The 57,671-nt window shown below is 32.7% G+C and carries 57 protein-coding genes, 1 tRNA gene and 2 pseudogenes (2 of these 60 running past the window's edge); 23 read left to right on the top strand and 37 right to left on the bottom strand.

Annotated elements, in window-relative coordinates; genetic code table 11:
- Positions 1-872, bottom strand: the 5' portion of a protein-coding gene (locus AW729_RS10540; protein WP_112125078.1) for an adenosylhomocysteinase. The gene continues 382 nt to the left of window position 1, outside the view; the window shows 872 of its 1,254 coding nt (coding positions 1-872); its start codon is at positions 870-872; its stop codon lies beyond the left edge, outside the window.
- Between the two features lie 520 nt (positions 873-1,392).
- On the opposite strand from AW729_RS10540, the gene AW729_RS11350 reads away from it, so the two are divergent.
- Both AW729_RS11350 and AW729_RS10545 read left to right on the top strand, forming a co-directional pair.
- The gene (locus AW729_RS11350; RefSeq protein ID WP_162685903.1) at positions 1,393-1,569 is read left to right on the top strand and encodes a hypothetical protein; all 177 of its coding nucleotides are present in this window, start codon (positions 1,393-1,395) and stop codon (positions 1,567-1,569) included.
- 309 nt (positions 1,570-1,878) lie between these two features.
- Entirely contained in the window at positions 1,879-3,663 is a 1,785-nt protein-coding gene (locus AW729_RS10545) for a cyclophilin-like fold protein (RefSeq protein ID WP_112125079.1), read from the top strand.
- Positions 3,664-4,025: 362 nt separating this feature from the next.
- Here the strand turns inward: AW729_RS10545 and AW729_RS10550 are convergent, their stop codons facing one another.
- The 5 genes from AW729_RS10550 to AW729_RS10570 all read right to left on the bottom strand — a co-directional run bounded on the left by AW729_RS10550 (position 4,026) and on the right by AW729_RS10570 (position 9,534).
- Positions 4,026-4,220: a hypothetical protein gene (locus tag AW729_RS10550; RefSeq protein ID WP_112125080.1), complete on the bottom strand. Its 195-nt coding sequence runs from the start codon at positions 4,218-4,220 to the stop codon at positions 4,026-4,028.
- 8 nt (positions 4,221-4,228) lie between these two features.
- Positions 4,229-4,924, bottom strand: coding sequence for a transposase (locus AW729_RS10555; protein ID WP_112125081.1), 696 nt, complete (start codon positions 4,922-4,924; stop codon positions 4,229-4,231).
- A gap of 418 nt (positions 4,925-5,342) precedes the next feature.
- Positions 5,343-7,529: a CDC48 family AAA ATPase gene (locus AW729_RS10560; protein ID WP_112125082.1), complete on the bottom strand. Its 2,187-nt coding sequence runs from the start codon at positions 7,527-7,529 to the stop codon at positions 5,343-5,345.
- Between the two features lie 316 nt (positions 7,530-7,845).
- Positions 7,846-9,171 carry a prephenate dehydrogenase gene (locus AW729_RS10565; protein WP_112125083.1) on the bottom strand — a complete coding sequence of 442 codons (1,326 nt, stop codon included), beginning with the start codon at positions 9,169-9,171 and terminating at the stop codon, positions 7,846-7,848.
- A 54-nt stretch (positions 9,172-9,225) separates the two neighbouring features.
- Positions 9,226-9,534: a hypothetical protein gene (locus tag AW729_RS10570; RefSeq protein ID WP_112125084.1), complete on the bottom strand. Its 309-nt coding sequence runs from the start codon at positions 9,532-9,534 to the stop codon at positions 9,226-9,228.
- A 138-nt stretch (positions 9,535-9,672) separates the two neighbouring features.
- On the opposite strand from AW729_RS10570, the gene AW729_RS10575 reads away from it, so the two are divergent.
- From AW729_RS10575 to AW729_RS10590, 4 genes are all read left to right on the top strand, one after another.
- Entirely contained in the window at positions 9,673-10,728 is a 1,056-nt protein-coding gene (locus tag AW729_RS10575) for an mRNA surveillance protein pelota (RefSeq protein WP_112125085.1), read from the top strand.
- A 216-nt stretch (positions 10,729-10,944) separates the two neighbouring features.
- Entirely contained in the window at positions 10,945-12,057 is a 1,113-nt protein-coding gene (locus AW729_RS10580; RefSeq protein ID WP_112125086.1) for an RNA-guided endonuclease TnpB family protein, read from the top strand.
- A gap of 369 nt (positions 12,058-12,426) precedes the next feature.
- The gene (locus tag AW729_RS10585) at positions 12,427-13,344 is read left to right on the top strand and encodes a cell wall biosynthesis protein (RefSeq protein WP_112125087.1); all 918 of its coding nucleotides are present in this window, start codon (positions 12,427-12,429) and stop codon (positions 13,342-13,344) included.
- A 302-nt stretch (positions 13,345-13,646) separates the two neighbouring features.
- Entirely contained in the window at positions 13,647-15,383 is a 1,737-nt protein-coding gene (locus AW729_RS10590) for an IS1182 family transposase (RefSeq protein ID WP_257791386.1), read from the top strand.
- Positions 15,384-15,519: 136 nt separating this feature from the next.
- Here AW729_RS10590 and AW729_RS10595 read toward each other — a convergent pair.
- From AW729_RS10595 to AW729_RS10605, 3 genes and pseudogenes are all read right to left on the bottom strand, one after another.
- Positions 15,520-15,831 (bottom strand): annotated as a pseudogene (locus AW729_RS10595) (HEPN domain-containing protein); the annotation flags it as partial.
- A 46-nt stretch (positions 15,832-15,877) separates the two neighbouring features.
- Positions 15,878-16,183 (bottom strand): nucleotidyltransferase domain-containing protein, encoded by a 306-nt coding sequence (locus AW729_RS10600; protein ID WP_112125090.1) that lies wholly within the window; start codon positions 16,181-16,183, stop codon positions 15,878-15,880.
- A 618-nt stretch (positions 16,184-16,801) separates the two neighbouring features.
- Positions 16,802-17,068: a hypothetical protein gene (locus tag AW729_RS10605; RefSeq protein WP_162685904.1), complete on the bottom strand. Its 267-nt coding sequence runs from the start codon at positions 17,066-17,068 to the stop codon at positions 16,802-16,804.
- Between the two features lie 449 nt (positions 17,069-17,517).
- Between AW729_RS10605 and AW729_RS10610 the strand changes: the two genes are divergently transcribed.
- The 4 genes from AW729_RS10610 (at position 17,518) to AW729_RS10625 (ending at position 20,033) form a co-directional block, all read left to right on the top strand.
- The gene (locus AW729_RS10610) at positions 17,518-17,703 is read left to right on the top strand and encodes a hypothetical protein (RefSeq protein WP_112125092.1); all 186 of its coding nucleotides are present in this window, start codon (positions 17,518-17,520) and stop codon (positions 17,701-17,703) included.
- A gap of 552 nt (positions 17,704-18,255) precedes the next feature.
- Positions 18,256-18,558 carry a transposase gene (locus tag AW729_RS10615; RefSeq protein WP_162685905.1) on the top strand — a complete coding sequence of 101 codons (303 nt, stop codon included), beginning with the start codon at positions 18,256-18,258 and terminating at the stop codon, positions 18,556-18,558.
- Between the two features lie 34 nt (positions 18,559-18,592).
- Entirely contained in the window at positions 18,593-19,225 is a 633-nt protein-coding gene (locus tag AW729_RS10620) for a hypothetical protein (RefSeq protein WP_112125094.1), read from the top strand.
- 4 nt (positions 19,226-19,229) lie between these two features.
- Positions 19,230-20,033 carry a transposase gene (locus tag AW729_RS10625; protein WP_112125095.1) on the top strand — a complete coding sequence of 268 codons (804 nt, stop codon included), beginning with the start codon at positions 19,230-19,232 and terminating at the stop codon, positions 20,031-20,033.
- A gap of 119 nt (positions 20,034-20,152) precedes the next feature.
- On the opposite strand, the gene AW729_RS10630 is transcribed toward AW729_RS10625, so the two are convergent.
- Complete coding sequence (locus tag AW729_RS10630) at positions 20,153-21,181, bottom strand: uroporphyrinogen decarboxylase family protein (protein WP_112125096.1); 1,029 nt, start codon at positions 21,179-21,181, stop codon at positions 20,153-20,155.
- A 536-nt stretch (positions 21,182-21,717) separates the two neighbouring features.
- On the opposite strand from AW729_RS10630, the gene AW729_RS10635 reads away from it, so the two are divergent.
- Both AW729_RS10635 and AW729_RS10640 read left to right on the top strand, forming a co-directional pair.
- Positions 21,718-21,951, top strand: a complete 234-nt coding sequence (locus tag AW729_RS10635) for a ferredoxin (RefSeq protein ID WP_112125097.1) — start codon at positions 21,718-21,720, stop codon at positions 21,949-21,951.
- 217 nt (positions 21,952-22,168) lie between these two features.
- Complete coding sequence (locus AW729_RS10640) at positions 22,169-23,224, top strand: glycosyltransferase family 1 protein (RefSeq protein WP_112125098.1); 1,056 nt, start codon at positions 22,169-22,171, stop codon at positions 23,222-23,224.
- A 115-nt stretch (positions 23,225-23,339) separates the two neighbouring features.
- Here the strand turns inward: AW729_RS10640 and AW729_RS10645 are convergent, their stop codons facing one another.
- From AW729_RS10645 to trpE, 8 genes are all read right to left on the bottom strand, one after another.
- A complete protein-coding gene (locus tag AW729_RS10645; protein WP_162685906.1) occupies positions 23,340-24,647 on the bottom strand; it encodes an NAD(P)/FAD-dependent oxidoreductase in 1,308 nt (435 codons plus the stop codon).
- 106 nt (positions 24,648-24,753) lie between these two features.
- Positions 24,754-25,803 (bottom strand): anthranilate phosphoribosyltransferase, encoded by a 1,050-nt coding sequence (gene trpD / locus AW729_RS10650; protein ID WP_112125100.1) that lies wholly within the window; start codon positions 25,801-25,803, stop codon positions 24,754-24,756.
- Positions 25,800-26,615, bottom strand: coding sequence for a tryptophan synthase subunit alpha (trpA, locus tag AW729_RS10655; protein WP_112125101.1), 816 nt, complete (start codon positions 26,613-26,615; stop codon positions 25,800-25,802). The genes trpD and trpA overlap by 4 nt, the downstream gene beginning before the upstream one ends.
- Positions 26,612-27,793, bottom strand: coding sequence for a tryptophan synthase subunit beta (gene trpB, locus AW729_RS10660; protein WP_112125102.1), 1,182 nt, complete (start codon positions 27,791-27,793; stop codon positions 26,612-26,614). The genes trpA and trpB overlap by 4 nt, the downstream gene beginning before the upstream one ends.
- Positions 27,794-27,856: 63 nt before the next feature.
- On the bottom strand, positions 27,857-28,534 hold the full coding sequence (locus AW729_RS10665) for a phosphoribosylanthranilate isomerase (RefSeq protein ID WP_162685907.1): 678 nt from the start codon (positions 28,532-28,534) through the stop codon (positions 27,857-27,859).
- 41 nt (positions 28,535-28,575) lie between these two features.
- Positions 28,576-29,367, bottom strand: a complete 792-nt coding sequence (locus AW729_RS10670) for an indole-3-glycerol-phosphate synthase (protein ID WP_112125104.1) — start codon at positions 29,365-29,367, stop codon at positions 28,576-28,578.
- A 9-nt stretch (positions 29,368-29,376) separates the two neighbouring features.
- Positions 29,377-29,943 (bottom strand): aminodeoxychorismate/anthranilate synthase component II, encoded by a 567-nt coding sequence (locus tag AW729_RS10675; RefSeq protein WP_112125105.1) that lies wholly within the window; start codon positions 29,941-29,943, stop codon positions 29,377-29,379.
- Between the two features lie 2 nt (positions 29,944-29,945).
- Complete coding sequence (gene trpE, locus AW729_RS10680; RefSeq protein WP_112125106.1) at positions 29,946-31,316, bottom strand: anthranilate synthase component I; 1,371 nt, start codon at positions 31,314-31,316, stop codon at positions 29,946-29,948.
- Between the two features lie 141 nt (positions 31,317-31,457).
- On the opposite strand from trpE, the gene AW729_RS10685 reads away from it, so the two are divergent.
- Positions 31,458-31,961 (top strand): amino acid-binding protein, encoded by a 504-nt coding sequence (locus AW729_RS10685; RefSeq protein WP_112125107.1) that lies wholly within the window; start codon positions 31,458-31,460, stop codon positions 31,959-31,961.
- A gap of 105 nt (positions 31,962-32,066) precedes the next feature.
- On the opposite strand, the gene AW729_RS10690 is transcribed toward AW729_RS10685, so the two are convergent.
- Positions 32,067-32,597: a hypothetical protein gene (locus tag AW729_RS10690; RefSeq protein ID WP_112125108.1), complete on the bottom strand. Its 531-nt coding sequence runs from the start codon at positions 32,595-32,597 to the stop codon at positions 32,067-32,069.
- Positions 32,598-32,821: 224 nt separating this feature from the next.
- Between AW729_RS10690 and AW729_RS10695 the strand changes: the two genes are divergently transcribed.
- The gene (locus AW729_RS10695) at positions 32,822-33,046 is read left to right on the top strand and encodes a HypC/HybG/HupF family hydrogenase formation chaperone (RefSeq protein WP_112125109.1); all 225 of its coding nucleotides are present in this window, start codon (positions 32,822-32,824) and stop codon (positions 33,044-33,046) included.
- 330 nt (positions 33,047-33,376) lie between these two features.
- On the opposite strand, the gene AW729_RS10700 is transcribed toward AW729_RS10695, so the two are convergent.
- The 9 genes from AW729_RS10700 to sfsA form a co-directional block, all read right to left on the bottom strand.
- Positions 33,377-33,451 (bottom strand) — tRNA-Ile (locus tag AW729_RS10700).
- Positions 33,452-33,559: 108 nt separating this feature from the next.
- On the bottom strand, positions 33,560-33,859 hold the full coding sequence (locus tag AW729_RS10705; protein ID WP_112125110.1) for a metal-sulfur cluster assembly factor: 300 nt from the start codon (positions 33,857-33,859) through the stop codon (positions 33,560-33,562).
- Positions 33,860-33,944: 85 nt separating this feature from the next.
- Positions 33,945-34,865: a DUF5591 domain-containing protein gene (locus AW729_RS10710; RefSeq protein WP_112125111.1), complete on the bottom strand. Its 921-nt coding sequence runs from the start codon at positions 34,863-34,865 to the stop codon at positions 33,945-33,947.
- Positions 34,866-34,918: 53 nt separating this feature from the next.
- Positions 34,919-36,103 carry an NAD(P)/FAD-dependent oxidoreductase gene (locus AW729_RS10715; protein WP_112125112.1) on the bottom strand — a complete coding sequence of 395 codons (1,185 nt, stop codon included), beginning with the start codon at positions 36,101-36,103 and terminating at the stop codon, positions 34,919-34,921.
- A gap of 8 nt (positions 36,104-36,111) precedes the next feature.
- On the bottom strand, positions 36,112-36,276 hold the full coding sequence (locus AW729_RS10720; protein ID WP_112125113.1) for a DUF362 domain-containing protein: 165 nt from the start codon (positions 36,274-36,276) through the stop codon (positions 36,112-36,114).
- A 4-nt stretch (positions 36,277-36,280) separates the two neighbouring features.
- Positions 36,281-36,481 carry a TIGR04165 family Cys-rich peptide gene (locus tag AW729_RS10725; RefSeq protein ID WP_162685908.1) on the bottom strand — a complete coding sequence of 67 codons (201 nt, stop codon included), beginning with the start codon at positions 36,479-36,481 and terminating at the stop codon, positions 36,281-36,283.
- Between the two features lie 4 nt (positions 36,482-36,485).
- On the bottom strand, positions 36,486-36,767 hold the full coding sequence (locus tag AW729_RS10730; protein WP_162685909.1) for an SWIM zinc finger family protein: 282 nt from the start codon (positions 36,765-36,767) through the stop codon (positions 36,486-36,488).
- 872 nt (positions 36,768-37,639) lie between these two features.
- The gene (locus tag AW729_RS10740; protein WP_112125117.1) at positions 37,640-39,904 is read right to left on the bottom strand and encodes a YhgE/Pip domain-containing protein; all 2,265 of its coding nucleotides are present in this window, start codon (positions 39,902-39,904) and stop codon (positions 37,640-37,642) included.
- A 307-nt stretch (positions 39,905-40,211) separates the two neighbouring features.
- Positions 40,212-40,931 carry a DNA/RNA nuclease SfsA gene (sfsA, locus tag AW729_RS10745; RefSeq protein ID WP_162685910.1) on the bottom strand — a complete coding sequence of 240 codons (720 nt, stop codon included), beginning with the start codon at positions 40,929-40,931 and terminating at the stop codon, positions 40,212-40,214.
- 89 nt (positions 40,932-41,020) lie between these two features.
- Between sfsA and AW729_RS10750 the strand changes: the two genes are divergently transcribed.
- The 5 genes from AW729_RS10750 (at position 41,021) to AW729_RS10770 (ending at position 44,891) form a co-directional block, all read left to right on the top strand.
- Entirely contained in the window at positions 41,021-41,545 is a 525-nt protein-coding gene (locus AW729_RS10750) for a zinc ribbon domain-containing protein (protein WP_162685911.1), read from the top strand.
- Between the two features lie 41 nt (positions 41,546-41,586).
- A complete protein-coding gene (locus tag AW729_RS10755; protein WP_112125120.1) occupies positions 41,587-41,994 on the top strand; it encodes a hypothetical protein in 408 nt (135 codons plus the stop codon).
- A 192-nt stretch (positions 41,995-42,186) separates the two neighbouring features.
- Complete coding sequence (locus AW729_RS10760; protein ID WP_112125121.1) at positions 42,187-43,194, top strand: SIS domain-containing protein; 1,008 nt, start codon at positions 42,187-42,189, stop codon at positions 43,192-43,194.
- 153 nt (positions 43,195-43,347) lie between these two features.
- The gene (locus AW729_RS10765; protein WP_112125122.1) at positions 43,348-44,409 is read left to right on the top strand and encodes a DUF1611 domain-containing protein; all 1,062 of its coding nucleotides are present in this window, start codon (positions 43,348-43,350) and stop codon (positions 44,407-44,409) included.
- Entirely contained in the window at positions 44,406-44,891 is a 486-nt protein-coding gene (locus AW729_RS10770) for a hypothetical protein (RefSeq protein ID WP_112125123.1), read from the top strand. The genes AW729_RS10765 and AW729_RS10770 overlap by 4 nt, the downstream gene beginning before the upstream one ends.
- 178 nt (positions 44,892-45,069) lie before the next feature.
- On the opposite strand, the gene AW729_RS10775 is transcribed toward AW729_RS10770, so the two are convergent.
- Genes AW729_RS10775 through AW729_RS10790 form a run of 4 tightly spaced genes read right to left on the bottom strand, consistent with a single transcriptional unit; the run spans position 45,070 to position 48,892 of the window.
- Positions 45,070-45,843, bottom strand: a complete 774-nt coding sequence (locus tag AW729_RS10775; protein ID WP_236951234.1) for a TatD family hydrolase — start codon at positions 45,841-45,843, stop codon at positions 45,070-45,072.
- A complete protein-coding gene (gene glyS, locus AW729_RS10780; RefSeq protein WP_112125124.1) occupies positions 45,844-47,586 on the bottom strand; it encodes a glycine--tRNA ligase in 1,743 nt (580 codons plus the stop codon).
- The gene (dcd, locus tag AW729_RS10785; protein ID WP_112125125.1) at positions 47,586-48,176 is read right to left on the bottom strand and encodes a dCTP deaminase; all 591 of its coding nucleotides are present in this window, start codon (positions 48,174-48,176) and stop codon (positions 47,586-47,588) included. The genes glyS and dcd overlap by 1 nt, the downstream gene beginning before the upstream one ends.
- A gap of 2 nt (positions 48,177-48,178) precedes the next feature.
- On the bottom strand, positions 48,179-48,892 hold the full coding sequence (locus AW729_RS10790; protein WP_112125126.1) for an RNA methyltransferase: 714 nt from the start codon (positions 48,890-48,892) through the stop codon (positions 48,179-48,181).
- A 141-nt stretch (positions 48,893-49,033) separates the two neighbouring features.
- Here AW729_RS10790 and AW729_RS10795 point away from each other — a divergent pair, with 141 nt between their 5' ends.
- Entirely contained in the window at positions 49,034-49,525 is a 492-nt protein-coding gene (locus AW729_RS10795) for a DUF308 domain-containing protein (protein WP_112125127.1), read from the top strand.
- Between the two features lie 39 nt (positions 49,526-49,564).
- On the top strand, positions 49,565-49,885 hold the full coding sequence (locus tag AW729_RS10800) for a YbjQ family protein (RefSeq protein ID WP_112125128.1): 321 nt from the start codon (positions 49,565-49,567) through the stop codon (positions 49,883-49,885).
- A 411-nt stretch (positions 49,886-50,296) separates the two neighbouring features.
- On the opposite strand, the gene tfrB is transcribed toward AW729_RS10800, so the two are convergent.
- Complete coding sequence (gene tfrB / locus AW729_RS10805; RefSeq protein WP_112125129.1) at positions 50,297-51,790, bottom strand: fumarate reductase (CoM/CoB) subunit TfrB; 1,494 nt, start codon at positions 51,788-51,790, stop codon at positions 50,297-50,299.
- A gap of 387 nt (positions 51,791-52,177) precedes the next feature.
- Here tfrB and iorA point away from each other — a divergent pair, with 387 nt between their 5' ends.
- Together iorA and AW729_RS10815 are read left to right on the top strand one after the other, a co-directional pair.
- A complete protein-coding gene (gene iorA / locus AW729_RS10810; protein WP_112125130.1) occupies positions 52,178-54,037 on the top strand; it encodes an indolepyruvate ferredoxin oxidoreductase subunit alpha in 1,860 nt (619 codons plus the stop codon).
- 5 nt (positions 54,038-54,042) lie between these two features.
- Positions 54,043-54,630, top strand: a complete 588-nt coding sequence (locus tag AW729_RS10815; RefSeq protein WP_112125131.1) for an indolepyruvate oxidoreductase subunit beta — start codon at positions 54,043-54,045, stop codon at positions 54,628-54,630.
- 133 nt (positions 54,631-54,763) lie between these two features.
- Here AW729_RS10815 and AW729_RS10820 read toward each other — a convergent pair whose 3' ends face one another.
- From AW729_RS10820 to AW729_RS11800, 4 genes and pseudogenes are all read right to left on the bottom strand, one after another.
- Positions 54,764-55,204 carry an acetolactate synthase gene (locus tag AW729_RS10820; protein WP_112125132.1) on the bottom strand — a complete coding sequence of 147 codons (441 nt, stop codon included), beginning with the start codon at positions 55,202-55,204 and terminating at the stop codon, positions 54,764-54,766.
- Between the two features lie 8 nt (positions 55,205-55,212).
- A complete protein-coding gene (locus AW729_RS10825; protein WP_112125133.1) occupies positions 55,213-56,514 on the bottom strand; it encodes a phenylacetate--CoA ligase family protein in 1,302 nt (433 codons plus the stop codon).
- A 199-nt stretch (positions 56,515-56,713) separates the two neighbouring features.
- A complete protein-coding gene (locus tag AW729_RS11355) occupies positions 56,714-57,100 on the bottom strand; it encodes a transglutaminase family protein (protein ID WP_162685912.1) in 387 nt (128 codons plus the stop codon).
- A 186-nt stretch (positions 57,101-57,286) separates the two neighbouring features.
- Positions 57,287-57,671, bottom strand: a pseudogene (locus AW729_RS11800) (hypothetical protein); its annotated part runs 122 nt beyond the window's last position; the annotation flags it as partial.

Here is a 57,671-nt window from a genome sequence, read left to right on the forward strand (position 1 = left end):
TTTGCAAGCATACATCCATCTTTAATATATTCGAAGTCATCACCGGATATGATGTCTCTATTACCTGTTGCAGTCACGACAATGTCTGCTTCCTGCAGTGCCTGTTTGATGGTCATTACACGGTATCCATCCATTCTGGCTTCAAGTGCTCTTATAGGGTCTACTTCTGTGACGATTACGTTTGCTCCAAGTCCGTCTGCTCTCATGGCAATTCCTCGTCCACACCAACCATATCCACATACCACTACACACTGGCCTGCTATTACGGAGTTTGTCGTTCCCATTATTGAATCGAATGTTGATTGACCCGTACCATATCTGTTGTCAAAGAGGTATTTCATATATGAATCGTTTACTGCCATAACTGGTATCTTAAGTGCATGGTCCTGGTGCATTGCTTTAAGTCTGTGGATACCTGTTGTTGTTTCTTCACATCCGCCCAGTAGGTTTTCAAGAAGTTCCGGTCTTTCCTTATGTATTAAAAATATTAGGTCTGCTCCGTCATCGATTACAATGTCCGGTTCATAGTCCAGTACCTTGTTCAGGTGTTCATAGTATTCTTCATTGGTTTGTCCGGTCCATCCGTACATGTTCAGGCCTAGTTTTGCTCCTGCTGCTGTTGCATCATCCTGTGTTGAGAGGGGGTTACATCCTGTCATCACCACTTCAGCTCCACCTGCCTGAAGTGTTAATCCGAGGTTTATTGTTTTGGGTTCAAGGTGTAGACATGAACCAATGGTAATGCCCTTGAATGGTTTTGTTTTTTCGAATTCCTTTTTGATACTTTCAAGTACGGGCATGTGTCTTTGTACCCATTTAATCTTTTTTTCACCTTCCGGTGCTAAGTTAATATCTTTAATATCATATGCCATGTTTTTATCTTCCTTTTAGTTTTTTATCTATTTAAGTTATATGTCATTTCTATTTATTAAATTTTAATAAGTTAAATCTATTAATGGGATTTTTTTTAATTTGTATTGTCTTTATTAATAAAAATCAATGCTGTCAAGTTAAGATTTTTACTTATTTTTATACCTTAGTTTACTTATTCTAACCATTATTTACTTTAATTTTGCTTAATCCCATAGTTTATTTAATCATATTGAATATTATAAGTGTTTATTTTTATTTGAGCTTATTTTAAGAATAAATTATAGTTTAATTTATATATTACTTATTATATATTATTATTTAGATAATTAACATTGTATTTATTTTTGTTTTTTGTTATTATTTTGTGTGGATTTGAGTAATAGTATTTTAGTGGTAATTATGTTTTTATGTAATTATTTGTTGGAAAAATTGGGAAATTTTAATAATTATGTTTGTGATTTAATATATTTTAGATGAGATAAATATGTTCGTAATCGTAAATTGCTTCAGGAGTGTATTATGAAGTATGTTACCTGGAATCGTGGGCGTACTACTGCATTGGAGGCTTTGTATTTTATTGGAGAATTTTGCGGTGACATTGATATGGATGTGTCTAAAAGGTTATTTCTCAAAAGAAGAATGATTATTGATCTGCAGGTTTATATTGATATGAATGGAGTTTATGGTTATAAATGAGTTAATGTTAAAAATTATGCAATTAAACTCATATTTGTAATAAGACTTAAAAAAGACACATTCATAAATCAAAGGTATAAACAAATAATGATGATGAAATAATTGAAGTACCACTCCATAAATCATTCATAAAAACAATAAATGATGAATAATTAAGAATATTTGCATCAAAACAAGAAAAACCCAAATTAAGAATAATTAATATTCAATTACCAACCGGAGATAATTTTTCATAAATTATATATCTAATGCAGTATATAATATTATTGTTATTAAGCATGAATTCAATTACATATAGAAGATGGTGATATGAAAAAGATTAGAAAGATTTTTATTGTATTATTGTTTTTATCATTATTTCTATTAGCTTCAAGTGTCAGTGCTAATAGTACAAATATTGAGGATAATAGTGATTTGAAAGAGGATTGCTGTAGTCAGGTAAGTGAAGAGGGTGATTTATCAGGAAATCCTGCCAGTGAATGTTATGAAAAATCATTGGATGATAATCAAACTGTTACGTCAGATAAAATAATCAAAGAGGATAATAAGTCTAGTGTTAAATCGACTGATAATGATTTTGGTTTAAATGATTCTGGAAAACAGTTGGTTAAGAATCATTTAGCTGATAATTCGAAAAAACAAGGGATTAACTTGGATTCATTAAATGCATGGCTTCAAAAGATTAATTCAACTATTGAAAGAAAAATATTTGATGATATAATGCCTATGTCAGTTGACTTGGATCCAAGTCATGATATAATTATTTCAGTAGGTTATGCAGAGGGGAGTATGGTTATTGATTATCCACGAAATACCATGATTGGTGAAGATTTAGATTTAAGAGTGAATTTTTATCCGCATAACAATTTCACGGATGGTTATGTTATATTTAAGATAAATGACGTTACATTAAAGGATAATAAAAAATTTTCAGGCTCTTCTAATCCGTTGAAAGTTCCAATAGTTAATAATACTGCCATGACTACCATTAGAATTGATAATTCATTAAAAAATGCACATACATTAACAGCCATATACCAGGGTACATCCAATATCACAACAAAAAGGATGTCAATACCGATACGTATAAGACCCAGAAGTGCATCAATTAATGTTACAACCAGCAAAAAAATGGTTAAACAGGGTGAACGAATAACATTAACAGCAAATATACATGATAATAAAAGTGATAAATTACTTTCATCCACTGATGAATATGTTTTCTTCAAAGTTAACGGCTTGACTTTGAAAGATTCCCACAATGAAACATTAAAAATAAAGGTAATAAATGGAATAGCCACTACCAATTATACAATACCTCTTGGTTTAGCTGGTATCACAGATAGTAAAACATTTACTGTTAAAAATCATACAATAACAGCTTGTTATGTTAATAAAAACTATAATATGGCAAAAAACAATAACATTTTCCAAGTCACAAGATCCACCATATCAATCGATATAACCAATGTCACTATCAATTCAAAATGTAGGTTAAGTCTTAATGCTACCATCAGGGATTATCTTGGAAATAATGTATTAGGCCCCAATAAGTTTATCATAAAAATTAATGGAATAAGCATTAAAAATGGAAGTAATCCAATCTATTATTACTCTGAAAATGGAGTGCTGAATATCAACAATATCCAAATTCCACACTTAAAAAACTACTCTTCAGTTGAACTTGTAACACAGGATCGTCTAGCCTACTTTAGTCAAAGAAACATCACTACAAAGATAAACATAAACAATGAAAGTAATAATGTGAAAGTAATAATAAACAACAAGACATATAACATTCAAGTGGAAAATACCCCAACCGGTAGTGAATTTTTAAAATTACTGCCACAAACATTCAGGATGAAGGAACTTAACGCTAATGAAAAATATGTCTATATCAATACATCATTAACAGCCAACCCCCTTAGTCCTGGAAAAATAAACAGGGGAGATGTCATGTTATATCAATCTGACTGCATTGTATTATTTTATAAGACATTTGACACTTCATATTCATATACGCCTATCGGACACATTGAAAACTTAGATAACCTGGATAGCAGTGATATGAACATAACATTTGACAGATACTAAGACTATAATAAAAATCATTTTCTTATCCCCCTTCAACTATTTTTTCAAAATAAAATATTTCACAGAAAGATGTAATATTATCAATATTTTATTCAAAATGATACTTGTTGGTGTTGAATCATGGGTTGGTTTGATATGAAAAGAGAGTTTGTTTTTAAACTTAATTAGAAAATATTGCATAGTTTAATCTTATTTTGTTATTTTAAAAAGAGAGTGTGCGACAATTATTTTGCTATGCGAATTGTATATAATTTAACTATGTATTCTCAATGCTGTCAAGTTAAGATTTTTATTTATTTTAATTCCTTATTTTACTTATTCTAACCTTTTATTGTGACTGTTGAATGTTGGGTTGGTTTTGTTTAGTTGTATACTGTGTTCATGTTGATTGGTGTGTTTTGTTTTAGTACTATTCTGTGGGTCCATCTTATTTGTTGTTCTCTTGTTCTTCGTTTTAATCCTTTGAGTGTTCTGAATATTCTTTTTTGACTTCGTGGTAGTGTTGTTCTGTAGTAGTTTTCTATTGTGTTGTTTGTTGCTGGTATTTCGGTATCCATTAAGTGATTTAGGATTTACATCTAAGTCTGGTTTGATGTTGTCTAGGAATTTTGCTATTATGGGGTTTAAGTAGTTTTTTTTGATTGTATAATGTGTTGTATCTGCGTTGGGCTTGTTTTATTGTTTTTGAATCCCATATTTTTTGTATTCTTTCTTGATTATAGTTTATTTCTTTTAGTTCTTTTGTTTTTTCTTTGATTTCTTTGTGGTGCTTTTTAATATCTTGTTCTAGTTTTTTTATTTGATTGTGTTGTCTTCTTGTTTTTTTATCACTTTGGGGTATGGGTCCGATGTATTTCTTTTTGTTGTTTTGTATTTCTTTTATTTTTTCTGTTTTGTCTTCGATTTTTTGGTTTAATGTTTTTATTCTTCGTTCTATTTTGTTTTTGTGTTTTTGTAGTGGTGTCATGAGGTTTTGCATTATGTGGAAGAAGCATCTGTGTTGTATTGCTCCAACTGCTTCTATTATTGTTTTATATCCTTTTCTACCATCAGTTATTATAACCTTTAATGGTAATTTTTCTAAATGTTCTTTAAAGAAGTTTTCTAGTGTTTGATCATCGAATGCTTCTTTACTTATTAATTCATCAGCAATTATGAGTTTATTTTTATAATCAATGATGGTTAATCGTAGATATAAGTTTTTATTGATGAAAACGTATTGTTCGTCATAACAGTATATTCCTGATGGTGTTATGTTCATATCTTCGATTTTTTCAACGCCTCTTTATTGTTTTGTATTTAATGTATTCAAATGATGTTAACTAAGTTAATTTGAAGTTAAATTTTTATTAAAAAAAGAAATAAAATAGAAGACGTCTTCTATTTTTATTTTATGGTGTACATTATATGTTTAGGGTATAATGTGATTTAATTTTGGTGTTTAAATAGTTATATGTGTCGTTTTGGATGTGAATAAAATGTTTATTTATTTTTTGGAGGCTTTAAACATTTACACATATGGCTTTTTTATGGTATTTCTATTTTTTAGGAGTTTTTAATAACTTTTGATATATTTTTTGGAGTTTTTCCCATGTATTTTAATTGGAGTTTTGGAGTTTTTTAATATTTTATTTTAAGGGGTGATTTTATGCTTTAAAAGTGGGTGGAATGTATCATATTTAACTATATGATACTAGTTCCTGATCTTTTTTGGGTTTTACTTTTTCCATTGCTTTGTTGAATTCGGACATGTATACTTCTTCTGCGTCCATGTCTTCTCTTAAGGTTAGCATTACAGCTTCACGGCATACCGCTTCGATGTCTGCTCCAACGTATCCTTCTGTTTTTTTAGCTAATTGTTCGATGTCCACATCGCTTGCCAGTGGGATGTCTTTGGTGTGTACTTTGAATATTGCTATTCTGGATTCTAAGTCTGGAAGTCCCACTTCGACGTGTCTGTCAAATCTTCCAGGTCTTAGGAGTGCCGGGTCGATTATGTCTACACGGTTTGTTGCTGCTATTACTGATATGTCATGTAGCTCTTCCATACCGTCCATTTCTGTTAAGAGTTGGTTTACCACTCTTTGTGTTACTCCACTGTCACTGTTGAGTCCTCTGGTGGATGCGATTGAGTCGATTTCATCGAAGAATATTACTGTTGGGGCGGTTTGTCTTGCTTTTCTGAAGACTTCTCTTATTCCTTTTTCGGAGTCTCCTACCCATTTGGATAGTAGTTCCGGTCCTTTTACGGAGATGAAGTTTGCATCACTTTCGTTTGCCACTGCTTTTGCAAGTAATGTTTTACCTGTACCCGGACTACCTGTAAGTATCACTCCTTTTGGTGGGCTGATACCGAATTTTTTGAATTTTTCAGGATTTTTAAGTGGCCATTCTACTGCTTCCTTGAGTTCCTGTTTTGCTGATTCGAGTCCGCCTACATCTTCCCATGTTACATCTGGTATTTGTACCAGTACTTCTCTTAGTGCTGATGGCTGGATTTCTTTTAGTGCATCTTTGAAGTCACTTTTGTGCAGTACCATTTTTTCGAGTACTTCCTGTGGTACTTCTTTGTCTGTCTGTACTTCAGGCAGTATTCTTCTTAGTACTCTCATTGCGGCTTCTTTACATAATGCTTCAAGGTCTGCTCCTACAAATCCGTGGGTTACTTCGGTTAGTTCGTCAAGGTTCACATCTTCATCAAGTGGCATGCGTCTGGTGTGTACTTCGAGGATCTCTTTTCTTTCATCTTTGTCCGGTACTCCGATTTCTATTTCTCTGTCGAATCTTCCAGGTCTTCTTAGTGCTTCATCGATTGCATCTGGTCTGTTGGTTGCACCGATAACTACCACTTCACCTCTGCTTTTTAGTCCATCCATTAATGTTAAAAGTTGTGCTACTGTTCTTCTTTCAACATCGCCTGTTACTTCTGCTCTTTTTGGTGCTATTGCATCTAGTTCATCAATGAATATGATTGATGGGCTGTTTTCTTCTGCTTCTTCGAATAATTCACGTAGTTGTTCTTCTGAACCTCCGACGTATTTGCTCATTATTTCAGGTCCGTTTATTACTATGAAATGTGCATTGGTTTCATTTGCCACTGCTTTTGCAAGTAATGTTTTACCTGTTCCTGGTGGTCCGTGTAGTAGTACTCCTTTTGGTGCGGATATTCCTAGTTGTTTGAATAGTTCTGGTCTTTTCAGTGGAATTTCAACCATTTCTCTGATTTTTTTGACTTCGTTTTCTAATCCACCGATGTCTTCGTATGATACGTCTATTAGGTTTTCTGCTCCTTCGAATTTGCTTGGATCTACTGGTTTGGTTTCCATTTCTATCTGTGTGGAGTCTGTGATTTTTACAGGACCTAATGGTTTTGTGTTAACTACGGCTAATTTTATTTCTCCAATGGATGCCATGTTGGACATCATTTGGTTGATAATTTCATCAAACATCATATTTGGTTTTGGTTGTGGTTTTCTTATGCCGGTTACTATGATGTCTCCTTTGTTTACGATTCTGTTTAGGAATACTCCGTTAAGGTTTCCCTGTATTGCAATTTCCTGGTCTACTGGTGCAAGTTTTACTTTTTTGGCTTCTTTGATTTGTGCTGGTCTTATTGTTACTTCTTCACCTATGCTTGTTCCCGCATTTCGTCTGATGTAGCTGTCTATTCTTAGTATTCCTAGACTTATGTCTGATTTGGATTCCATTACACTTGCTGTTGTGATTTTGTTTCCTTCTATTTCTATAACATCTCCATCTTTAAGGTTTAGTTCTTCCATGCATTTTGGGTCTAGCCTTGCTACAGAACGACCTATGTCTGATTGTGAAAATGCTTCTGCTACTTTTAATTTTAATTCATTTTCCATAGTTTTTCCTCCTTTTTAATTTTATGAATAATTATTATGAATTTGATTATTTAGCTGTTTTTTTGATAATTTATTTCAGCTAATATTTTTGATTTCTTTTATTTACTTTTTGTAATTATAAGTTTATATCTTTTAGTATATAAAGGTTACTAAAATATGAAAATTAATAAAAAAATTTATTTTCTAAAAATACGCTATGAAAAAAAGTATAAATCTATAAATAAAAAGAAAGGACCTTAATAAATTCTAAAAAAATTAATAAAAAATATATGGATAAAAAGAAAATGAATGAATAGTTGCCGGGTAAAATTAGGCTTTATCTAATTTTTCCACCTATACCTCTAAGATATTTTTCAACAATGGTCTTGTCTTTTTTATTGTAGGTGGTGTAATTGAATGTTAAGCTTACCTTGCCCGCTTCAATTTGAGGTCCATGATATTCCTCAATCAACTTGACACTTACAACCTCCTCTATTTTTCCAATCAAATCAATAAGAACCTCCCTATCACAACTGTTATCCAACAGCACAGATACGTCAAAGGAGTACAGCTTTAAATTTTCCTTCTTCCATTTCTCTAATTCTTTACCAAAAAGGATAAATACGTTGGATAAGTTTAATCTGACTTCCTTATTGTTTTCTTCAATTATGACATGCCTTGCATCAACCTCTTTTACAATACCCCTATGAACATTGTGTGAGTACTGATGTTTAAGATAAACTTCCTTTCCTATCTGTTTTGTAAGATATGTCACCTCGTATGTAAGAACACTTATGGCCTTATCCGATCGTCCAAGTGCATCTTCAAATTCATTCAAATGCTTTGCCGATTGGGTCATATTGTCCACGAAGGAATCCACATCATCCTCATCAACATATTCGGCTAGCTTAATGCTTTCTTCTATAAGTGTATTACGTGCTAATGATGTCATCTTATTTGATTTTTGTATGGAATAGTAAAGGTATGGGTTTTGTGAAACTATACGGCTAATCATGTCCAACATTAAACTATAAACGGGACTGGCAAATTCTCTTGACTTCTTAACGCTGATATTTAGCTTGTTGATTGTTGATGCTATGCTGATGTATGAAAAGTGTGTCAAACCCTGAACAACGCTCATGGTTTTGTCATGTTCTTCAGGACTGCTAATGACAATTTGGGTACGGTTGTCCTTGAAATAACCTATGACCTTATCGTACCAAGTGTCGCACCTGTTTTCAATCGGCGTTATAATTATTACCTGGCCTTCCAGTGATGGAATTCTTGGCCCGAACATGGGGTGACATGACAATATTTCACAGTCTGAAGGTGCATATTCATTCAACGCTTCTGTTACATCCATCTTCACAGAACAAATATCCACCAATAGACAACCACTAGGAGCATGTGGGGCCACTTCTTTAATGGTATTGACCATATGTTCGATAGGTACGCTGAATACTATGATTTCGGCATCGCTTACTGCCTTGATGTTGTCCTGTTCATATCTGGCTCCTATTTCTCTTGCAACAGTCTCTCCATATTCTCTATCTCGACTAGTTATTTTAACATTGTAATTGTCTTCAATTAATTTGCAGGCAATCCATTTACCCAGTCCTTTACTTGCACCTATAACCGTAATGTTATGATTGGCCGTTGTCATTTTCTATCCATCCTTACATTATTTTCTTTATTTATAATTTATGTTTGTCTTTTTTTATATTTCTATTGTAGGGAGTTCTTTCTTTGAATAATATTGGTTGACGACATTTATCAGCTCTTCAAGTTTTTCGTTTTCACATATTCTTCTTATAGAGTTTAGTTCATCAATATTTTTTAAATACACGCCTCTTCTTTTTGTAGGTTGCCCATTCAATGATGGATTTACTTCTATGAAAACAGTTTGACAGTCATTATGGGTTGGTGTCTTAACTATGTATACTCCGTCAAGGTTTGTTCTTATCTTTTCCCATGGTGCCGCTTGTTCTACGGCTTTTACTAAGTTTTGTTTTTGTTGCTTGTTCATAATTATTTTTTTTCACCTGTTTGATTTGTAATACATTTTATGTTTTTATTAATATAAAAGTATTACTATTTTGGTTATTGATTATTACTTAAAAATTATATGGATTGTACGATATATATTAAGAATAGAGGATTCAATATGCAAATCAAAAATCAGGATAAAAAAATAGGATTAATTGAAGTAGTGCCCGAAACGCTCGATGATTTATGGCATTTATCACACATCGTAGAGATAAACGATTACATATCCACATTAACTACCAGAAGAATTCAGGATACAAACAGCGGAAAGACAAGGGCAGATCGTGGAGTGAAAAAAACATTCTATCTGGGATTGCGGGTAGAAAAGATATCCTTCCATAAATACACTGGAACATTAAGATTTACGGGAATAATAGAATCAGGGCCGGAAGATCTGATACCGTTGGGATCTCATCACACAATAAACATGCAAGTAAACAACAGTCTGAAGATACAGAAGAAATGGAACAAATGGGCACTTGATAGATTAACCCAGGCAGTTAACGCTTCAAAAAGAGCAAATGAAATAATAGTGGCGATAGAAGACAATAATACTGAACTGGGATTAATAAAGCAATATGGGATAGAATATGTAGGTCCAATAATAGGGGATATCAGCGGTAAGCAAAACATCGACAAAAACAGAAAGGAAAAAATCAAGCAATACTATGAGGATATAACAAAACTAATACTCCAGCACATGCCAGTAAATAAACTGATAATTATCGGCCCGGGATTTACAAAAAATGACTATTACAACTATCTGGATGAAAAACATCCCGATTTAGCCAAAAATGCAGTGCTGGAAAGTACGGGGGCAGGAGGACATGCCGGAATCCAGGAAGTGCTTAAAAATGGACTAATACAAAACTTAACAAAGGATGCAAAAATAGCAACCGAAATATCACTTGTGAACAAATTGCTGGAAAATATTGGAAAATCATCAAATCTCGTCACGTATGGGATAAAACAAGTGGAAAATGCAGCCAACATGGGAGCTGTAGAAAAATTATTGGTCGTGGATGAACTCGTAAGACAAGACAATATACAAAAGATAATGAACACTACCGAGAATATGGGTGGAAACATTGAAATCATAAGCAGTCAACACGATGGAGGAAAGCAATTGGAGGCATTGGGTTCCATTGCCGCATTTTTAAGATATCCTCTATGATAATGGGAGGCAATGATTAAATTTTTCATAAGAATTTTTTTATTTTTCTTTAATATTAAATAAGCTCTGTAGAAATCCTATGAAAAAACAATTAAAAGTAATACTTTTATCAAAATATTTATATACTACTTTAAATAAAATTATTAACTATACCATTAGTAATATTTTATTATATATATTTAATATTTTATTATTTTTGGTGTGTAGATAGTTGTTATGTATAAGAGTTTTGTTGTTCGTATTTATCCTGATGAGGTTCAGGAGAGTTTTTTTATTAATCAGTTTGGTTGTTGCCGTTTTGTTTTTAACACTTTTCTGGATGCTAAAAAGACTGTATACTCAGATAATGGAGAGTATTTGTCTTTTTATGATTGTTCGACTATGTTGACTGAGTTGAAGAAGTCTAAGACTTGGTTAAAACGAGTTGATTCACAAGCTTTGATTGAATCGTTGAAAAATTTAGAAAATGCTTTTGACCGATTTTTTAAACACCTTAGCAAGTATCCACGCTATAAAAGTAAGTATAATCCGGTACAATCTTATAAAACCAATAATATCAATAACAACATCAGAATTGAAGGTAAACGTATTCGTCTTCCCAAGGTAGGTTGGATACGATTTCGTACACATCAAAAGATATCCGGCAAAATACAATCTGTCACTGTTAAACAAAAAGCATCCGGTAAGTATTTTGTTTCTATTTTATGTAAAGATGTCACAAGGCATGTTTTTAAGAGTAATGATCGTAGTTGTGGTATAGATTTGGGAATATCACGTTTTGTCACAATAAACACGGGCGAAATAATACATTTCCCACAACAAAACAAGATCATACAATTAGACAAGAAAATACAAAGATTTCAAAGAAAACTATCCAAAAAAGAAATTGGCAGCAAAAACTACAATAAAATCAAAAAGAAGATAGCCTTAGCATATGAAAAAAGACATAACATACTAGACTATCATTTCTATAAGATAGCACAACGATTAACAGAAAAATATCACGTAATCTCTATGGAAACACTAAACATTAAAGGCATGCTAAAAAACAGCAGACTATCACGAAGTATACAAGAAAAATCATGGCACATGTTCACCAGAATACTAGAACAAAAAGCATACGAACACGGACGAAAACTAATACACATAGACCAATGGTACCCATCCAGCAAAACATGCAACAACTGTAAATACCACAAAGAAGACCTAACACTAAACAACCGAACATGGACATGCCCCCTATGTGGTAATAGACATGATAGGGACATTAATGCTGCTAAAAATATACATCAGGAAGGATTAAAAATAATTAATCAAATACAATATTGATTACTATATTTATTTATATGAACCGAGGGTTTCCCGGGGATCGCCTGTACCACTTACTATGCTGCGTTGGCGGCAATTAGGCCGGAATCAAATGACAAATACAATTACTCAATATGAGTGAGAATTGTATATTGATGAAGAAAGGATAATATTGAAATAGAATATATTCCCTCTGTAAAAAATTATATTTGAGTTATTACTCATACTTCACTCAAATCAAGGTTTTCTACAGAGCCATTAAATAATTATATTTAAATGTATAATAAACAAAAATATAATATAGTGATAACAGTACTTACCTCAATAATAAAATGACTAGTGTTAAAAAAGTTATGTGCTGTTACATTAATTAATATGAAGGGTGAGTAAATGGAAATATATATGTTATGGATAATTGGATTAATACTTACTCTAATCTTAACAACAATATTTACAGTATTGTTTACAAAAATCAAAGGAAATTTATTCGAAGATATTCGAGGTGGAATACCAAAAGGTGTTGGAATAGCACCATTTATAGTAATGGTTCTTCTGTTTCCGAAACCATACAATATTCTAATTGCAATTATTGGGATAACGGCCTTTATTGATGATATAATAGGACGTAAGAAGTTAACATCATACCTTGAAGTAGGACAGCTAATGCGTGGTCTGGGTATAATAATTGTAATGCTATGGGGTTATTATATAATGGGCCCAATAGCAATATTGGTGGCACTGATGGTACAAATATTCAATATCGCAGACATGGAACCGGGAGTTGCATGTATCGCTGTATTGATAATGTCTGCCGTATCATTCACAATATTGGTATTGATGCATTCACCATCATACTATCTGCCGGTACTCCTATTTGTAATCTGTCTGGGTTACATATCACAGGATTACTCAGGATATATTATGATGGGAGAAATAGGTAACCATTCCTTCGGTGTTGCACTTGGCGTATGTTTCGCATTAGTTTCAGCAGCACTTGCAAAAGCAGTATCACCAGTAATGTTCTATCCTGTAGAATTCCTGATAATGTTAATACTATTCCTAATGACTGCTATAATCATAGCATATTTAAGAAGAGAAACGTTACATTATTATCTTGAAAGATATCTGGATATTCAAAATCCAACATTTGGAGATTATGTAATGGATGTATTAACCGGTGGAGGATTAGGAGATTTAATTAGAAAATTACTGTTGGGAGATAAGCAAATAACAATTAAAAACTCCTTTGCAATTGCACTGGGTGCTAGAAGATTAGTTTATAATCCGGTTAAAAATACATCTAACTAAACGATTCATTTTATTCAAATGAATAATTTTTTCTTATTTTTTTTTAGTTTAAAAAGAGGGTGTGCAACAACTCTCATTAAATACTATTTTTTTATAACTTTAATATTCTTTATTTTTTAATTCTATTCGTCATGTTTTTTTATTTTTTGTTATGATTTTTGTTTTAAATTTTAATTTTATTATAACTGTTATTTAATAGGTATATTTATATATAACCTTGAATAAATATATTATATAGAATAATATTATTAATGGTTTTGTTATTTATGGTTTTGCGTGATGATACTATTGGTTAGACTTTTTTGTTACCTACGGATATTAGAACTATGATTCCTGGGGATCATGTTTGTTTTTTTATTGAGAAGATTGTGAATTGTGTGGATTTTAGTGAAATTGATTTTCAGTATGTTGATACTCCTGGTCAGAAGGCTTATCCTGCTGCTATGTTGGTTCGTATTATTATATTAGGTACTATTTATTCAATTCATAGTAATCGTAAGTTGGAGCGTATTGTTCGTGAGAACATTGTGTTTATGTATTTGGCCGGTTTTCAAACTCCTGTTTTCAGCACTATCGCTGCTTTTAAACGTGACCATCAGGATTTAATTGAAAAAGTATTTCTTGAAACAATAAATTATGGTCACAATAAATATTTGATTGATTTGGATAGTATAAGTGTTGATGGAAGTAAAACACGGGCATATGCCAATAAATATAATAACTTAACTAATGAGGATGTATTGAAACTGTTACATATCATCAGAAAAGGAATCATTACTGATGTGGAAGAGAATAAAGCATTGGAAAATCGTCAGAACAAGACCATTAAAAATGAAGAGGATAAAAAGGAACAAATCAAAGAAGCGTTAAAAGAATCACGTAACATCAAAGTAAAACAGGATGAAAAACCACAAACAGTTAAGAAAATAATTCCGGAAGAAAAAGATGAAAAACAGAAATTATTAGATGATTTTCGTAGCAAACCAATGAAAAACAGTATGAAACATGACGAAAGCAAATTTGATGAAGAATTGTATGAATTAATTGATGATAATGATTTAAACTTCTGTGGAAAACAGATACTAAAACAGGCAATAGAACATCCAGAAACAGCATACAAACAAGTACGTAAATTAGAAAAATGCAAAGAAGAACTTGAAAAAAGTGGTAAAAACACTGTAAATTACACAGACCCTGAGGCAAGAAAAAGTCCTAACAAAGAACAAGTCATGCAAACAGGATATAATGAACAAATTGTAGTAGACAACAAAAATGGAATCATAATAGCAGTAGATGTAACACAAGACGCAAACGATCAAAACCAACTATTGCCCATGATAGAACAAACACAAAACAACCTTCAAGAAGCATTAAACATCACAACTGAAGAAACAGAACAGTTAATCCACAACATGGATATACTGGCAGACAACGGATACTACAAAGACGAAATAGTACATAAAAACTATGAAGAAGAACATTACAACATATTAATGCCCAACAGGCAACAAGCATCAAAACAAAAAGACTGCTTAAGAAGAAAAAGTCAGAGAAAACAGAACCACAACAAAAAAGATGGATTTTCAAAACACAACATGATAAAAGACGAAGAAAACTACTGCTACATATGTCCTGAAAACAAAATACTACCAGTACAACAGGTCTATCCTGGAAAATACAATGATAGAATAATTTATTACACATCTGAATGCAGTAAATGTCCTTCCAAAGACATATGCTTAACAAATAAAATGACGGGAAAAGTAATAACAGATTACACAAGCGAAGCCAAAGAACTACTAGCATATAACTTCGAAACACCAGCAGGAGAGAAACAATACTCTAAGAGAATGCCAATGGTAGAACCACGATTCGCATACAACAAATACACACTAAAATACAGACAATATCACTTAATAGGATTAAATAATGCAAAAATGCAACAAACACTCATGGCCACAGCACAAAACATAGTAAAAATACACAACATAGAACTAAAAGAACAACAAAACAATAAAACAATAATAGATTTAACTTAAAAAATAGAATAAAAATTAAAATAATAAATTAGTGTCAAGGAACAATTATTCTAAAAACCCAATAATTGTCGCACACCCTCAAAAATAAAGAAAAAAAGATTTTTAATGTTATATATAAAACAATAATGAAAGTGAGTTATAATATACTTTCAATTTCTTGAATAAATTCTTCAGCATTGCATATTATTTCTTCAGCTAATTCTCTGGAAAATACAGCTGAAAAATCATAACTTGACTTATTTCTAATATCTCTAGCATCGTAAAGATAGCCATAACATTTCCTGCTGAAAACGCCTTTCTTAACACACTTTGATAATTTCCTTAAAACTCCATCATGTGTTTTAGTATATATATTTCTTTTATTAAAATATGCCATAGCTGATGAATGCATAGCATAATAAGACAAAGTAATAGAATCTCTATAGTGTTCTCTTTCAAACAACATTTTACTGGAACTTAAGTTTTACTTAGCCACATTAAGAGCATCAGTCCAATCATCCAAGAACAACACCCTCTTTGAGTACATTGGATAAAAACATATTATTCTTAGTTTTATTAAAATGTTCTTCTGTCATTAAATGTGGTGATATAACTTCCCCACAATCAAGAATCACATCAACAGCTAACTCATTTACTTTAGATCTTAATTTATCAGCATTTTTCGAAACAATTAGAATATCAATATCAGAGTTAGGAGTGTCCTGTCTTCGAGCAACAGAACCATATAACATGATTAATGTAATATCTTCAGATTTTAATTTTTCTGCAAATTGTTTAGCTAAGTTAATTCTATTAATCAAATAAACTACCTCCTAATCATTAATAATATAACATCATATTCCTTTAAAATAACAAATGATATTCATTCTTCATTATATACTAGTATATTTTCATCATATTTAAATATATTACTTGAACCTCTCCTTCTTGTAGAAGACGGAGATTCTTGGGTTGTAAGTTTTTTTTGGAAATTAAGTATACCAAGCTATCCCCCACGTCCCGTGGGTTCACATATATATGTATCTTTTTAATTAATTGTTATGGTATTTTTTTTTGAAAGTATGTTTAAACCTTCTTGTAGTATGTTTATGGCTTGAGTTGACGTCACGGTCATGGGTGGTTTTACAATCGGGACAAGTCCATTTCTTTATCTAAAGTTAAATCGTTAAATTTGTAACCACATATGCTGCAATAGTTTACTGGATGGGTAAAATCAATCTGTTTGTATGAAGTTTCTTTTATTCCAGGATGACCTGTATTTTAGCCTGTTAATGAATTTGCTGATACTTATCCTTTGAGAGTTTGGAGGATAATTTGTTGTTTTTCATCATTGCTTTGATGTTTAGAGTTTTCATACAAATTTTGTTTTTTCATGCTTTTTGAGGAATTTTTTAGCTCTGTTATGCTCAAATAATTTATCAGTCATGTTTAATCTCTTGTTCTAGTAATGTTATTCTTTCATCCAATTCTTCTAATGTTATTTCAGAAACATTATTTAAGTTTCCCCTTTCAAAATTTTCTATTTCTTTATTGTAAAATTCGGCTTCTTCATCAGAAAACTCTTCATTTTCTATATAATAATCTATTAAACGATTTATCACATCATTAAAAGTATCTTTTTTAGAAGCTAATTCAGATAAAGCATTATGTGTACTTACACTTATTTTGATAGTTTTAGTCATCATGTTAACACCTAATAATAGTATACTTGGTATACTATATAAATATTGCTATCAAAACTTTATCAGAAACGTCAATATCACCAGACATAATATTTTTGATAATGAAATATCATGAATCATTGCAACTGAATAAATAGTCATGTGGAATATTTTGGTGATAATTAGGCCGAATACAACACTAATGAACACTATCAGGTAGCATGTGGCTTGTAAATAATTGAAAAGCATGAACTGCCAATGACTGAACAAAAATAGAAAACAATAATAAATAGCAATACACACAGGATTAACACAATGGGAAAAAACTCATCAGCGAAAAAACAACAATGAACATAGCATCAAAAGAAGCAACACTCACAACAGAAGTATCACAGCAACACCCTGTTCACGGATACAACTAACTGCAATGATAAATGAAAAAAAACGATAAACACAAGTAAAACTCGACTTCAATGTACAGTAAAACTGTTAAAGACTTAAGCGTCAAAGTTGAGTACGCTAAGCTAGCTAACGGTACTGTAAGTGTAAACTATACAATACCGGAGTCTATGAAGGCTGGTGACTACACCATTACTGCTATTTACATGCCGACTAGTGGAGACAGAGTGGATAGTAATGCTGTTTTGGCTGTAATTTAAGCTTAAAGTATGCATTCACCTTAACCTCCCATTTTTTTTAATTTTTAAAAAGATTAAGTACCTGAATTCACTAGGTGGTAATCTGATGAATATGTGTCAAGAAGTTATTAGTTTATATTAACTATCTATCAGGTATCTCCAAAAATATATTTATTCCATTATATTTAATTCACATATAAATGAATCATTTGATAATACATTTAAGCATATGTGATGTAAAAAAAAAAATAAAGACTTGTAATCTGAAAAGTGATTTAAACGATATTGCAATAGAGTTCATCAGAGGAGATCAATCACCAAAACATTATTTTATACTAAAAACTCAAAGTAACTAGTATTTTGAGGGTGTGCGACAACTCTCCCAAAATGAGTAATTTTTTATTACTTTAAATCTCTTTATTTTTAATTTATTTTATTATCTATTTTTGTTTTTTGATAACTTTTTTATTTTGATTTATATTTGAATTATAGTTTTTGTTTTATAGGTATATTTAAATATAACCTTTTATAAATATATTATATAGAATAAGATTATTAATGGTTTTGTTATTTATGGTTTTACGTGAAGATACTATTGGTCAAACATTTTTGTTACCTACAGATATTAGGACTTTGATTCCTGAGGATCATGTTTGTTTTTTTATAGAGAAACTTGTGAATTGTGTTGATTTTAGTGAAATTGATTTTCAATATGTTGATACTCCTGGTCAAAAGGCTTATCCTGCCGCTATGCTGGTACGAATAATACTTTTGGGCACCATATATTCTATTCATAGTAGTCGTAAGTTGGAACGTATTGTTCGTGAAAATATTGTATTTATGTATTTAGCTGGATTTCAAACTCCTGTTTTTTAGTACTATTGCAGCTTTTAAACGTGAACACAATGATTTGATAGAAAAAGTTTTCCTGGAAACAATTAATTATGGACATAATCGTAATCTGATTGATTTTGACAGCATTAGTATTGATGGGAGTAAAACCAGGGCATATGCTAATAAATACAATAATTTAAGCAATGAAGATGTTTTAAAACTTTTATACATCATTCGCAAAGGAATCATAACTGATGAAGAAGAGAACAAAGCGTTAGAAAATCGACAAAATAAAACCATTAAAAACGATAATGATAATAAAGAACGGATTAAAGAAGCTTTAAAAGAATCTAAAAATATCAAAGTAAAATCTAATGAAAAACCACGAAGCATAAAGAAAATAGAACATCCTGAATCTGATGAGGAAATTGAAGAAGATCAGGAAACGTTGGATACTTATCGTAAAAAGCCAATGAAAAGCACCATGAAACATGATGAAAGCAAATTTGACGAAGAAATGTATGAATTAATTGATGAAAATGATTTAAACTTCTGTGGAAAACAAATACTAAAACAAGCAATAGAACACCCCGAAACAGCCTATAAACAAATACAAAAATTAGAAAGATGCAAAGAAGAACTAGAAAAAAGTGGTAAAAACACAGTAAATTACACAGACCCTGAAGCACGCAAAAGTCCTAACAAGTAAAATAATGCAATCAGGATATAACGAACAAATAACAGTAGACAACAAAAACGGACTAATAATAGCAGTAGATGTAACACAAGATGCAAATGATCAAAAACAATTAATACCCATGATAGAAAAAACACAAGAAACTTTACAAAACGCATTAAACATATCACAAGAGGAATCAGAACAAATAATACAAAACACGGATATACTCGCAGATAATGGCTATTCTACTAATCAAACAATACATAACATATACGATGAAGGAAAATATTCAATTTTAATCCCCAACAAACAACAAGCAACTCAACAAAAAGATTGCCTAAAAAGAAAAAGCCAAAAACAAAACAACAATAAAGATGGATTTTCAAAACACAACATGATAAAAGATGAAGAAAACTACTGCTACATCTGCCCAGAAAACAAAGTATTACCAGTACAACAAGTCTATCCTGGAAAATACAACGACAGAATAATATACTACACACATGAATGCAGCAAATGCCCTTCAAAAAACATATGCTTAACCAATAAAATGACAGGAAAAGTACTCACAGACTACACCAGCCAAGCCAAAGAATTACTGGCCTATAAGTTTGAAACACCACATGGACAAAAACAATACAAAAAACGAATGCCAATGGTAGAACCACGATTCGCATACAACAAATACGCCCTGAAATACAGACAATATCACATATTAGGGCTGGAAAATGCAAAAATGCAACAAACACTCATGGCAACAGCACAAAACATAGTGAAAATACATAATCTAGAACTTAAAGAACAATCAAAAAATAAAATATTAATAGATCTAACTTAAAAAAATAGAATAAATATTAAAATAATAAAATAAACATCAAAGAACAAGTATACTATATACTCATAATTGTTGAACACTCTCAAAAACGCTTTACTTTTTTTGTTAAATCTACATTTACATTATTGTTCTATTTTTTCAAAGTACTCATCTCTGGCATCGACCATTGCCTTAATATTGTTTAAAGGTGTCTCATAAGCAATATTGCATCCTGGTCCTAAAACATCCACCATTTTATCAAGACATTTTGCTGATTCTTCCTTGATTTGTTCCTCATTTTTCATAAGCAAAGTTTCGCCGATGGCCAAATTTCCACAAATGGCTGTTTTACTACCTATTTTCTCTTTAATTTCCCTTGTATAGCTAATATCTACCTCCTGGGATATGCTTAGGCCTTCATATCCACATGAAAGCATATTTTCTATGTTGGGATTTGTATCACCACAAATATGCAATACTCCTGGAACATCCATGGAGTCTGATAACTCGACAAGATATGGCTGAATCAAATCAACAAACAGATTGGGTTTTACAATGTTTGTTGTTGAACTGGGATCGTTGACGACTATGCAGTCAACGCCGATATCCTGATAAAATTTCACTTCCTCTACCAGTTTACTGTTAATTTCTTCAAGTGCATCCTCAATATCAAAGTAATCTGAGTTCAGCATTTTGATTATTTTGCCCAAATCCACCAAATCGGTCAGTAATGTAAAAGCACTTGTAATTTCTCCTATAATCGGTACATCTTTATCATCATATCTTTCATGAATAATCTCCACGGCTTTTTCTATAACTGGAAACTGGCCCAGATTAATGAAATCATCCGGAAGTTCAACGTCTTCAGGCATGTCAAAGGGGGATTTGCTTATTACAGGGGCAAGAGATCCTTCCTGTCTTTTGAAAAAGTGGCCCACGGATTCTGATTCAAACCATAAATCAAGGGGTACTGTTATTCCTTCAAGTTGAGTATACTCATAGACCAAACCGGCCACTTCGGCCATTTTTTCCGCATCATGGCAAGCCTCATTAAAATTTGTATTGGCCTTGGAAAGTAGTTCTGTTGTCAGTACTGATGGAAAGGCCGTAACGGGTGTTTTTTCACAATCCTTTCCATTTAAAGCATTTATCAAATTATCTTTCATATTCATGGGAACACCTTGGTAATTTTGTTGTCTTAAAAATCTTTATTTATACTTTTATCGGTATTGTTAAATATTTTTTTTGACTTTGACAATTTGGCAACAATTATGAAATAAATTTCCATCATAATTCTTGAAGTAATGTGTCATTAAATCATTGAATGTCTTACAATCTTAGTATATGCTCACACTAAAAATGAGATATATTGAACCGCCTTGTTTTAAAATAATTATTTGAATCTGCAATGTATATGTCAGTTATAAAATCATGATTTGATAATGATATTGTTTTGGAGAAATAATAATGACAGTTACGCATTTTCATTATGTGCAATCGGCGTGTCAATAAACCCTTTCATAAAATTCACTTAAGAACATTATGCTGAAGTTATTATTTAATCATTTACTGTAATCTATTAAACTTAACGAATATCATTTTCAAGATGTATTTAAAATAGGTACTTTAGACATAACTAAAAAACAAAACATTTATATAGTTATGCTATTATACTATTTCTATCTACTATAGAGTTAGGAGTGATTTTATGTATGAAGTTGTTTTAGAAAGAGAAGATTGTGTAATGTGTGGAAATTGTGTCGATTTAGACGAAACACTATTTACATTTGATGATGATGACAGGGCAACAATCGTGGGTTCAAATAGGGACGGAGATGTTGACGAATTGGAAATCGATGATATTGAAGTCTATACAGAAGCTGCCGAAAACTGTTCTGGTGAATGTATAGAAGTTTATGATGAGGAAGGAAATCCAGTATAAATATATCCATCTTCCACCTTCATCACTTTTGAGTATCCCCTATTTTTTTAGTATAAAGTTTAATTATTATTCTTACAATCTATTTTCAAACTAATTATTTGCCAAGAATATCTTGCACCTGCTTATTTTTTTTCCCAAAACTTAATAATAATTTCATACAAAATATCTAATATCTATAAATTATAAGATATTATAATTTTTTCAGGAAGGGAATTTAATGAAATTATTGATTTTTGTCACAGGAAGAGGTATTGGTGGAGATGCATTGATTGCATATAACGTAAAAAAATACTTGAAACAGAATGGTATTGATTCTGAAATAGTATTGGATCCAAAATCTCCAGGTTACTACTTTAAAAAACGAAATATTCCATGGTTAACCTCACCAATACCAAATGCCGGAGGCCATGCAGCTTCCAAAATCAAATTATTAAAAGCAGCAATAAAATCACTCATGGCATCAATAAGGGGTTCATTATTAATACGAAAAGAAAAGGCTGATGGGGTAGTTGGAGTTGTTGGTGGAGGTGCAATCATCGGTGCTCTTTCTGCTAAACTGGCTCGAGTTCCAGCAGTGACAATGGTCAGTACACCAACGGATACCTCAATATCCATGAAACTTAATCCGACATTAATGCTTCCGGAATCACCGGAATACTCTAATCCCAAAGATTCTTCCTCAAAGTATGAAGTTAAAAAAATATATTCTCCAATTAACTTGGACATAATGGGGGGCAATAAAGAGAACATAATTGATAAATTACCCTCAGCATTTGATGTTTCAAAGGATTCAATACTCTTTGCGTCAGGTTCAACATTATTTGACGATATGGCAAAGGCCGCACGTAAATTTGCAGAAGAAACTGATGATTATAACATATTCGTAATAGGCGATCCATTAAAAGAGGAGTTGAATGATATCATAGATTATCCAAATATAATTAACCTTGGGTATATCAATTATATCGCCGATTTATATGACCTGATTGATTTGGCGGTTATCACTGATGATGGATTAACATTGCATGAGACCATGGCCTGTCAAATACCGGTGGTTGTGGTGTTGGGCGTAAAGTATGGACGTTATCATAACCTGGCAAGTGTATTTGAAGGAGCCGTACTGGAAAGTAATGTTGACAACATAACTGATGTTGTTCTTAAAGCATTGGATAATAAGCAATCAATGAAAGAGGCAGCCGGAAAATATTCGGATGATTTGTTGAATGCCCCAAATGAAATGTGTGATTTCATAAAAAAACATATGAAAAAATAGTTAAAAGAGTTTTTAAAAACTCATTATTCTTTTTTTAATTTTTAATTCTCAAACAGTCTTTTTTAATAGGAATAGTTATTGCCGTCTTTTTAAATATTTTGTCAAAGGTCGAATACTACATGTACCTTTTATAGTACTGGGCTAACTTGAAGATTCCATCGGTTGTTGGATGTATTTCAAGGAAATTGCTGAAGTCATCATCATTTTTGTCCTTCATAATCTTAATCATATATGGCAGGGCAATGTTTGATGATGGGGTAATGGCAAGTACGTTATTTATTTTACCACTTTGAATGTCAATGTTTTCTTTGGTTATTCCCGTTTTTCCCGTTAACATATTCCAAAATGAACTTGGACCGGCAGCAGCGGGAAGCGTCAATTCTTTTCCATTATTATTGACTTTATCTCCCTTAATGTAACTAACATCGTAGTTTAATGTTATTGTAAGTGGTATTAATGAATAATCCGCTTCCACATCATTTCCCATTATATTGTTGATGGCTACCATTCCCTCCATTCGTGATACTGGTGTGGACAATAAACCGCCAATCACATCACCTGCTGCATATATGTCCGGGTTGGATGTTTGCATGTGGCTGTCTACTATGATATGTCCATCATCATCAACATCCACAATGTCCTTTACAATATCCGAGTTCGGTGTTACCCCCGCAGCCAAAAGAACTGTACCTTCAATTTCTCCATAATTTGTAATAACTGACCTATCTGTAATCTCTTTTATTTCTACGTTTTCATGAACTATTGTATTTTTAAGCAAGTTAGCTACAATATACTCTTCAGCTTCACTATCACTTAGCATTTTAAGGAAGCTACTTCTGCATAAAATGTCGACTTGACTGCCGAAGCTTGAGAATATATTTGCATATTCCGCTGCAGTTGAACCTCCACCGATAATAACTAATTTTTCAGGTATCTCTTTAAACTTCAAAGTATCCTTATAGGTATACGCATTTTCAACACCAGGAATGTCGGGAATAAGTGGTGATGAGCCGGTACAAACCAATAACTTGTCATAGTGGTATTCATCCTCATCATCAACTATCACAACCTTCCTATCAGCATCAACACATGCTTCACCCCTTACATACTCTACACCAGTACCTTTTGTTTCAGCGGTTATAACATGCCTAATCTTTTTTTGGGTTTCCTTTATCTTACTTGCTATATTGCCATAGTTTACATTCACTTCAGATTCAACAAGACCCAACTCGTTGAAATTATCCGATTCAACAACGTGCTTTGCCACATCAGACAATGCACATACAACCATACATGCTTGATTTAAACATTTGCCACCAATATGACGTTTTTCAATTAAAGTTACATTGTTTGATTTTTCAGCCGCGTCCATGGCAGCAAATCTGCCTGCAGGACCAGCACCAATAATCACTATATTCTCCATATATATCATCGCTCGTCTTATTGATAATAATTATGTTTAACATAGTTATTAAAAAGTATTATATTTTTTAGAAAAAAAGGGGAGAGTTTATGGAAAGTTTATTATACTAAGCATTACTATATCTGATAATTTTTTCCAATTGTTTTTTAGCAATGGACTTTTCAATAACCTCTCTTGACAATTCAACACCTTCTTTTAATGAAGAAACCTTGTTGGCCACATACAGTATGGCTGCAGAATTCATAAGACATAAGTCCATACGTGCCTTATCGGTTTTTGTTGTTGTAACATTATTCAATATGTTATTTATGACATCCAGATGTCCTTTGCTGGTGGATGGTGCCTTGATGTCTTCTCTGTTTGAATATTCAAGGCCAAAATCCTCGGGTGTGATGTAGTTTACATCAATTCTGCCATGATTTATGAATGCAACTTTGGTCTTTCCAATGTTTGATATCTCATCCATTGCAGGATTTCCATGTTCATCAAATCCATGAACAATCATACCCCTTTTTACTCCAAGATTAATTGATACCTGTGCAATGTCCTCTACCAGATTTGGATCATATAGTCCTGTTAATCTGGCAGTAACCTGTGTCGGACATGTAATGGGACCTATGAGATTGAATATGGTTCTTGTTTTCAATTCCTTTCTTATGGCCATAACATTTTTAGTGGCTTCATGATACATCGGTGCAAATATAAATGCAAAGTTACAGCCTTGCAATGAATTAACAACTTTCTCAGGTGATAATTCAATATTAACACCCAAATCTTCAAGAGCATCCGCTCCACCATAACTGCTGCTGACACTTCTGTTTCCATGCTTTGATATTTTAGCACCGGCTGCACTGGCAACAATCGAGGATACCGTACTGACATTGAATGTTTTTAGGGTATCTCCACCGGTACCACAGCTTTCAACCAGGTATTCATCAGGACAGTAGTCAATATTGATGGCATGGTCTCTCATGCTCTGGGTTAGACCGGTAATCTCATCAACATTTTCCTTTTTCATTCTCAATGCTATCAGAAAACTTGATATGACACTATCAGGGTAGTCCCCACTAATCAAGTCATTCATACATTCATAGGACTCATCATATGTTAAATCTCTCCTATTTTCTATTATATCATCTAAAACATCATAAATCATTCTAATCTCCTCGTAGCATTCTTCATACTTGTCGTATACTTTGTTATTTTCTCATATATTTTCTCGTTATCATTTAAATTTTCTTTAATAATATTAATTATTGCACTTCCAACTATCGCCCCATCGGAGCCTGCATCCAATACCTCTTTCACGTGTTTTTCCTCTGATATACCAAAACCTACACATATGTGAAGGTCGGTATTCCTTTTAATTCTTTTAATTAATTCTTTCGTGTTATGTTCAACTTCCTTTCTCACACCTGTTGTACCCATAACAGATGCAACATATATAAAGCCACCAACAATTTCACTAATCTTTTTTAACCGTTCATTACTTGTTGTCTGTGAAACTATGAAAATCTCCTCGATGTTGTACTTATTCGATGCATCAATAACATCCTGTGCTTCCTCAGGTGGCAAATCAGCTATTAAAACAGCATTGATGTCCAATTTACTTAAACGTTCATAAAATGCATCTATTCCATGTTTATAAACAATATTATAATACAACAGTAATCCTATTGGAATTGACGTATATTCTCTTACTTCTTCAAGAAAAGAAAAACATTTTTCAATGGTCATGCCACTATCGAATGCCCTGATATCAGCTTCCTGAACACTGGCACCATCTGCTACCGGATCAGAGAATGGAAAACCTATTTCCAAAGCATCAACACCGCTATCTACTAATCTCTTAACAATATTCAATGAAGTTTTATAATCAGGGTCCCCGGCAACGACAAATGGGATGAACGCTCCTTCATTATTTTTTTCCAGTCTTTCAAACATTTCTCTGTAACTTACTTTACTCATAATTCCACTCCCAATTCCTTTGCAACGATAAACATATCCTTATCTCCCCTACCAGATAGGTTTACTATAATTGTCTTGTTCTTATTTTCCTCTTTTTTGGCATATTTAACTGCATACGCTATGGCATGTGAACTTTCAAGAGCCGGTATGATTCCCTCTGTCCTACATAATAATTCAAAGGCTTCCAATGCTTCATCATTTGTAATCGGAACATATCTTGCACGTTCAATGCTATGTAGATATGCATGTTCCGGACCTACACCAGGATAATCCAAACCTGCAGATACACTGCTGGTATTTCTAATCTGACCTTCATCATTTTGCAGAATGATTGATAACGAACCATGTAATATTCCATCAGTACCCTTTGTTATTGTAGCACCATGATTTAACCCATCTATTCCTTCTCCACCAGCTTCAACGCCAATCAGTTCAACCGATTCATCATCCACAAATCCGCTAAATATTCCCATGGCATTACTTCCACCACCAACACAGGCAATAACCGTATCGGGTAGTTTGCCCTCTTTTTCGATAATTTGTTTTCTTGCCTCTTTTCCAATCACACTTTGGAAGTATTTAACCATGCTGGGATATGGATGTGGACCCATTGTAGTGCCTATCAGATAATGGGTAGTATCCAGATTTGAAATCCAATATCTGAAGGCTTCATTGATGGAATCTTTAAGTGTTTTACTTCCGATATCTACCGGATTGACTTCTGCTCCGGACAATTCCATTCTGAACACATTTAGTTTCTGTCTTTCAACATCCTTTGAACCCATAAATACCTTAACGTCCAAGCCAAGTTTTGCACCAATAACTGCAGTTGCTATTCCATGCTGTCCCGCACCCGTTTCAGCTATCAGTTGAGTCTTTCCCATGTACTTAGCCAGTAAACCTTGGCCGATTGTATTGTTTATCTTATGTGCTCCTGTATGAAGCATATCCTCACGTTTTAGATAGATCTTACATCCCAGTTTCTTGGATAAATTTTCAGCATAATACAATCCCGTAGGTCTACCTGCAAATTCACATAAATACTCATCTAACTCTTTTGTAAATTCTTTGTTATCCTTAAACTTATAAAATGCTTCTTCAAGCTCCTCTATTGCAGGTATCAATAATTCAGGTACATATACTCCGCCATATTTACCAAACTTTCCATCATATTTCATGTTATTCCTCCATATATTTTTTGTACTCTTCAATGCTTTTAATTTCTTTTATCATCTTTCTAATCAATTATTGAATAATTTTAAAATCTTTTTTATCTCAGTTATGTTTTTACATCCTGGTTCAAATTCTACTCCACTATTCAAGTCAATCCTGTCGAAGTATTTTAATTCGTCATAAATACTTTCCAGGTACTCATAATTTAATCCACCAGCCAAAGATACCTCTGTATGATTATTTGCCTTTTTTATGATTTTAGATGCTTTAATTGCAGTATCTATTGGTATTTGTGTATTTGTACCACCGGTAAGACCATCCTTAACATAATCAAGTAGGATATTGTCGCATTTGGTTGAAAAGTCCATCAATTCCCTTTTCTTGGATTTGTCAATTTTATCTTTAAGGCCAATTGCCCGTGTAATGTTTATATTTTCAAAGTTATGATATTGATTAATCCACTTGATGTATCGGATGTCAAAACTGCTGAGGCTGTGTAGCTGAATGTTATATATTTTCAGCCTGTTGCTTTTTAAAATTACATCATATGCATTGTCCGGTTCAATTACCAAGGTGGATGAACGTTTATAGTTTAATTCTTGTTCAAGTTGATTGATTCTGTTCATTGAAACGTTTCTCTTTGATCGTTCTATATTGATAAAACCTACCTTGTCATAATCTAATTTTTCAATCTTTTTGAGGTCATTCCTGTTTGTTATACCGCAAATTTTTACCTTCATATCCATAAAAACCATTCTCCTCTTATTAATTCTTCTTTGTCTTTTGATTAATTTTCTAATGCCCGGTGTAAATTGTGTATATATGATGAAATAATTTCTTTGTCATTACTTTCTAAAACACTACTTCCTATCAGTATTCCATCGGCACCATAATCTTTCAACTGTTTTGCATCATCTGTGTTATTTACTCCACTTTCTGAAATCATATAATTTGGAACGTATTCTTTTAATTTTTTTGTCGTTTCTAGGTTAATACTAAAATTTTTTAGGTTTCTGTTATTCACACCAATAATCGGTGGGTCATATTCTTCAATGTTCAATATGTCCCTGATGCTATGACATTCGACAATGGCGTCCATTCCCAATTCATGGCATATGTTAAGATACCCTTCGATATCCGGACATATTCCTTCAATTAATAATACGCAACTTGCATCATTGACGGCAGCTTCATATATCATGTATTCATCAATAATGAAGTCCTTACGTAATAATGCTTTGGAAGTATATTTCTTAGCATCTTTCAAATTCTTCAGATTACTGTTGAAGTATAAATTCTCGGTAAGTATGCTTATTGCATCAACAGGGGTTTTTTCATATATTCCTATTATATCTCCAAGACTCAAATTACTGATAGGGCCTCTTGATGGGCTGGCCACTTTATATTCACAGATTAAGTTACATCTGTTTTTATTTAACATATCTTGAAAGTCATACTTTGATGAAATTGTTGATCGGTAATCGAAGGCATTGTTTTTCAGAATCTCTGTTGGAATTTTCTTCTTAGACTCTTCAACAATCTTTTTATTGTTGGCTATGATTTCTTCGACTTTATTCATTTAAACACCTCATAGTTCTAAGAAGTTTTCAATAATTTTATGGCCATAATCGCTTCCAATAGATTCCGGATGGAATTGCACTCCATATGCAGGATATTTTTTGTGTTCTATGGACATGATTATCTTGTCATCGGTGTAGGACGTGACTTTTATGTCATCGGGTATCATACTTTCATCACATATTAATGAGTGATATCTAATTATTTCAAATCTTTCAGGAACATCCTTAAATAATGGTGAATCCACATGATATATTTCATCTTTTTTTCCATGTACTGGAATACTTTTTTTAATCAATCCGCCATATGTATGATATATTCCTTGATTTCCTAGACAAACCCCCAATATTGGTGTATGTTTAAACTCTTTTATCACATCACTACAAATACCGAAGTCTTTCCTGTTTGTTGGACATCCTGGACCCGGTGATATTATGATATGGTCTGGATTAATAATTTTAATCTCATCAATGGTGATTTTATCATTTCGTTTAACGATGACATCCTCATCATACTCTTTGAGAATTTGGTATAGGTTATATGTGAATGAGTCATAGTTATCCAATAGCAATATCATTCTTAACACTCCTCAGCAGATTTCTTAAGGGTATCTATCAGTGCCTGTCTTTTATTTCTACATTCCTGATATTCCATTTTAGGATTGGAATCATATACTATTCCTGCACCGGCCTGCAATTCTGCTTTGTTGTCATAAGTCGTCAATGTTCTGATTGTGATTGCAAAGTCAGCGTCACCGTTTAATGAAAAGTAACCTACCGCTCCACCATAAGGACCTCGTGCAGTTTTTTCCAAATCATTTATGATTTCCATGGCCCGTATTTTTGGTGCTCCGCTAAGGGTTCCCGCTGGAAACAGGCTACTTAATGCATCTATTGCATCATATTTCTCGTTTAATTCTGCACATACATGGCTTACTATATGCTGTACGTGTGAAAATTTCTTTATCTGATTAAACTGGTCTACATTAACACTTTTTGTTTTACTTATTCGCCCTATATCATTTCGTGCAAGGTCAACCAGCATTAAATGTTCAGCCAGTTCCTTTTGGTCATTGAGCAAATCCTCTTCTAATTGTTTATCTTCAATGGGATTATTTCCCCGTATCCTTGTACCTGCAATGGGATAAGTTTCCACTTTGTTGTTTTCAAGTCTCATTAACATTTCTGGACTGGAACCGATAATTTCTCTATTGTTAAATTTAATGTGATACATGTATGGTGATGGATTGATCTTTCTTAAATTTTCATAAAAGATTGTTTTGTTTCCCTCCAGAATTAAGTTCTGTGGATTTGAAATGACTGCCTGGAAGATGTCTCCATTTATGATATGCTCCTTTGCCTTTTTTACGGCTTTTATATATTCTTCTTCTTGGAAATCTTCTTCGATGAGTTTGTATTTAAGTGTTTTCTCTTGTGGTTTTTTATTGTTTACATCTCTTATTTGTTCTAGACGATTTTCGTTTACGCTCAGGTATTCGCATGTATTGTGGATATGGTCATATATGATGCAATCGAGATATAATCCGAATTCAAAGTCAGGATAAAGACTATCGTATGTTGGTATGTCTTCGAAGTATTTGATTGATTCATAGGAGATGTATCCTATCAATCCTCCACAAAATCCTTTTCTATTGAAATCGTTATCGGTTAATTTTTTCAAATCCATGAATGGATTTGAGGAGGTGTATTCGAGTGTATTGTCATTTAATTTTATCGTTACCTTGTTGTTGTGTGCATTTATTGTTGCTATCGGATCAAATCCGATAATTGAAAATCTTGAGAGTTTATTGTCTTTTTCAAGTGATTCAAACAAAAACACATTGTCGTATTCATCATATAATATTTTAAATAATTCTATAGCTTCTTTAATTTCTATTTTTTTGGTTTTTAGTTCTTTAATTGAATTTTTTATATAGCCAAAAACATTCACTTTTGTTCATTTTTATCAACCTTTTCAAGTTCTATATTAATATTACATTAATGTACTATTTAAATGTTTGTTGTACAAATTTATACATTAACTATAGTTTTATTAACTTTGTTGGATAATATAATACTGAGGATAAGTAATATGTGGAAAAAAACTATAGAAAAATTTGAAAAATACCCATCACAGCAAAAGGTCGTTCTTAAATTATTGCAATTGGGACTAAAGGTGACTGAAAATAAGAAAATATGCTGTGGAGATGTAGAAATAAACATGTCATCCCTTGCCAAATCAATAAATACTGACAGAAGGGTAATAGTTTCTACAATAGAAAACATATTAAATGATGATGATTTAAAAAATATATTTGCTAACATAACACCTGCCGGACCCGTTTTGTCAAAAATATCCCAGCCACTGGGATTGGGTGTAATAGAACTGGAGGGATTGGCTGAAAAATATGGTATACTTAGTGAGGTATCAAAAATATTGGCCGATGAAAGAATATCCATACTCCAGGTGTATGCTTCAGACCCCTATCTGACACTGACGCCCCACATGACGCTAGTGACAGATAAACTGATTGCGGGAGATACAATACAGCTGCTATTAAAAATAGATGGTATAACCAAGGTATCAATATATTAAATATTATTAAATAAGATAATTCCGGTCCAAAGTTGTCCTGGTGTTGATTGTGAAAGTTATTGAATAATAAATAATGTTTCAGTTGTCCAAAAAAAGTAAATGGAGTTAATAAACTCCTTTTTGTTGTTTTTTAAGCAAGTAACTTATTTGCATAGCAGGAATTGCAATTTGTTTTAATAATTTCAATAATTCTTCCTTATCTTCAAGATCTTCACTAATTTCATCTTCCCATGCAAGTTCCTTTTCTTTTATTTCCTTAATTAATTCCTGACCTTTGTCTGTAATTACAAAATCATATGGTAAACCATTATCCGGTTCTTCAATAACTTCAATAATGCCCTTCTTCTCTAGTTTTTTGTATCTTTTTAAGAATAATTTCTGGTGTAATTCATATAATTTTGGTATTTGATCAGGATTTTCCATTAATTGTTGGTACTGTTTGATTCTGACATTTTTGTGGTGTTTCTTATCGTGTTTTACTACCTGTTTGAACAGTTTAATCTCACTTTCATGTAGGTGTATACTTAAGTTTGCTTTAAGATATGCCATTTTTGATGTTTCAAGTAAGGATATCAGTGTATTCACATCTTTTAAATTATTAATAATATCATTGTGCGGATGTTTTATTTTATTCATCATATCACCTATTTTTTATAAAATTTTAATAATATTATATTTTAATTTAATTTATTTATATGTTTAATGGTATCATGAAAGTCCCATTTTTTCCATCATTACCCAAATTTCATACTACCCTCATATTTTAAATAATAATAATTACAAACTATTAATAACTAGAGAAATATATATTTTAAAAAAAATAATTTAATCATTCATATTAATTTGGGGAGGAATAATATATGTGTATTGCAGCACCTGCAAAAATTTTAGAAATCAATAACAATATCGCCACATGTGATTTTGGAGGAGTAAAACAGGAAGCTAAACTGGATTTGGTGGAGGCAACTATTGGAAATTATGTTTTGATTCATTCTGGGTATGCTATAGAAGTATTATCAGAAGAAGCAGCAAAAGAAACATTAAATACTTGGAATGATCTTTTAGAGGAATTAGAAAACGAATAATTCTTTTTCCAAAAACTTTTTTTTAACCTTTTTCTCAACACCTGCTTATTTTGGAACTTTTCATTATATTAAATTCGACAGTATCCATTATTTGAGCTTTGATTTTTTAATGATTTATAAACATGTCTTTATTTGTTATAATAATTCATATTTCTGTTTTTTTAAATAATTAGTTATAAAAATAGTGAAAACAGATACATGCAAAAATTATATGTGGATATTTTTCTGAGAAATAAATCAATAAAATAAAAACAGATTGTAATATTATAAATATCAAAATAATTAATTAAAATAACTGATTATTAAAAATAGAAATGTAAATGTTAAGAATGGGCACGCTGGGATTCGAACCCAGGACCTCACGGTTATCAGCCGTGCGCGCTAACCAAGCTGAGCCACGCGCCCTACAAAATAAGACGGTCTATTTTACAGACACTATTATTATATTGATACTACTTTATATATATACTTTATGGTGATATTTCCAAAAAGATTAATAATTGAAGATAATTATTATTCTTCTTTATTAACCATTTCATTGATGGTGTCAGCCATCATGTGATCAATAACTGTGATGTTTGCTTTTTCCACGCCTTCTACTTTTTCAGCTTCTAATTTCGCTGCCATGGCTATGTTAGCTATACTCATACATCCAGGATTGGTTGGACTAATTGTAATATCCGCTTCTTTACTTTCTTCATCATATTGTATTTCTCTGATTAGTCCCATAGCTACAATACTAACGCCCATGTGTGGGTCTGCAATCATTGCTAATTTATCTTGAATTTGACTTTTTATTTCTTCTGAACTCATATATAAATCTCCTTTTTATTTATCTTTAATCTTAGTTAATAATATACTTTGTTATTTAAAACATTCTTTTTAATTTATTATTGTTTTACTTAATTTGATGTCTGATTTTAACACCAATTCCCTTGTCTGCATTGACCAGTTCTTCACCGTTCATCATGGATTTACCTACTCCGATAACTGTATCATCTTTTATGATGACAACTTCATCATTAGGAATGATTTCTTTATCTGCATCAACAATACCCGGTGCAAATAATGTGTTGCTTTGCAAGTCAAAATTTATAAATACCCTGTTGATTTCATTTTCTTTTAAAATCTCACCGGCTTTAAGATTCAATGTATATAATCCAGTTTCAAAGTGTAATGTGGCAATTTGCTCCTTTTCAATCATTATTCTAGTATTAAAACGACCACTTGTTCGTGTATTGTCCGGTATGAGTGCATCCATTTTCTTGCTGTTAAATTGATATCTGGCAATTGATCTTAAATCATGAAGTTTATGTTTATTGTTTGGCACTTTATCCGCCTTTTTAACTTCATCCTTTAAGTTGGCCAATGATTCTGATGAACGGGTATTATCATCCAAACAGGTGTAAACCACGTTATCCAAATATTCTTCGCACGCCTTCTTATATCCACCGGCTACATGTGCTATTACCTTGTAATCTTTAGCATACTCTTTGATTGCTTTTCCCGCCATTTGGATTTCCTCATCAGACCAGTCACCAGTAGTTGAAGCATCATATGACTGAATCGGATAAGTTTTCTCCATTTCTCTTGGACAAATCCCAAACGGTGAGGTAAGTATAACCTCTTGCAGTCCTTTAGAATACCTTCTAAAGATTGTGTGTGATTGTGATTGGGAATATGGTTTTTTCATGCTGCATGGGAAGACTACAATAGTATCACTGTATGGTTCCAATAGCTTCATCCTATTTTGCCATCTGATAACTTCAGGTCTGTGAAGTGATAATTCAGTTATACATGGAATTTTTGCATGTTTCATAGTACTATCTTTCCATTAAATTATTTATTAAAAAAGAATAATAAATCAGGTAATTAGAATAATTTACCTAATTTTAGAAGAGCTTTAGGTGACACTTTTATTAAAAGTTTAACCATTGTTTTAGGATTAATTTCGTTTATGTCCTGTTTAACAAATTCATGAGCGATGTCATTTAATTCGTCATCATTTAAGGATAATAAATATTCTTTGGCCTTTTTATATTTGTCATATCCCTTACCGATATTTTCATCGGTCAATTTAACATATTCTTTAAGGTTTTTGGCACTATAATCTCCGCTTTCTATTGCATCTGCAGCTACTATACCTGCATATGCACCTGATTCCAATGCACTGTTTATTCCACCACCAGTCAATGGATTAACAAAACCTGCAGCATCTCCAACAACTAATATGTTGTCTCCAACACGTTCTTTGATTAATCCACCAACAGGGTCTCCGCCCATATTTATTTCAACGGCTTGTGCATTTTGGGTTTCAGGACAGTTTTTGATGAATTCATCAAGGTGTTCGATTGCTGTTTTATCGGTATGTGTTTTAAGTACTCCAATACCTACATTTGCTATGTCATCACCTTTAGGGAATATCCATGTATATCCACCGGGTGCTACACTTCCAAAGTATAACTGGATTACATTGTTATTTTCCATTTCCAGTCCGGCCATCTCGTATTGTACACATGATTCCATATTGTCAAATTTGGTATTGCAGTCTAATCCTGCCCATCGGCCAACACGTGATTCTGGACCGTCAGCTGCTATAACGATTTTGGCATGAATCTTAATTTCCTTTCCCATATTTTCGGCAGTTATTACAATACCGTCATCAACGCGTTCCAGACCTGTTGCACGTGTTCTTATCATGATTTTTGCACCTGCACGGGCTGCATCCATGGCCATGTGCTTGTCGAATACTTTTCTTTCAAGTACGAAACCAGATTCTGGTATGTCTATTGTATCTTCATCCATCCATACGCTGGTTTGATCTGGTGATACTAATCTGACACCCGTGGATGTTCTTGCAATCCATCTTGGATCTGGATTGATTCCCAATTCCTCAAGACCGGACTTGGATACTCCTTCAGCACATCTTTTAGGAGAACCTATTTCTGCTTTTTTATCTATTAACAATACCTTAGCACCATGTTTTGCCGCTTCTCTAGCTGCTAGTGAACCACCAGGTCCTGCTCCCACAACGACGATATCTGTTTCAATATCCATATAATCACCTATTCCATTTTAATTGCCGCTACAGGGCATGTTTTTACGCATAAACCACATTTTGTACATTTTTCTTCATCGATGACTATTTTTAATTCCTGTACATCGATAGCATCTGCTATACATACTCCAGCACATGCACCACAGTATAAACAATTATCATTAACAATCATAATATTACTCCTTTTTATCGTTAGCTTCTTGTGCTCTTCTCATGTCAATAGCTTCATCTCTGGTGATGAATATATATCCACAGTTACTGCATTTTAACTCACCATTGGCACCGTAAGCATTAAATTCTCTTTCAAAATCTCTGTGTTGGGTTTTGTCTTTAGAACCACATTCAGGGCAAGGTTTTAATAAATCTTCAATTTTCATATTATTACTCTTCATTTTCTTTATCGTTCAAATTATTCAATATGTCCAGAAGTTTAAACTGTGCCGCCTGTAAGTGTTTACAGTAAAAGCTTCCAGGTTCACGATGGTTTCTATACTGGTAATCAGCACAATCGCAATTCCAAAAACCATAAATCATTGAAACTAAATAATAATCATCTTTTTTATTATTTTTAACCTTAAATATGGCATGTCCAGATTCATAATGTTCAACTATGACATTATCATTTTTGTATAATTCATATCCTTGAAGTATTCTGTCAGCCATTATCATCAATTTTATGGTTTATTAATATTTATTTATATCATTACATTTTATTAATCTTTTTGATATTTACGTTATAGTGTCAGATGTGTGGTGATTTATATAACTTTTAGTAAATTTCATTTCTCTCTTTTTTTTGTTTAAGTTTTAGATTAACTTGTGACAATTATCTTAAAATGTAGATTGTACCTAATATGGTCTTCATTGGGATAAACTTGTTTTTTATAAGGGGGGTACTCGATTTATCAAAGTCAAATAGTGTTTTTTGTTTGTTTTTTTTTTGATAATTTAAGGTTGTTGTTTGCTTTGTTGTCTGGAGTAGGGGTGTATTGATATTATTTTCTGATTTTTAGTTTTCTTTTTTCTTTTGTGTTTTATTGATGGTCTTCCTTCTGTGTTTCCTTAGGATAACTGTTGAATTTTTGTTTTTGTCTTGAAATCTTGTTGTATACATTACATTATACTGTTTGATAATTTTTGGTATAAATAAATTTTTTAATTCAAATGATAATAAGGGAAAATCATCAATCATTAACTGGGGTTACTGAAAATTTTAATCCAGATTGGAATAAAGCATTCTTGACACAAAATCAAACTAATGTATATATTACATATAATTGGCATGTGTTTAAAAAGTAAAACCGTATTGTATGGTATACTTTCTCAAAAAGTAAAAAATATATAACAATATCCTGTTTATGACTTCATTTGGAATGATTTTTAAGGTTATTTTTATGAAACAATGATTTGGTTTGATTTTTACAATCAATCAGGATACAAATTAAATAATAGTTAAAAAAAGAAATATAAATGTGAGATACATTTATATTGTTAAATGCAGGTGTTTTGTGGTTTTTTCCATTCAAATGCTATTTTTAATTGAATATGTCTGCTTCTTCAAGCTTTTCATCAAAGAATTTTGTACGTTTATCCCATCTTTGTTTAAGGGATATGGATAGTGCAATTATCACTATTCCCAATATCAATAGGAATATGAACGATGGAATATAATTTGCCCATATTAATCCTAATTGTGACTCACGTACCATGTTTATTCCATGAGTCATTGGCAGATATGGATAAATGATTCCGAATAGTGTATTCATGATTTCTACTGGATAGATACCACCGGAACCAGATATCTGGAATACCAATAATAAAATTCCAACAGCTTTTCCAACATCTCCAAATACGGATATCAATGAATACATTATTATCATAAATACCATTGCTACAAAGTAACACGAAAATGTAAACACTAACGGATTTCCAACATCCAATCCAAGTATAAATACACCAAGCAGAGTTACTGTTGTTTCCAGTATTGACATGAGATTAAACATGACCAGTTTGCCCAGATACATTTCATGTGGTTTATATGGTGTTCCGATACTGGTACCTGTCTTAAACATTACGCATGTAATAAGTGCTCCTACCCACATTGATAATACGAGGTAAAATGGGGAAACCTGTGAACCATAATTATTTGTCGGGAATTCTTCGTGTCTTTTTAATTTGACTGGTGAGAAGAAATAATCTCCGGCTGCATCCTGATTAATATCCGTTACTGCGGATAGCTCATCTGCTGCAAATCCTATTTCATCCGATGCATTTCTTAATGCGGATGCTGAAGAATAACCTAATAATTCCGCTCCAGATGCTAATTCTATGGATCCATTTGCTAAAACATGTACACCACTTGAAAGTTCGGATGCTCCGCTTGCCAACTGATTTGAACCTTGGGCTAATTGCTGTGAACCATCTGCTAATTGATTTGCACCAGTAGCAACACTACCTGAACCGTCGGCTACTAGATGTGCACCTTCATTTAAATCATTAATATTCTTGTTGGTATCAGTCATTTCCTTATCAATTTTTTCAAGTAACTCTTTGATTTTTGTTGGATCTTCTCCATTTTTTATCGCCTGATTTAATCTTGATATGTCATTTGATACATTGTCGAATTGATTAACTATTGAGTTGGTTCTATGTGTTAGATTGTTTGAGCCAATAGCAAGATTTGCCGAATCACTGGATAGGTTATATGCTCCAGTATATAAGTTTAATGCACTATTTGTAAGATCTGATGAATCATTATATAACTGTTTGATTTGACTGTTAATGTTTGAAGTGTCTTTGTCAAGTTTATCAATATCATCTGCGAGTTTGGATGAATTTGTACCGTTGATTATTGCCTGTTTGATTTTTGAGTAGATGTCATATATTTCATTTGATTTGGTGGCTATTTGTTGTGTTCCATCTGCCACTTTATTTGCACCACTTGCAACTTGGTCTGCACCGTTGGCCAATTTAATCGAACCTATGGATAATTCATTTGCTCCACTGGATAGTGTTTTGGCTCCACTTGCCAGTTGGTCAGAACCACTGGATACTTTGTTTGCACCATTTGTTAATTGATCGGCTCCACTTGCAACTTTGTCTGCTCCTGCAGATAATTGATCTGCACCATCTTCCATTTTATCTGCACCGGTTGCCAATCCTTCCTGAAGTTGACCTAGTTTTCCTAAAGCCGCCACATCAATAAATGATACAATTTCAGCATTAAGCTTATTATAAACTTCTTTAGAAGCAGCATCAGTTAATTTAGCTCCAACAGGACTGGTTTTTTGGTTGACAATATATTCTAATTCAGCTGAATGGGGATTGCCCGTTGTAATGGATACAACCGATTCACTAAAATTCTGTGGAATGATTATGCCCGCGTAATAGGTTCCATTATGAACACCGCGACGCAGCTCATCCGACGATACGAAAACCCATTTAAAATTATCATTCTCCTTTAACGAAGTAACCAGCTTCGCACCCACATCTATAACTTCACCGTTATATTGGGAACCCAAATCCTCATTTGCAATTGCAAATTTTACATTTCCTGTATTTTCATACGGATCCCAACAAGCATATATGTTAATCAATGCATATAAGGACGGCAATAAGATTATTCCAAGTATGATTATTATTACAATGGGATTAGTTAAAGATGCACGAAAATCTTTCTCAATAATATTCATTATTTTAGCTTTAGATTCATTATGCTGCTCCTTCAATTCTACCCTATTCAATCGTTTAGGAGTAGAGGGAGTATCATCTTCTCTTTTTTTGGGAAATAGTTTTTTCATTTACACCACACACCTCCTTTCCATAATATAAAACAATTTTCCAACATAAAAAATATCCATATTGAATTTTAAGCTATATTTAAAAAAAATTATCTTCAATAAACAGATATGCAGTAACGATATTTTGGACATTGTTTATATTTTTAAATAATATTTTTAACCAAAACAACAAATAAATCTATTTTTTTTAGATAATTTATGAACCATACTAGTAATGGGTATTATTTTGGTTATTTCACATGTGATTATGTTAATAATTATTATATATAGATTTATATTGTTTTTTCAAATATATTTTTTGTGATGATTATTCATCAAATTCTAATTCAAGTAATCCATCATATTCTAATTCCAATGTATTTCCGGAATAATCTGTCATTATATGGACAGGATATATTTTCACCCCAGTTTCATATGCCTTTTTGAGTGTTTTGCTAAATGATGGATCAGTATCATAATTTGGAGTAAATATCCGTGCATCATTTTGTAAAATAAGTATTATGATTGCACCGTTTTCATTTTCCTCTTCGATTTTAATCAATTCATTAACATGTCTGCATCCACGTGTGGTTGGGGCATCGGGGAATTTGGCAATCTTATCTACCACTAATGTGCAGCCCTTTACCTCCAGATATAAGTTCTTCTCGTCATCATCACATAAAAGAAAATCCAATCGACTGTTTCCATAGCTATATTCTGCCTGCTTAATGTGAAAATCTCTTAACTCTTTGATTTGCTTGCCTTCAATTAATTCGGCAACCAATCTGTTATGAAAACTGCTGTTTAATAAGACCCAATTGTCCTCATGATAAACCGCTATCATATTATATGCCGTTTTACGATTTGTTTTTTTATAATCATCAACATATTCGACCAATATGTCCCTATTTTCTATCAATAATTCCTTTAATCTTCCCGGATCATGTAAATGGGCTAATTTAATTGAATCATCTTCATCAAAAAATTCAACCGTGAATCTGTTGGGTCTTGATTTATACTTAACTTTTTTAAGATTATTTATTTTCATAATTGTATCTTTCATTTTCCACATAATTAAATAATGTTATTATTCACGATTGACATACCTATAACTATAAGATTGTTGAATTGATTATCATGATTAAGTGTAGTTATTGTGGATGTGAAAATTTGGATGGTGCAGTTTATTGCATGCATTGTTCCAAAAGATTGTCTGAATTAAATGAAGAAAATAATTATGATATGAATCAATTAAGTGATGTCTACTACTCTTATTTGAATAACAGTTACAATACAAACAATTCACATCCATCCAACAATACTCCAACAAATGCCTCCGAAAATAATAATATGGATTATGTTCACGAGAATCAACAGGAAAATTACTTTCTGATAAATGATGAAAAAACATTATTTGTATCTATGCTATTGGCAATGATTGTGCCTGGTTTTGGATTAGTGTATTTAAAACAGGTGCTCTTGGGAGTATTTATTTTTCTAATAACTATAATGCTATGGATTTTAACAGGCATATTCTACTATCTTCTAAAAATTGATTTGATATCCGTGATGTTATCTATATCAATAATAATCTATCTAGCATCCATAGCATATACCTACAAATTAATATCGGTGGAAAATGGTGAAAATAGGATAATATAAGTTAATTCCTATTTGCTAATGATGCTATTACGGGGAATATTATGATTAGATGTTTAAGATGTGCAACAAATTGTGATGATGATTTAAAGTATTGTCCTAACTGTGGAAATAACCTGATGACAAATAACTCGGCCAACAATATTCAATCAAATTATCAAATAAAGAATAAACGACTGGAAATAGCATTATTACTCTCAATATTCCTGCCGGGCATTTCTTATTTCTATTTGGAATTATGGTATAGGGGAATACTATTCTATTTATCATATATCCTGTTTTTTATCGTACTTGGTATAAAATCCGGTTTTTATTATACATATGCTAATACGCTAAATGTAAATCATATTTCAATGTTAATTTTGTTTATATATCTCCTGGTATATGTATTCCAGGTAATAGATGTGATTAAAAGAACCAATATGATAAATAATGCACAAATAAGATTCTAATATGCATTTTTCAAGAGTTATCATTTCTTTTTTCATGCTATTTTTTTACCGAATTATTGAGGGTAATCTGCCGTAGTTCTAATTAACCATAAATTACATACAAAATAAGAAATATTTTAAATAACTTAAAAGACATAACTATAATAAATAGCAATATATTATTTTACATAAACGAAAAATGGAGTAAATGTGATGAAATATGAAATGTATCAAGAAATAATGGAACAGCCATTATCTCTAAAAAATACCATTGAATCAGAGAAGGAACATTTGGAATCCATATCTAATATTTATGCTAATTTCGATAAGATCTTTTTAATTGGATGTGGAAGTTCAATTTCTACGTGTTATTCAATTAAAGATGCAATCAAATCCTTTTCTACAATCAACATCGATGTACAAACAGGTTACGAATTTGTAAATCATCAAATGCTGGAAAAGGACAGTAATGTTGGATTAATTGTCACATCCCAATCTGGTGAAACAGCAGATACATTAGCGGCTTTAAGAAAAGCAAAAGAATATAATATCACCACAGTATCAATAACCAATGATAAAAATAGTTCAATGGCAAAAGAGGCAGATCATTCTGTAATAACATTATGTGGTGAAGAACATGCTATTTTAGGTACAAAAACTTATATAACTCAATTATTCTCATTGTATGTTATATTCTTCTCAATGATAAAATCTCAACGAATAGAATCAATGTTAAACCAGTTATATGAATTACCAGATTTAATCGGAGAATTAATAGAGTCAACTCAAGAGGATGCAAAAGAATTAGCACAGAAAAATAAGGATGTAGACATATTTTACTGTATGGGAAGCGGATTGAATTATGGATTAGCATATAAGTTAGCAATGACAATGTTTATGGAAGGTGCTGAAAAACATGCATGTCCACTTTATTCAGGAGAATTTAGACATGGTTTAATTGAAAGAGTTGAAAAGGGAGTCAGTGTCGTATTCATAAAATCAAATGATGAATCCGATGATATAACACCTAAAGCTATAAAATTCTGTGAAGGAATAGAAGTAAACAACATCATATTCAATCTGGAAGACTATGCTGATGTGGACTCATTATTAACTCCATTTATATTGTTAATTCCATTAGAATGGTTTGTTTATCATTTATCCATATTTAATGGATTGGATCCGGGAAGTACCAGACATATAGGGAAGATAAGATACTAATTTTTTCTATCTGTCTCATTTTTTTCATTTGACCTCCAAATAAAAATTAAATTTTTTCTAAACTTATAGTATACTTTAAATTATATAAAAAATAAAAGTATAATTATAATAAAATAATTTATCAATTAATAATTATCTTGGAGAAGTGATTTTTTGTATTCAGTAAAATCTAATGAAGATTTTGAACAGTTAAGTCCATTTATAATAATCGGTGCAGGTGGAGGAGGAGAGAAGTTCTCCAATTTCCCTGGTGTGGAAACAGCCGGTTTTTTAGACGACTCCACTGACAAACAAGGAAAGGAATTTTGTGGACATATCGTTGGCTCTGATTTAAAGGAATTGGTTGAAACCACTAATTCAAAAAGTGTGGCAATAATGTTGCCTATAGGGGCTGAAGGTGCAGCATTAAAATATGCGGTACAGGCTATTGATTTGGGACAGAATGTATTGACGTCATTTAGATCATTACCAATTGAGGATAATCCATCCCTATTGAAGTTTGCTAATCAAAAAGGTGTTGAAATTAAACAGATAAGCTCTAGATTAGATAACATTAAGAAAATAATGGGTGTAGCTCCAGAAAAATGTACAGAGGTTCTTCCAAAAATAACATATGAACATAAAAAACCTGTAATATTTGTAGGTGGAACATCACAGGAATGTGGTAAACGTACAACAACACGAAGATTGGGTAAACTTGCAAAGGAAAGAGGGTTAAATGCAATAATCATCTCAACCGACGAGATGGGTCTGGAAAAACCTACTGATATTAATTTCCGTGCCGGTAGTTTATCCGTGATGGATGTTCCTGCAGTAATCATGGGAACATTAAAATATATGGAGGAAAATAAGAATCCTGATATAATCTTTGTTGAAGGACAATCTAGTTTAACCGAACGTGGAAATCCTCATCCAAAAGGACTGTCAGCTTCAATACTCTTCGGGGCAATGCCTGATGCAGTAGTATTATGTCATAGACCAAATCATCCATTTAGAGAACCTGTTGGGATAAAAACTGAGTTAAATGCTATAGAAGCGGTAGAACCTACAAAAGTTATAGCATTATCAATCAATAGAAGAAATGCACAAGATGAATCATTAGAGAATATAGAAGAAGAGTTTTCTTTACCGACTGTGGATATACATACTGAGTCAAACGGTGGTATTGAACGTCTCTTAGATATAGTACTTGAATATGTAGGTGAGAATAAATGAAAAATTCTTTAAAAGATTTAACAGTAAATGTTAAAAAGTCAATAGACAGAGAGTATGATGGCGAATTTAATGTAAATCAAAGTTTTGATGAAAATCAGAAAATGTTGAATGATAATGTCATATCATCAATAGAAGATTCCTACTCTGATTATGATGATGACTTTGATGATATAGTTATAGAACCTGACAATGATACCATATTAATCGAACCTGATAGGGGTGTCAATATAGATACCATCCGTTTAATCAAGGTTAAAAGTATTTACACTTTAAACGATGAACTGGAACGGGTTGATAAGACGGGAATTCCAGTAATAATTGATTTAAAATACATTCAAGAGAGACGTTCCTCTGAATTTAAGAAATTGGGCACAATGATTAAGGAATTTAAGGAATCATCAGGAGCTCAAGTGGTACTTCTTGGAAGTACAAAAAATGTGATAGTGGTAGTTCCAAAGGATATTGTCTTATTAAGACATTAAATATGTTAAATCACTTTCTCCCATTATTTTTTTTACTTAAAATTTTCAGTATCATTCATTAAAGGGGGATAAATCCATATCTGATTCTTTAAAAAACTTTTATCCTAATCGATTACTATAAAAAAACTTTTATAAAGATTTTATAAAAAAAATAAGCTATTATAAGTAATGTAATTACTTATATTGATTTCATGTCATAGAATTTCATGAAATTATTATACATAACCTTATCAATATCCCTTTTATCATAACTATTTATTTCCAGTTCATGTTTCAATCTTGCAAGATTCATAGGGTTTGATGGAGCATAGCTCATATCAGTATCAACTATGAATTTATCGAAGCCATACTCATCTAATACCTTGATTGTATCTTCAACACTCATTTTTTGTGGTTGAACCGTTATGGCAGGAGTATAATCCTTATCGACAACTTCATCCACAATTGAAAAGTCTACATGATCCAATTGCACCAGTTTCGGGTCGATATTCTCATCAATCAGCTCCATTGTTTTGGACGTGACTTCAGCTTTATTGGTTCTGGGCGTGTGTACGATTACCCTATAGTTAAGATTGTCAGCCATCTGAAGCTGTTTGATGAAAACTTCCTGTTCCAGCACACTTGCACTATCCAATCCTATCTCCCCGATAGCTATTACGTCATCCCTTGATAGGTACTCTGGTAGCTTATTGAGTACATTTTCATAGTCTGTCGGAATTGCACGTGGATGTATACCCAATGCCATGAAATATTTTATGTTATGTTTTTCAACACGCTTTTTCTCAACATTTAACATTCTATTGAAGTGTTCAAAGCAAACATTGGACTGTCTCATCTCTAGCGGGTCATATGCACAGCTAACAACGGCCTTAACGCCGGCTATGTTAATCTGTTGAAAATCTTCCACAGGTCTTGAATCAGAATGTATGTGGGCATCAATAATCATTGTCATCTACTCTTCGATTTCATCAAATTCTATTTCATTATCTGTGAGCTGTTTAATCAGCATAGGTATGCGTCTGATGGACACCCTTTTTTGTTTGAATGTATCCCTGTTTCTTATGGTTACCTTTTTGTCTTCAATGCTGTCATAATCCACTGTTATGGCATATGGAATACCAATCTCATCAGCTCTAGCATATCTTCTACCTATAGTACCGCTTGTATCGTAGTTTGTAATAATATTATTGTCTCTAAGAGTGTTTTCAATATCGTTGGCTATTGATGTAAGTTCCTCTTTATTAACAAGTGGAAGAACACTCGCTTTAATAGGTGCAACTTTTGCAGGTATTTTAAGGTATGCCCTGCTTTCACCTTCCTCGTTGGTATCTTCAGTATATGAGTGTAATAATGTGGAATATATTATTCTGTCAATACCATATGATGGCTCAATAACGTGTGGTATGATTCTTTCTCCCTTGATTTTTTCATTCACTGTCTCAAAGCTCACAAAGCTGTCATCAATGGTATACTCAGTATCGTCTATAGTGAATGTATAGTTGCCGTTTTCTTCAAATGATTTAAGAATGCTTTCGGCATCGGTATTTTCCAATATTTCCTTAGCTTTGGATGAATCTTTTTTAAATACCGGTCCAAACTTTTTCATATTAAATGATGTTTTAGTAACAGTAACCTCTTTTGGTGTATCATATTCTTTAAATACGCTAAGGTCTTCTTTGCTGTGTTTTATATGTGATTGTAGGTCGAAGTCGGTTCTGTCTGCAATACCTATAATTTCCACCCATCCATATTGGTCGGTTTTTACTTCAGCATCCCAGCAGTCAATGGCATAATGTGCCATTTCATCAGGTAAATGTTGTCTGAATCTTATTGCATCATCCGGAATTCCAAGATCAGTCAAGAAGCTTTTAGCTATGACAATCTGGTAAATCAGTGTTTGGCTGCTTACTATGTTGTTGTCAATGGCATCTTTTACAAGTACTCGGATAGGTTCTTCATTATTTAATTGTTGTTTCTGACCATATAACTTCAATTCATAATTTTTAATGTGCTCATAGTTTCTATGGCTTTTATCTGATGGATCAACAAATATCTCTGCTTCAGCTTGCGTAAATTCCCTTAATCTTATAACTCCCTGTCTTGGAGATAATTCATTCCTGTATGATTTTCCCAGTTGAACTATACCGAATGGAAGTTTGTCCTTGTAGAATCTGCTGATTCTTTTAAAGGCTATAAATATTCCCTGTGCCGTTTCCGGTCTCATGTAGCCTACTTGTTTTCCACTGGCACCGATTTCTGTTTTAAACATTAGGTTATAACTTCTAACATCATCCAGACTTCCGCCACACTCTGTACATACTATGTTGTTGTCCTTGATTATTTGGGTTAATGATTCATCAGGCAGTCCTTCAACATCCCTGTCAATGTTTTCTTCAATGATGTGGTCTGCCCTGTATATCTCTTTACATTCATTACATTGGGTCATCGGATCTGTAAAGTTGTCAACGTGGCCTGAAGCCTTAAGGGTTTCCTTTGGCATTACAGTAGGGGCTTCAATTTCAAAGAATCGTTCCTTGCTTACGTAGTATTCTCTCCATAAATTCATTATGTTGGTTTTTAACAGACCTCCTACCGGTCCATAATCATAAAAACCCGCAACACCCGAGTATATTTCAAAGGAAGGATATAATATTCCTCGTTTTTTCGCTATACTCATCATTTTCTCATTTGTCATTATTTTCCTCCTTTAATATCAAAATCTTGTTTAATCTTACTTACTTGTGGTCCGGTTTGACGCATATACTTACTATCACGGTCTTCATGTCCATATGGTTTAGCTGATGGTGATGTCATGGTTTCAAATACTATCTGACATACTCTTTGACCAGGATATAATGCGACCGGCATCTTACCGATATTGGATATTTCCAGCGTAATTCTACCTTCAAAACCGGGGTCAATGTATCCAGCAGTCACATGCATCGTAATACCAAGTCTGCCCATGGATGATCTGCCCTCTACACGTGCAACAATATCATCAGGTATCTTAACATATTCGTAGGTTGTAGCTAGCGTAAACTCACCCGGATGAATGATGAATGGTTCACCCTCTTCCACGGTCAATGACTCCATATATGATTCAAGGTCTATCTTGTCAAACGGATCAATAAATGGTTTTGTGACAATTTTAAATCCCTTGAATTCATCACCTAACCTTAAATCCACACTTGATGGTTGAATCTGTTTATCGTCTTCTATAGGATCAATTACAATTTTTCCTTCATCTAAATATTTCTTTATATCCACATCACTGAGTATTGCCATATTTATTCCTCATTGTTATTATTGATTCTTTGATTTATACGTTTTAATGTTCCACGTAATGTTTTTGCTTCTCTACCTGTGATAAATGATCTTCCAAGTATATGTTTTGCGATACTTTTTACTATAACCTCTTTATGTTCTGGATAATCTAGCTTTGATATTATGGAATTCATTTGTGTTGTAAGCACTTCTTTATCTTCCATTGTTGTAATGTCAATGCTATCTACAGGATATTCTTTTTTATTCTTGAATATTTCATAAAAAATTATAGAAGCAGCATGTGTAATGTTCATTATGGGATAACTGTCGCTTGTAGGGATACTTACCAAGATGTCACATAGATTAATCTCATCATTTGTAAGTCCGTCACCTTCCCTTCCAAATAATAATGCCACGTTACTGTTCGTGTTGAGAGTTTTTCCCAATTCTTCCGGGGTTATTGGCATTCTTTTAATGTTATGATTGCCGCCGGGACTTCCACTTGTTCCTATAATTGTGGCAATTTTTTTATCTTCAATAAATTCATCTAATGAATCATAAATTAAAGCATTTTCCACAATGTCCTGTGCATGAACTGCTTGGTAATATGAACTTTCATCAAGTTTGCAGGGATTAATCAATACCATTGTATCGAAATCAAAGTTTTTCATGCATCTTGCAAGAAAACCGATATTTCCCGGAGTTTTTGCTTCTACAAATACAGTATAAATTTTCAAATAGAATCACTATATATATTTTTGTAGCATATTTTATTTATTAATTATTGATATGAATTGTTTGATTAAAAAATATTAATATACTACTATTTTAATAATGATAACAATTAAAGATTAAAGTAAAGAATATGGAGGAAAAATATGAATTTCAATGTAAAAAGTTATTCAATCCTGATGATAATAATCGGATTAATAACTATGATATTCCCATTGATTATCCCTACTACTATAAGTGTTATCTTTGGATTATTCTTTATTTTCATAGCTATATTGTCCGTAATATTTGCATATCAGCACTATGAACTCCAGAAAAGTCATGCCATAATAACTTTGATATTTGCAATAATCTTTATAATTATTGGAATATATCTAATTATTAATCCTGGTCTGATTGTGACCATGTTTAGAATAATGCTCTATGCAATGGCTATCATATTAATTGTATCTGGTATATATTCTATAATAGCAGGAATATTCCGGTCATTTACTCTTGGAGGTATTGTAAATATAATATTTGGAGTAATCTCTATTGTAATGGCTTATCTGTTCTCTAATATGGAATATTTAGGAGTCATAGTGGGATTATGGTTCTTAATTTGTGGGATAGTGTCATTATTTGATGATGAGGAATAATGATTTATTCTAATATTAATTTTTTTTGGGGAGGATATGATGTTAATGGTAACAACACCTTCAATTGAAGGAAAAGATGTAAAGCAATACCTTGGTATTGTAACTGGTGAAGGTTTAATCGGTGCAAACGTATATAAGGATATATTTTCAGGAGTACGTGACGTGGTTGGTGGCAGAACATCAACTTATGAAGATCAGCTAAAAAAGGCAAGAGAACTGGCAATGCAGAGTATGATTGAAAAGGCAGAGGATTTAGAGGCTAATGCAATATTGAACGTCAGGGTAAAATATAGTAATCTCGGGGGTACAATGGGAAATACAATTCTTGTAAGTATCACGGGTACTGCCGTAAAATATTAAATTCAATCTTCTTTTTTTGGTCATTTTATATTAAAATTTTTTTTTAAATTTTTGTTAACAGAAAGTTTAATCTAACTGTTCAAAAACTATTTTTTGCATGCCTTCCTTACTATTAGAATAATTAAAAGAATACCACAGTAAATGGGACATGATTTATTTTTTTTGGATAATTATTATATTTAAAACTGCTTATATGAAAGTACTGTATAACTGTCTGATTTTTTATTCTTAATATGGGGTAATTTGGGATTTATCATTGAAAATATTATGAATGGGCACATAGCATCTATAATTAACGGTATTATTAAAAGTTTAATCGAATCGGGACATAACAATAAAAAAAGGATAAAAGTAGGATGTTAAGGGGAATTCAAATATTATAAATTCATTTTTTAATGATTAAATATTCGGTCATTCATATGCTTTGTTAAGTAATTCCATCAGATTAATCACTGATGTCTTGGAGCCTTTCTTCTTAAGGGAATCCCCGATGTTGTATTCACAGAATGGACATATCGTAACAACATAGTCAACGTCCAGTTTGTCAATCATATCTACCTTTTCATCAGCCAAAGCTTCTGCTATCTCAGGTTTTCCTGATTTTACTCCACCACCTGCACCACAGCATTGATCTGGTTTTTCCATCTCAATAAATTCAACGCCCTTAAGTGATTTTAAAATATTTCTAGGTTCTTCGCTAATGTTCTGACTTCTTACCAGGTGACATGGATCATGGTATGTTACCTTGAGATTCAATTCATTCATGTCGTCAGGATTAAGCTTATCCTGTAAAAATTCGCTGATATCCATGACATTCAACTCTACTCCATATTCCGGATAATTGTTTTTAAGTGTTGCTCCACAACCGGCACATACCGTTATGATTGTATCATAATCCTTGAAGATTTCATAGTTCTTCTTGACCAAATCCGGCACGATATCCACTTGGCCTGTTCTTAAAAGCGGTGAACCACAGCATACCTGTCCTTCTGGTATGTCTATGTCTATGCCCAGTTTATCGAAGAGTTTGACCAAATATTCGGCTATCCATGGCAGTTTGTAGTCTATCATACAACCGGTAAATAATGCGACCTTGGCCTTTTTGTCTTCATTATTCTCATGGTACTTTTTAATAAATCCTTCAGGATAATCACTGTTTTCATCAGGTTTAACGGTACGGTTTGTGTTTATAACAGATTCTCTAATTAACTTGTGTGGAGCTAATGGCCCTTCATTTTCATTAAATATTTTTGCTCTCATCAGTTCTATTGCCTTACCGTAGATGTCTATCTCTTTAGGACATGTCTTGGTACATTGACCGCAGGATGTACAGTAATATAACCCTGAATCTATTACTTCCTCATTTCGTGATGTGTCATCTCTTGGATCAAATGAGATATCTGCAAGGTTTCTCATAAAGTATGGTCCGACAAAGGATTCTGTCTTTTTAAGTACTGGACACATTGAAAGACATGAGTAGCAACCTATACAACTTCTTAGCCTGTCGGATTTTTCATAGTCCTCCGGTTTAATCAGTTCAGGCTCACGGCTTGATTCATTGTTTTCATAGCCCAAATAGAGATTTAAGTCACGTACTTCCTCAGAGAAGGGTGCTCTGTCAACAATCAAATCTTTTATTATCTTGAAATCTAATGCTTCTAAGGTATCGTTGTCCTGTATTTCCTCTTTACAGGCTAGCACTGCTTTTTTATTTACCTTTATTGCACATGATCCGCATTGGCCTGCCCTACATGAGTATCTGTAGGCAATATTGGCATCATATTTTTTATTTATTTGATGTAATGCATCAAGCACCTTCATCTTTGGTGTTTTTTCTATTTCATATGATTCCGTGTAATGAAGGTCCTCCACGGGATCATATCTTTTCACATTAACTTTAATCATTAAATATCAATACCCCTTATGAAAAACATTTATATTGTAATCTGTCATTTATAATTATATTGTCGTTTTATAATATAATACTATCTTCTTTATCGGATATATTTTTTTCAATTATTTGCCATTTCAAGTGGTTTTCCACAAAAATATAATTTATAATGCAAGTATCTTACAGAAAATATTCATCGAAGATTTATTTTATATGTAAATTTATTCTGTTTTCAATAATCATATTATTCTTTGAGGTAATATAACTTAAATATTTTATCCTATATAAATATACATATAGAATAATGTTAAAATATTTAAATTTTCAATATAAAGAACAATATTAAAATATTTACTTTTTTCTTTAATAATTGTGTTTAATTATTTATAAGGAGTTATACAATGAAGATAAAAGAATTATTAAGTCCCGAAAAGGGTAACAAGTATTTCATGCTTGGTAATGAAGCAGCAGTACGGGGAGTTCTTGAGTGTGGACTATCCCTTGCAGCTACATATCCCGGTACACCTTCTTCAGAAATAGGGGATATTCTCTATAAAATTGCCAAAAGTGCAAATGTTTATTTTGAATTTTCATCCAATGAAAAAGTTGCAGTGGAAGTGGCAGCTTCAGCTGCAAGTACAGGTCTCAGGACATTTTCATTCATGAAGCATGTGGGTGTAAATGTGGCATCGGATTCATTGATGTCCTCAGCATATATTGGAGTTGAAGGAAGTTTCCTACTACTTATAGCTGATGATCCGTCAACGTTTTCATCACAGAACGAGCAGGATACAAGACACTTTGCAAGACAAGCAAACATACCAATATTTGAGCCGTCAAATCCACAGGAAATCAAGGATTTTATCCATTATGCCTATGACATCTCAGAGGAATATGATTTGCCGGTAATTATAAGAACAACCACCCGTGTATCACACATGCGTGGGGTTGTCGAAACTGATGAATATACAAAAAATACAGTAAATGCCGGTGAATTCAAGAATGAAAGATTACATGTACCTGTGCCTGAAGCAGCACGTGTAATGCATAAAAACCTTGTTGATAAGATTAACGTCTTACGTGAGGTTTCAAATGCATCACCACTTAACAAGTTGGTTGATAACGGTGCCGATGTAGGAATAATTACTTCTGGTGGAGCATATAACTATGTAATTGACGTTGTAAATCAGAACAATCTCAATGTCAACATCCTGAAAATCGGATTTTCACATCCATATCCGGAACAGTTGGTTAAAAAATTCCTGGAAGACAATAAAGAAGTGCTCGTAGTAGAAGAGGTAGACCCTATAAACGAGATTGAAACTTTGGCAATAGCCGGTAAATACAACATAAATACAAAAATACACGGTAAACGTGATGGAACATTATCTGAAATATTTGAATACAATCCAAACATAGTATTTGAAGCTTTACAGAAATTATTGAGCTTTGAAGACAACAGGCCAATGCCAAACAAAAAAACAAGTATTCCATTACCTTCACGGCCTGCAACGCTATGTGCCGGATGTCCACATAGGGCAGCATATTATTCAGCAAGACAGGCAATAAACAGCCTGAATTTGGATGTTGAAAGTATTCATCCATCAGATATCGGCTGTTACACGTTGGGTATAGCACCACCATATAATATGGCTAATTACTTGATGTCAATGGGTGCTAGTGTAGGTACAAGCTGTGGTTTCAGCAAGTCAACAGAAAATCAGCCGATTATCAGTTTCATAGGGGATTCCACATTCTTCCATGCAGGTATACCTCCACTTATCAATGCCATACACAATAAGACAAAGTTTACATTGGTAATACTGGATAATCGTATAACCGCAATGACCGGTGGACAGACAAATCCTGGTATACCTGTCGATGGTATGGGCTTAGAGGCACCGGCCATTTCAATTGAAAAAATCGTCAGGGCAATAGGTGTCGAGTTTGTCGAAGAAATCAATCCACTGAATGTCAATAAGATGATAGAAGTTTATAAGGAAGCATTAAAGTATGACGGGGTATCCGTGATTATCTCAAAATATCCATGTAACCTGATAAATAAGGATGAAATAAGATCTCGAAAATATCATGTTGATGTAAATCAGGATAAATGTATACATTGTAAGAAGTGTATTAGTCAATTAGCATGTCCAAGCATAAACCTGGTTGATGAACAGATAACAATAGATCAAAGTTGTATTAAATGTGGCGTATGTATAGAGGTATGTCCGGTTGATGCAATATACAAGAGGGAGTAGTTACAATGACATATAATATTTATATCTGTGGAATAGGTGGACAGGGAATCATAAAGACCTCCATCGTTATAGGACAAACCGCACTTAAAGAAAACCAGCATGTTGTAATGAGTGAAATACATGGTATGAGTCAACGTGGTGGGGTAGTATCAACGGAACTCAAGATAGGTGATGATGAAAGTCCTATCATTCAGGAAGGCGGAGCTGATTTAATACTGGCATTTGAACCGGTTGAAGCAGTTCGTGCTCTGGAAAAATCAAATGGCGATACAACTGTAGTCGTCAATACTTCAATTGTACTTCCTTCAACCATTAATCAGCAGGATGTTGATTATCCTGATGTTGATGATATCATCAGTGAACTTGAATCAAAAGTGGCATCAGTTCATCCAATGGATGCTAATAAAATAGCCCAAACTGCTGGTCATCCACTATCCATGAACATGGCAATGTTGGGTGCCGTTACGGCAATAGATACCTTCCCATTATCAAAGGATGATATTATTGAAACGATGAAGGAAAACTTACCTCCAAAGTCTATTGAAATTAACCTCAAAGCCTTTGAAATGGGTTATGATGCCTGTCGTAAATAGATGATTAACTCATCTAAAACATTTTTTTTTAATAATATTTTTCCTTTTTTGTCATATGAATGATGTATCCAGTTAATCGTTCAAAAAAAAGAGTTTTCTTAAAATTTTGTTCAAAAAAAAGGGTTTTTGGGGTTTAGATGGAATATATTTCATCAGGACAAAGTATCTTTGCATTTCCTTCTTTTAATACTTTTAATCCTTCATCCATATCTTCTAATCTTAGGATTACTATTGCTTCATAGGTCTGTTGTTCAACGAATGCATATAAGTATTCAAGGTTAATGTCGTTTATACTTAATAACCTAAGAATCTGATTTAATCCTCCAGGTTCATCATTAATAGCAACAGGAATTACATCTGTTATTTTAACGATGAAATCATGTTTTTCCAGTTCTTCCTTAACTTTTAATGGATCTGACACTATTAATCTTAAAATTCCAAATTCAGATGTGTCTGCTATAGATAATGCACGTATGTTGATATTCAATTCCTCAATAATATCTAATGTATGTAACATTCTTCCTTCTTTGTTTTCAAGAAAGATTGATAATTGTTTTAAGTATTCCATTTGCATACCTCGTTTTATTTGTTTCTGTTGTCTATTACTCTTACGGCTTTTCCTGCATCTACCCTGTCAATGGTTTTGGGTTCTACAAGAGTTACATTTACTCTTAAACCAATTTCGTCATGTATGGCTTCTGCTAATTTGTCACGAATACCCACCAATTCTTTAATGTTATCAAAGAATATGTCGGGGGATGCTTCAACTTTAACTTCTATCTGGTCTAAGTTATCCGGTCTTGTAAGTATAATCTGATAATGTGGTTCTACACCTTTAATGGAAAGTAATGCCTTTTCAATCTGTGAAGGGAATACACTTACTCCTTTGATTTTAAGCATGTCATCGGTTCTACCTGTAATTTTGGACATTTTTACAAGTGTTCTTCCACAGCCACATTTTGTATGTTTTATACTGGTCACATCATGCGTTCTGAATCTGATTATAGGCATTCCGATACGTGTTAATGTGGTAAGTACCAGTTCACCGCTTTGGCCTTCAGGGATATGCTTCAATGTTTTTGAGTCGATTATTTCAGGATAGAAATGATCTTCATATAGGTGTAGTCCATTCTGCTGTTCACATTCCATTGCAACTCCAGGACCCATCACTTCCGTTAATCCATATATGTTATAGGCCGGCACTTCAAATTTTTCTTCAATGCTCTGTCTCATCTGGTCGGTCCAGCTTTCTGATCCAAAACCTATTACTTTAAGATTTAAATCTGATGGCTTAATGCCCATTTCATCCAATTCTTCCGCTATGTGTAATCCATAGGATGGAGTGAATATCAGCATCGTTGTACCGAAGTCTTTCATAAGCTCAATTTGCCTGAGTGTTTGACCGGTTGATATTGGTATAACCGTTGCACCGATTTTTTGTCCACCGTAGTGAACTCCAAATCCGCCTGTAAATAATCCGTATCCATGAGTGTTCTGTACTATGTCATTTTCACCGATACCCATCATTGTCATTCCACGAGCCATTACTTCTGCCCATATATCAAGGTCTTCAGCGGTATAACCGGATACTGTAGGTTTTCCTGTAGTACCACTTGAGGTGTGTATCTCAACGATATCTTTCTGATCTACGGCAAATAATCCGAAGGGATATGATGCTCTTAGGTCTGTTTTGGTTGTGAACGGTAATTTTTCAATATCATCTAAAGTTTGAATATCCTCTGGGTATACCTCTGCTTCGCTATATCTTTTATGATAATATGGTACTTTGTTAAATGCTTTCGTAACTACATCCTGTAATCTTTTTAATTGTAATTCCTGCATGTCTTCACGTGACATACATTCGATTTCTTCATCCCATATCATTAATATTAAACTTCCTTTTTAATAAATAATAATTATTTATATACGAGGTTATTATTAATTTTTTTTATGAAAACCTTTTTTCATCTTTGATGGCAATCGGGGATAATACGGTTATTTCTTAATCAGTATGTCAAAAGAAATAATTTTCATTAGTAAAATGATGTAAATTTGTTAAAAAAAAAGAAAAGGGATATTGAAATTAGAATGGTAATGTCGTGTAGAATCTCTTGTTATAACATCTATTCCAATTAACAATATTTCCAAATGAATTTGAATTTGAAGTCAAGTCACAGTCATGCCAAGCACCGTTGACGTATACCTGTGCCCATACGTGACCTGTTACCAGACCACTTCTAAAGTAACATGTAGCATGAGCATACCTTGCCGGTATTCCTGCAGCTCTACATACTGCAACCATCAGGTTTGCCATATCACAACAGTTACCTGCCTTTCTGTTCCATGTTCCAAGTGCACCATATCTGGTGTTTGCATAGTAATCATAACTTGTCTTTTGATTCAAGTAGCTGAATATTGCCTTTGCCTGTGCCAGGGTGGTTGTTTTTCCACTTATTAATGATTTTGCCAAGTTTTGTATGACGCTGTTGTATACCTGGCAATTTGAGGCACTGGTTGTAATGTATGGTTTTAAGGCACTGTTTTGTGTTAGTGTCGTGTTTTTTCCTGTTAGAGTTTGTGTTTCAAGTTTTAGTTTAGCGGATGTCGTACTTGCCTGGTATTGTATATATCCGCTGTATGTTGCTGTTATCGTGTATGCTGATTTGCTTAAACTTTTTGGAATGGTGTATGATATACTTGCAATTCCACTTTTAACGGTAGCTTTACCTATTGTAAGTCCGTTTAATTTAAATACTACAGTACCGCCGTTTAATGCTGCAGAACCACTTTTTACAGTGGCTTTGACAGTTATGCTTTTACCTGCGGAACTTGTAATATCACTTACGCTTGTTGTTGTTTTTTGAAGTGCTAGAACTTTAAGTGTACTTGATGCTTTTGATGAAGTTAACGCACCTGTACCGCTGTAGGTTGCAGTTATCGTATATGAACTTTTGGTGAAGGATGTAGGTATAGTGTAATTTATAGCTGCTCCTCCATTTACAACCTTGCTTGTTCCTATTGATAGTCCATTTAATTTAAAG

Origin of the sequence: Methanosphaera sp. BMS (assembly GCF_003268005.1) — an archaeon.
Classification (GTDB): Archaea; Methanobacteriota; Methanobacteria; order Methanobacteriales; family Methanobacteriaceae; genus Methanosphaera.

What these genes read in the sequence shown, in the direction of transcription:
- AW729_RS11350 (WP_162685903.1), top strand. Translation starts at nt 1,393, where the DNA reads ATGAAGTATGTTACCTGGAATCGTGGGCGTACTACTGCATTGGAGGCT.
- AW729_RS10545 (WP_112125079.1), top strand. Translation starts at nt 1,879, where the DNA reads ATGAAAAAGATTAGAAAGATTTTTATTGTATTATTGTTTTTATCATTA.
- AW729_RS10550 (WP_112125080.1), bottom strand. Translation starts at nt 4,220, where the DNA reads ATGGATACCGAAATACCAGCAACAAACAACACAATAGAAAACTACTAC.
- AW729_RS10555 (WP_112125081.1), bottom strand. Translation starts at nt 4,924, where the DNA reads ATGAACATAACACCATCAGGAATATACTGTTATGACGAACAATACGTT.
- AW729_RS10560 (WP_112125082.1), bottom strand. Translation starts at nt 7,529, where the DNA reads ATGGAAAATGAATTAAAATTAAAAGTAGCAGAAGCATTTTCACAATCA.
- AW729_RS10565 (WP_112125083.1), bottom strand. Translation starts at nt 9,171, where the DNA reads ATGACAACGGCCAATCATAACATTACGGTTATAGGTGCAAGTAAAGGA.
- AW729_RS10570 (WP_112125084.1), bottom strand. Translation starts at nt 9,534, where the DNA reads ATGAACAAGCAACAAAAACAAAACTTAGTAAAAGCCGTAGAACAAGCG.
- AW729_RS10575 (WP_112125085.1), top strand. Translation starts at nt 9,673, where the DNA reads ATGCAAATCAAAAATCAGGATAAAAAAATAGGATTAATTGAAGTAGTG.
- AW729_RS10580 (WP_112125086.1), top strand. Translation starts at nt 10,945, where the DNA reads ATGTATAAGAGTTTTGTTGTTCGTATTTATCCTGATGAGGTTCAGGAG.
- AW729_RS10585 (WP_112125087.1), top strand. Translation starts at nt 12,427, where the DNA reads ATGGAAATATATATGTTATGGATAATTGGATTAATACTTACTCTAATC.
- AW729_RS10605 (WP_162685904.1), bottom strand. Translation starts at nt 17,068, where the DNA reads ATGATGACTAAAACTATCAAAATAAGTGTAAGTACACATAATGCTTTA.
- AW729_RS10610 (WP_112125092.1), top strand. Translation starts at nt 17,518, where the DNA reads ATGTACAGTAAAACTGTTAAAGACTTAAGCGTCAAAGTTGAGTACGCT.
- AW729_RS10615 (WP_162685905.1), top strand. Translation starts at nt 18,256, where the DNA reads ATGGTTTTACGTGAAGATACTATTGGTCAAACATTTTTGTTACCTACA.
- AW729_RS10625 (WP_112125095.1), top strand. Translation starts at nt 19,230, where the DNA reads ATGCAATCAGGATATAACGAACAAATAACAGTAGACAACAAAAACGGA.
- AW729_RS10630 (WP_112125096.1), bottom strand. Translation starts at nt 21,181, where the DNA reads ATGAATATGAAAGATAATTTGATAAATGCTTTAAATGGAAAGGATTGT.
- AW729_RS10635 (WP_112125097.1), top strand. Translation starts at nt 21,718, where the DNA reads ATGTATGAAGTTGTTTTAGAAAGAGAAGATTGTGTAATGTGTGGAAAT.
- AW729_RS10640 (WP_112125098.1), top strand. Translation starts at nt 22,169, where the DNA reads ATGAAATTATTGATTTTTGTCACAGGAAGAGGTATTGGTGGAGATGCA.
- AW729_RS10645 (WP_162685906.1), bottom strand. Translation starts at nt 24,647, where the DNA reads ATGGAGAATATAGTGATTATTGGTGCTGGTCCTGCAGGCAGATTTGCT.
- trpD (WP_112125100.1), bottom strand. Translation starts at nt 25,803, where the DNA reads ATGATTTATGATGTTTTAGATGATATAATAGAAAATAGGAGAGATTTA.
- trpA (WP_112125101.1), bottom strand. Translation starts at nt 26,615, where the DNA reads ATGAGTAAAGTAAGTTACAGAGAAATGTTTGAAAGACTGGAAAAAAAT.
- trpB (WP_112125102.1), bottom strand. Translation starts at nt 27,793, where the DNA reads ATGAAATATGATGGAAAGTTTGGTAAATATGGCGGAGTATATGTACCT.
- AW729_RS10665 (WP_162685907.1), bottom strand. Translation starts at nt 28,534, where the DNA reads ATGGATATGAAGGTAAAAATTTGCGGTATAACAAACAGGAATGACCTC.
- AW729_RS10670 (WP_112125104.1), bottom strand. Translation starts at nt 29,367, where the DNA reads ATGAATAAAGTCGAAGAAATCATAGCCAACAATAAAAAGATTGTTGAA.
- AW729_RS10675 (WP_112125105.1), bottom strand. Translation starts at nt 29,943, where the DNA reads ATGATATTGCTATTGGATAACTATGACTCATTCACATATAACCTATAC.
- AW729_RS10685 (WP_112125107.1), top strand. Translation starts at nt 31,458, where the DNA reads ATGTGGAAAAAAACTATAGAAAAATTTGAAAAATACCCATCACAGCAA.
- AW729_RS10690 (WP_112125108.1), bottom strand. Translation starts at nt 32,597, where the DNA reads ATGAATAAAATAAAACATCCGCACAATGATATTATTAATAATTTAAAA.
- AW729_RS10695 (WP_112125109.1), top strand. Translation starts at nt 32,822, where the DNA reads ATGTGTATTGCAGCACCTGCAAAAATTTTAGAAATCAATAACAATATC.
- AW729_RS10705 (WP_112125110.1), bottom strand. Translation starts at nt 33,859, where the DNA reads ATGAGTTCAGAAGAAATAAAAAGTCAAATTCAAGATAAATTAGCAATG.
- AW729_RS10710 (WP_112125111.1), bottom strand. Translation starts at nt 34,865, where the DNA reads ATGAAACATGCAAAAATTCCATGTATAACTGAATTATCACTTCACAGA.
- AW729_RS10715 (WP_112125112.1), bottom strand. Translation starts at nt 36,103, where the DNA reads ATGGATATTGAAACAGATATCGTCGTTGTGGGAGCAGGACCTGGTGGT.
- AW729_RS10720 (WP_112125113.1), bottom strand. Translation starts at nt 36,276, where the DNA reads ATGATTGTTAATGATAATTGTTTATACTGTGGTGCATGTGCTGGAGTA.
- AW729_RS10725 (WP_162685908.1), bottom strand. Translation starts at nt 36,481, where the DNA reads ATGAAAATTGAAGATTTATTAAAACCTTGCCCTGAATGTGGTTCTAAA.
- AW729_RS10730 (WP_162685909.1), bottom strand. Translation starts at nt 36,767, where the DNA reads ATGGCTGACAGAATACTTCAAGGATATGAATTATACAAAAATGATAAT.
- AW729_RS10740 (WP_112125117.1), bottom strand. Translation starts at nt 39,904, where the DNA reads ATGAAAAAACTATTTCCCAAAAAAAGAGAAGATGATACTCCCTCTACT.
- sfsA (WP_162685910.1), bottom strand. Translation starts at nt 40,931, where the DNA reads ATGAAAATAAATAATCTTAAAAAAGTTAAGTATAAATCAAGACCCAAC.
- AW729_RS10750 (WP_162685911.1), top strand. Translation starts at nt 41,021, where the DNA reads ATGATTAAGTGTAGTTATTGTGGATGTGAAAATTTGGATGGTGCAGTT.
- AW729_RS10755 (WP_112125120.1), top strand. Translation starts at nt 41,587, where the DNA reads ATGATTAGATGTTTAAGATGTGCAACAAATTGTGATGATGATTTAAAG.
- AW729_RS10760 (WP_112125121.1), top strand. Translation starts at nt 42,187, where the DNA reads ATGAAATATGAAATGTATCAAGAAATAATGGAACAGCCATTATCTCTA.
- AW729_RS10770 (WP_112125123.1), top strand. Translation starts at nt 44,406, where the DNA reads ATGAAAAATTCTTTAAAAGATTTAACAGTAAATGTTAAAAAGTCAATA.
- AW729_RS10775 (WP_236951234.1), bottom strand. Translation starts at nt 45,843, where the DNA reads ATGACAATGATTATTGATGCCCACATACATTCTGATTCAAGACCTGTG.
- glyS (WP_112125124.1), bottom strand. Translation starts at nt 47,586, where the DNA reads ATGACAAATGAGAAAATGATGAGTATAGCGAAAAAACGAGGAATATTA.
- dcd (WP_112125125.1), bottom strand. Translation starts at nt 48,176, where the DNA reads ATGGCAATACTCAGTGATGTGGATATAAAGAAATATTTAGATGAAGGA.
- AW729_RS10795 (WP_112125127.1), top strand. Translation starts at nt 49,034, where the DNA reads ATGAATTTCAATGTAAAAAGTTATTCAATCCTGATGATAATAATCGGA.
- AW729_RS10800 (WP_112125128.1), top strand. Translation starts at nt 49,565, where the DNA reads ATGTTAATGGTAACAACACCTTCAATTGAAGGAAAAGATGTAAAGCAA.
- tfrB (WP_112125129.1), bottom strand. Translation starts at nt 51,790, where the DNA reads ATGATTAAAGTTAATGTGAAAAGATATGATCCCGTGGAGGACCTTCAT.
- iorA (WP_112125130.1), top strand. Translation starts at nt 52,178, where the DNA reads ATGAAGATAAAAGAATTATTAAGTCCCGAAAAGGGTAACAAGTATTTC.
- AW729_RS10815 (WP_112125131.1), top strand. Translation starts at nt 54,043, where the DNA reads ATGACATATAATATTTATATCTGTGGAATAGGTGGACAGGGAATCATA.
- AW729_RS10820 (WP_112125132.1), bottom strand. Translation starts at nt 55,204, where the DNA reads ATGCAAATGGAATACTTAAAACAATTATCAATCTTTCTTGAAAACAAA.
- AW729_RS10825 (WP_112125133.1), bottom strand. Translation starts at nt 56,514, where the DNA reads ATGATATGGGATGAAGAAATCGAATGTATGTCACGTGAAGACATGCAG.